Annotated in this window: 64 protein-coding genes and 2 pseudogenes (2 of these 66 cut by a window edge); 10 read left to right on the top strand and 56 right to left on the bottom strand. The window is 55.9% G+C overall.

What is annotated here, in order from left to right:
- From P0G09_RS01515 to P0G09_RS01500, 4 genes are all read right to left on the bottom strand, one after another.
- Positions 1-5, bottom strand: partial view of an ABC transporter permease gene (locus tag P0G09_RS01515; RefSeq protein ID WP_005945168.1) — the 5' end (the start) only. 763 nt of this gene lie to the left of the window's left edge; the window shows 5 of its 768 coding nt (coding positions 1-5); the start codon lies at positions 3-5; its stop codon lies beyond the left edge, outside the window.
- Positions 6-97: 92 nt separating this feature from the next.
- Complete coding sequence (locus P0G09_RS01510; RefSeq protein WP_044945291.1) at positions 98-1,021, bottom strand: HAMP domain-containing sensor histidine kinase; 924 nt, start codon at positions 1,019-1,021, stop codon at positions 98-100.
- 2 nt (positions 1,022-1,023) lie between these two features.
- A complete protein-coding gene (locus P0G09_RS01505; RefSeq protein WP_256175310.1) occupies positions 1,024-1,725 on the bottom strand; it encodes a response regulator transcription factor in 702 nt (233 codons plus the stop codon).
- Positions 1,718-1,906, bottom strand: coding sequence for a hypothetical protein (locus P0G09_RS01500; RefSeq protein ID WP_005945178.1), 189 nt, complete (start codon positions 1,904-1,906; stop codon positions 1,718-1,720). The genes P0G09_RS01505 and P0G09_RS01500 overlap by 8 nt, the downstream gene beginning before the upstream one ends.
- A gap of 147 nt (positions 1,907-2,053) precedes the next feature.
- On the opposite strand from P0G09_RS01500, the gene P0G09_RS01495 reads away from it, so the two are divergent.
- The gene (locus tag P0G09_RS01495) at positions 2,054-2,419 is read left to right on the top strand and encodes a helix-turn-helix transcriptional regulator (RefSeq protein WP_012741669.1); all 366 of its coding nucleotides are present in this window, start codon (positions 2,054-2,056) and stop codon (positions 2,417-2,419) included.
- Positions 2,420-2,588: 169 nt separating this feature from the next.
- Here P0G09_RS01495 and P0G09_RS01490 read toward each other — a convergent pair whose 3' ends face one another.
- The 31 genes from P0G09_RS01490 to P0G09_RS01340 form a co-directional block, all read right to left on the bottom strand.
- Positions 2,589-4,004, bottom strand: coding sequence for a relaxase/mobilization nuclease domain-containing protein (locus P0G09_RS01490; RefSeq protein ID WP_055081014.1), 1,416 nt, complete (start codon positions 4,002-4,004; stop codon positions 2,589-2,591).
- A gap of 79 nt (positions 4,005-4,083) precedes the next feature.
- Complete coding sequence (locus P0G09_RS01485; RefSeq protein WP_041253892.1) at positions 4,084-4,374, bottom strand: CD1845 family protein; 291 nt, start codon at positions 4,372-4,374, stop codon at positions 4,084-4,086.
- 175 nt (positions 4,375-4,549) lie between these two features.
- Positions 4,550-4,891, bottom strand: a complete 342-nt coding sequence (mobC, locus tag P0G09_RS01480; RefSeq protein WP_012741672.1) for a plasmid mobilization relaxosome protein MobC — start codon at positions 4,889-4,891, stop codon at positions 4,550-4,552.
- The gene (locus P0G09_RS01475) at positions 4,891-5,073 is read right to left on the bottom strand and encodes a DUF4316 domain-containing protein (RefSeq protein WP_003500078.1); all 183 of its coding nucleotides are present in this window, start codon (positions 5,071-5,073) and stop codon (positions 4,891-4,893) included. The genes mobC and P0G09_RS01475 overlap by 1 nt, the downstream gene beginning before the upstream one ends.
- Positions 5,074-5,085: 12 nt before the next feature.
- Positions 5,086-5,676 carry a hypothetical protein gene (locus P0G09_RS01470; RefSeq protein ID WP_242860777.1) on the bottom strand — a complete coding sequence of 197 codons (591 nt, stop codon included), beginning with the start codon at positions 5,674-5,676 and terminating at the stop codon, positions 5,086-5,088.
- A gap of 132 nt (positions 5,677-5,808) precedes the next feature.
- Positions 5,809-6,210 carry a cysteine-rich VLP protein gene (locus P0G09_RS01465; protein WP_055246814.1) on the bottom strand — a complete coding sequence of 134 codons (402 nt, stop codon included), beginning with the start codon at positions 6,208-6,210 and terminating at the stop codon, positions 5,809-5,811.
- Positions 6,211-6,408 carry a hypothetical protein gene (locus tag P0G09_RS01460; RefSeq protein ID WP_041253895.1) on the bottom strand — a complete coding sequence of 66 codons (198 nt, stop codon included), beginning with the start codon at positions 6,406-6,408 and terminating at the stop codon, positions 6,211-6,213.
- Complete coding sequence (locus P0G09_RS01455) at positions 6,405-7,052, bottom strand: DUF4366 domain-containing protein (protein WP_012741676.1); 648 nt, start codon at positions 7,050-7,052, stop codon at positions 6,405-6,407. The genes P0G09_RS01460 and P0G09_RS01455 overlap by 4 nt, the downstream gene beginning before the upstream one ends.
- Positions 7,039-7,305, bottom strand: coding sequence for a DUF4315 family protein (locus P0G09_RS01450; RefSeq protein WP_005927622.1), 267 nt, complete (start codon positions 7,303-7,305; stop codon positions 7,039-7,041). The genes P0G09_RS01455 and P0G09_RS01450 overlap by 14 nt, the downstream gene beginning before the upstream one ends.
- Before the next feature lie 22 nt (positions 7,306-7,327).
- Entirely contained in the window at positions 7,328-8,995 is a 1,668-nt protein-coding gene (locus P0G09_RS01445) for an NlpC/P60 family protein (RefSeq protein WP_256175312.1), read from the bottom strand.
- 279 nt (positions 8,996-9,274) lie between these two features.
- Positions 9,275-11,542 carry a DUF87 domain-containing protein gene (locus tag P0G09_RS01440; protein WP_005927628.1) on the bottom strand — a complete coding sequence of 756 codons (2,268 nt, stop codon included), beginning with the start codon at positions 11,540-11,542 and terminating at the stop codon, positions 9,275-9,277.
- 79 nt (positions 11,543-11,621) lie between these two features.
- The gene (locus P0G09_RS01435; RefSeq protein ID WP_003500106.1) at positions 11,622-12,008 is read right to left on the bottom strand and encodes a PrgI family protein; all 387 of its coding nucleotides are present in this window, start codon (positions 12,006-12,008) and stop codon (positions 11,622-11,624) included.
- Between the two features lie 44 nt (positions 12,009-12,052).
- Entirely contained in the window at positions 12,053-12,706 is a 654-nt protein-coding gene (locus tag P0G09_RS01430; protein WP_055246811.1) for a hypothetical protein, read from the bottom strand.
- A gap of 9 nt (positions 12,707-12,715) precedes the next feature.
- Positions 12,716-13,357: a septation protein SpoVG family protein gene (locus tag P0G09_RS01425; protein WP_015567066.1), complete on the bottom strand. Its 642-nt coding sequence runs from the start codon at positions 13,355-13,357 to the stop codon at positions 12,716-12,718.
- Between the two features lie 42 nt (positions 13,358-13,399).
- On the bottom strand, positions 13,400-14,266 hold the full coding sequence (locus tag P0G09_RS01420; protein WP_005927637.1) for a CD0415/CD1112 family protein: 867 nt from the start codon (positions 14,264-14,266) through the stop codon (positions 13,400-13,402).
- 40 nt (positions 14,267-14,306) lie between these two features.
- A complete protein-coding gene (locus tag P0G09_RS01415) occupies positions 14,307-14,522 on the bottom strand; it encodes a Maff2 family protein (RefSeq protein WP_016306504.1) in 216 nt (71 codons plus the stop codon).
- Between the two features lie 89 nt (positions 14,523-14,611).
- Entirely contained in the window at positions 14,612-16,435 is a 1,824-nt protein-coding gene (locus tag P0G09_RS01410; protein WP_113993203.1) for a type IV secretory system conjugative DNA transfer family protein, read from the bottom strand.
- On the bottom strand, positions 16,432-16,902 hold the full coding sequence (locus P0G09_RS01405; RefSeq protein ID WP_015567070.1) for a PcfB family protein: 471 nt from the start codon (positions 16,900-16,902) through the stop codon (positions 16,432-16,434). The genes P0G09_RS01410 and P0G09_RS01405 overlap by 4 nt, the downstream gene beginning before the upstream one ends.
- A 91-nt stretch (positions 16,903-16,993) precedes the next feature.
- A complete protein-coding gene (locus P0G09_RS01400) occupies positions 16,994-18,043 on the bottom strand; it encodes a hypothetical protein (protein ID WP_154251804.1) in 1,050 nt (349 codons plus the stop codon).
- A gap of 14 nt (positions 18,044-18,057) precedes the next feature.
- Positions 18,058-18,771: an antirestriction protein ArdA gene (locus tag P0G09_RS01395; protein WP_005927704.1), complete on the bottom strand. Its 714-nt coding sequence runs from the start codon at positions 18,769-18,771 to the stop codon at positions 18,058-18,060.
- Between the two features lie 4 nt (positions 18,772-18,775).
- On the bottom strand, positions 18,776-19,861 hold the full coding sequence (locus P0G09_RS01390) for a DNA cytosine methyltransferase (RefSeq protein ID WP_154251803.1): 1,086 nt from the start codon (positions 19,859-19,861) through the stop codon (positions 18,776-18,778).
- The gene (locus tag P0G09_RS01385; RefSeq protein WP_173015368.1) at positions 19,848-20,204 is read right to left on the bottom strand and encodes a hypothetical protein; all 357 of its coding nucleotides are present in this window, start codon (positions 20,202-20,204) and stop codon (positions 19,848-19,850) included. Before P0G09_RS01385 ends, P0G09_RS01390 begins: the two co-directional genes overlap by 14 nt.
- 309 nt (positions 20,205-20,513) lie before the next feature.
- Positions 20,514-21,893, bottom strand: a complete 1,380-nt coding sequence (locus P0G09_RS01380) for a ParB/RepB/Spo0J family partition protein (RefSeq protein ID WP_113993208.1) — start codon at positions 21,891-21,893, stop codon at positions 20,514-20,516.
- 45 nt (positions 21,894-21,938) lie between these two features.
- Entirely contained in the window at positions 21,939-22,112 is a 174-nt protein-coding gene (locus P0G09_RS01375) for a hypothetical protein (RefSeq protein ID WP_275251730.1), read from the bottom strand.
- A 63-nt stretch (positions 22,113-22,175) separates the two neighbouring features.
- Positions 22,176-23,033, bottom strand: coding sequence for a YitT family protein (locus P0G09_RS01370; protein WP_275251729.1), 858 nt, complete (start codon positions 23,031-23,033; stop codon positions 22,176-22,178).
- 250 nt (positions 23,034-23,283) lie between these two features.
- Positions 23,284-23,748 carry an Hsp20/alpha crystallin family protein gene (locus P0G09_RS01365; protein ID WP_097772345.1) on the bottom strand — a complete coding sequence of 155 codons (465 nt, stop codon included), beginning with the start codon at positions 23,746-23,748 and terminating at the stop codon, positions 23,284-23,286.
- Between the two features lie 215 nt (positions 23,749-23,963).
- Entirely contained in the window at positions 23,964-24,440 is a 477-nt protein-coding gene (locus tag P0G09_RS01360; RefSeq protein ID WP_156066222.1) for a hypothetical protein, read from the bottom strand.
- 10 nt (positions 24,441-24,450) lie between these two features.
- Positions 24,451-25,278 (bottom strand): purine-nucleoside phosphorylase, encoded by an 828-nt coding sequence (locus tag P0G09_RS01355; RefSeq protein ID WP_097772347.1) that lies wholly within the window; start codon positions 25,276-25,278, stop codon positions 24,451-24,453.
- Positions 25,279-25,443: 165 nt separating this feature from the next.
- On the bottom strand, positions 25,444-26,244 hold the full coding sequence (locus tag P0G09_RS01350; RefSeq protein ID WP_186850501.1) for an ADP-ribosylglycohydrolase family protein: 801 nt from the start codon (positions 26,242-26,244) through the stop codon (positions 25,444-25,446).
- A gap of 14 nt (positions 26,245-26,258) precedes the next feature.
- The gene (locus P0G09_RS01345) at positions 26,259-26,918 is read right to left on the bottom strand and encodes a vWA domain-containing protein (protein WP_275251728.1); all 660 of its coding nucleotides are present in this window, start codon (positions 26,916-26,918) and stop codon (positions 26,259-26,261) included.
- 91 nt (positions 26,919-27,009) lie between these two features.
- Positions 27,010-28,041 carry a macro domain-containing protein gene (locus tag P0G09_RS01340; RefSeq protein WP_275251727.1) on the bottom strand — a complete coding sequence of 344 codons (1,032 nt, stop codon included), beginning with the start codon at positions 28,039-28,041 and terminating at the stop codon, positions 27,010-27,012.
- 114 nt (positions 28,042-28,155) lie between these two features.
- Between P0G09_RS01340 and P0G09_RS01335 the strand changes: the two genes are divergently transcribed.
- Positions 28,156-29,037, top strand: coding sequence for a DUF5131 family protein (locus P0G09_RS01335; RefSeq protein ID WP_342760505.1), 882 nt, complete (start codon positions 28,156-28,158; stop codon positions 29,035-29,037).
- A 15-nt stretch (positions 29,038-29,052) separates the two neighbouring features.
- Here the strand turns inward: P0G09_RS01335 and P0G09_RS01330 are convergent, their stop codons facing one another.
- From P0G09_RS01330 to P0G09_RS01300, 7 genes and pseudogenes are all read right to left on the bottom strand, one after another.
- Positions 29,053-29,505 (bottom strand): aminoacyl-tRNA hydrolase, encoded by a 453-nt coding sequence (locus P0G09_RS01330; protein ID WP_275251725.1) that lies wholly within the window; start codon positions 29,503-29,505, stop codon positions 29,053-29,055.
- Positions 29,506-29,517: 12 nt separating this feature from the next.
- Complete coding sequence (locus tag P0G09_RS01325) at positions 29,518-30,105, bottom strand: pentapeptide repeat-containing protein (protein WP_275251724.1); 588 nt, start codon at positions 30,103-30,105, stop codon at positions 29,518-29,520.
- Between the two features lie 12 nt (positions 30,106-30,117).
- Positions 30,118-30,567, bottom strand: a complete 450-nt coding sequence (locus P0G09_RS01320; RefSeq protein WP_275251723.1) for a low molecular weight protein-tyrosine-phosphatase — start codon at positions 30,565-30,567, stop codon at positions 30,118-30,120.
- 57 nt (positions 30,568-30,624) lie between these two features.
- Positions 30,625-31,401 (bottom strand): HAD family hydrolase, encoded by a 777-nt coding sequence (locus P0G09_RS01315; RefSeq protein WP_275251722.1) that lies wholly within the window; start codon positions 31,399-31,401, stop codon positions 30,625-30,627.
- Entirely contained in the window at positions 31,386-31,847 is a 462-nt protein-coding gene (locus P0G09_RS01310; RefSeq protein ID WP_275251721.1) for a DUF523 domain-containing protein, read from the bottom strand. The genes P0G09_RS01315 and P0G09_RS01310 overlap by 16 nt, the downstream gene beginning before the upstream one ends.
- 86 nt (positions 31,848-31,933) lie before the next feature.
- Positions 31,934-32,233 carry a helix-turn-helix transcriptional regulator gene (locus tag P0G09_RS01305; protein ID WP_275251720.1) on the bottom strand — a complete coding sequence of 100 codons (300 nt, stop codon included), beginning with the start codon at positions 32,231-32,233 and terminating at the stop codon, positions 31,934-31,936.
- Between the two features lie 63 nt (positions 32,234-32,296).
- Positions 32,297-32,923: pseudogene (locus P0G09_RS01300) on the bottom strand (replication initiator protein A); the annotation flags it as partial.
- A 69-nt stretch (positions 32,924-32,992) separates the two neighbouring features.
- On the opposite strand from P0G09_RS01300, the gene P0G09_RS01295 reads away from it, so the two are divergent.
- A complete protein-coding gene (locus P0G09_RS01295) occupies positions 32,993-34,936 on the top strand; it encodes a recombinase family protein (RefSeq protein WP_275251719.1) in 1,944 nt (647 codons plus the stop codon).
- On the opposite strand, the pseudogene P0G09_RS01290 reads toward P0G09_RS01295, so the two are convergent.
- A pseudogene (locus tag P0G09_RS01290) lies at positions 34,874-35,170 on the bottom strand (sigma factor); the annotation flags it as partial. The gene P0G09_RS01295 and the pseudogene P0G09_RS01290 overlap by 63 nt on opposite strands.
- 155 nt (positions 35,171-35,325) lie before the next feature.
- On the opposite strand from P0G09_RS01290, the gene P0G09_RS01285 reads away from it, so the two are divergent.
- Together P0G09_RS01285 and P0G09_RS01280 are read left to right on the top strand one after the other, a co-directional pair.
- Entirely contained in the window at positions 35,326-35,673 is a 348-nt protein-coding gene (locus P0G09_RS01285) for a DUF6054 family protein (RefSeq protein ID WP_156057561.1), read from the top strand.
- A 1-nt stretch (position 35,674) separates the two neighbouring features.
- On the top strand, positions 35,675-36,034 hold the full coding sequence (locus P0G09_RS01280) for a DUF2500 domain-containing protein (protein ID WP_005932392.1): 360 nt from the start codon (positions 35,675-35,677) through the stop codon (positions 36,032-36,034).
- A 148-nt stretch (positions 36,035-36,182) separates the two neighbouring features.
- On the opposite strand, the gene P0G09_RS01275 is transcribed toward P0G09_RS01280, so the two are convergent.
- From P0G09_RS01275 to P0G09_RS01260, 4 genes are all read right to left on the bottom strand, one after another.
- Complete coding sequence (locus P0G09_RS01275) at positions 36,183-36,659, bottom strand: hypothetical protein (RefSeq protein WP_275251718.1); 477 nt, start codon at positions 36,657-36,659, stop codon at positions 36,183-36,185.
- A 230-nt stretch (positions 36,660-36,889) separates the two neighbouring features.
- The gene (bilR, locus tag P0G09_RS01270) at positions 36,890-38,815 is read right to left on the bottom strand and encodes a bilirubin reductase, long form (RefSeq protein WP_275251717.1); all 1,926 of its coding nucleotides are present in this window, start codon (positions 38,813-38,815) and stop codon (positions 36,890-36,892) included.
- 12 nt (positions 38,816-38,827) lie between these two features.
- Positions 38,828-39,583 carry an alpha/beta fold hydrolase gene (locus P0G09_RS01265; RefSeq protein ID WP_097770641.1) on the bottom strand — a complete coding sequence of 252 codons (756 nt, stop codon included), beginning with the start codon at positions 39,581-39,583 and terminating at the stop codon, positions 38,828-38,830.
- Complete coding sequence (locus P0G09_RS01260) at positions 39,584-40,972, bottom strand: glycoside-pentoside-hexuronide (GPH):cation symporter (RefSeq protein ID WP_097772359.1); 1,389 nt, start codon at positions 40,970-40,972, stop codon at positions 39,584-39,586.
- 216 nt (positions 40,973-41,188) lie between these two features.
- Between P0G09_RS01260 and P0G09_RS01255 the strand changes: the two genes are divergently transcribed.
- The 4 genes from P0G09_RS01255 to P0G09_RS01240 all read left to right on the top strand — a co-directional run bounded on the left by P0G09_RS01255 (position 41,189) and on the right by P0G09_RS01240 (position 44,437).
- Positions 41,189-42,019: an AraC family transcriptional regulator gene (locus P0G09_RS01255; protein WP_275251716.1), complete on the top strand. Its 831-nt coding sequence runs from the start codon at positions 41,189-41,191 to the stop codon at positions 42,017-42,019.
- Positions 42,020-42,137: 118 nt separating this feature from the next.
- Complete coding sequence (locus tag P0G09_RS01250) at positions 42,138-42,929, top strand: DUF975 family protein (protein WP_275251715.1); 792 nt, start codon at positions 42,138-42,140, stop codon at positions 42,927-42,929.
- 2 nt (positions 42,930-42,931) lie between these two features.
- On the top strand, positions 42,932-43,828 hold the full coding sequence (locus tag P0G09_RS01245) for a hypothetical protein (RefSeq protein ID WP_275251714.1): 897 nt from the start codon (positions 42,932-42,934) through the stop codon (positions 43,826-43,828).
- 96 nt (positions 43,829-43,924) lie between these two features.
- The gene (locus tag P0G09_RS01240; RefSeq protein ID WP_275251713.1) at positions 43,925-44,437 is read left to right on the top strand and encodes a nitroreductase family protein; all 513 of its coding nucleotides are present in this window, start codon (positions 43,925-43,927) and stop codon (positions 44,435-44,437) included.
- Positions 44,438-44,515: 78 nt separating this feature from the next.
- On the opposite strand, the gene mgsA is transcribed toward P0G09_RS01240, so the two are convergent.
- The 9 genes from mgsA to P0G09_RS01195 all read right to left on the bottom strand — a co-directional run bounded on the left by mgsA (position 44,516) and on the right by P0G09_RS01195 (position 53,594).
- Positions 44,516-44,920, bottom strand: coding sequence for a methylglyoxal synthase (gene mgsA, locus P0G09_RS01235; RefSeq protein ID WP_097770635.1), 405 nt, complete (start codon positions 44,918-44,920; stop codon positions 44,516-44,518).
- Positions 44,921-45,082: 162 nt separating this feature from the next.
- A complete protein-coding gene (locus P0G09_RS01230; RefSeq protein ID WP_275251712.1) occupies positions 45,083-47,311 on the bottom strand; it encodes a penicillin-binding transpeptidase domain-containing protein in 2,229 nt (742 codons plus the stop codon).
- A 26-nt stretch (positions 47,312-47,337) separates the two neighbouring features.
- Positions 47,338-47,871 carry a rod shape-determining protein MreD gene (mreD, locus tag P0G09_RS01225; RefSeq protein ID WP_098922735.1) on the bottom strand — a complete coding sequence of 178 codons (534 nt, stop codon included), beginning with the start codon at positions 47,869-47,871 and terminating at the stop codon, positions 47,338-47,340.
- Positions 47,872-47,883: 12 nt separating this feature from the next.
- Positions 47,884-48,714, bottom strand: coding sequence for a rod shape-determining protein MreC (gene mreC / locus P0G09_RS01220; RefSeq protein WP_099357213.1), 831 nt, complete (start codon positions 48,712-48,714; stop codon positions 47,884-47,886).
- A 66-nt stretch (positions 48,715-48,780) separates the two neighbouring features.
- Positions 48,781-49,803: a rod shape-determining protein gene (locus P0G09_RS01215; protein ID WP_005932353.1), complete on the bottom strand. Its 1,023-nt coding sequence runs from the start codon at positions 49,801-49,803 to the stop codon at positions 48,781-48,783.
- 184 nt (positions 49,804-49,987) lie between these two features.
- Entirely contained in the window at positions 49,988-50,542 is a 555-nt protein-coding gene (locus P0G09_RS01210) for a Maf family protein (protein ID WP_005932346.1), read from the bottom strand.
- Positions 50,543-50,547: 5 nt separating this feature from the next.
- The gene (gene dut, locus P0G09_RS01205) at positions 50,548-50,994 is read right to left on the bottom strand and encodes a dUTP diphosphatase (RefSeq protein ID WP_275251711.1); all 447 of its coding nucleotides are present in this window, start codon (positions 50,992-50,994) and stop codon (positions 50,548-50,550) included.
- Between the two features lie 101 nt (positions 50,995-51,095).
- Positions 51,096-53,165 carry a U32 family peptidase gene (locus P0G09_RS01200; RefSeq protein WP_275251710.1) on the bottom strand — a complete coding sequence of 690 codons (2,070 nt, stop codon included), beginning with the start codon at positions 53,163-53,165 and terminating at the stop codon, positions 51,096-51,098.
- Between the two features lie 39 nt (positions 53,166-53,204).
- Entirely contained in the window at positions 53,205-53,594 is a 390-nt protein-coding gene (locus tag P0G09_RS01195; protein ID WP_005932333.1) for a cell division protein ZapA, read from the bottom strand.
- A gap of 331 nt (positions 53,595-53,925) precedes the next feature.
- On the opposite strand from P0G09_RS01195, the gene P0G09_RS01190 reads away from it, so the two are divergent.
- On the top strand, positions 53,926-54,361 hold the 5' portion of the coding sequence (locus P0G09_RS01190; RefSeq protein WP_275251709.1) for a glycogen/starch/alpha-glucan phosphorylase. It continues 1,961 nt past the right edge of the window; 436 of the gene's 2,397 nt are visible here — the first part of the coding sequence; the start codon lies at positions 53,926-53,928; its stop codon lies off the right edge, out of view.

The raw sequence follows: 54,361 nt of genomic DNA, 5'->3' as shown, positions 1-54,361 counted from the left end.
GTCATACGGTTTCCTCCTTTCATGGTTCCAATTATAAAACGCAAACCTTGCCATAACCTTGCCGAGATAAAATTTTTTCAAAAAAAGCTCCGTGGGATCACAGAGCTTTCGGAAGTATGATGATAAAGGTTGTTCCGTTTCCGGGAACACTAGCGGCTGTAATCGTTCCTTTATGAATACTGACTAACTCTTTGGCAATCGAAAGGCCCAGCCCGTTCCCTTTGGCAGAACGGGAGTGATCGCATTGATACATCCGTTCAAAGATATGCGGGAGATCAGAGGCGGCAATCCCGTTGCCGTTATCAGCAACAACGATTTTTGCCTGCTGCTCAGTTTCAGTCACGGTCAGGAAAACTTTGCTTGCATCACTGTGCGTCAGAATATTTTGCAGTAAATTATTGAGAATACGAGTGTAGGCGGTAGAGTCAACCCGTGTCATGTATTCTGTTTCGGGTATCTCAATTTCATAGCTAAGATCGTGGTTTTCCAGCAGCGGCACCCAATCAGCCATGATGTCACGGGAAAGCTCATTCAGGTCGCAGACCTCAAAATGAAAAATCTGTTCCCCGGCATCCAGCTTCACCCATTCAAACAGGGCGGTCACAAAATCTTTCAGGTGGTGGGCTTTTTCCATAGCCACCCGAATGTATTCTTCCTTCTCAGCTCCTGTTACCATCTTGCTTTCCACAGCCTCCAAATATCCAACCAGAGAAGCAAGAGGGGTTTTTACATCATGGGAAAGGCTTGTCATAAGCCGTTTATAAGCCTGTTCGGATTGCTTTTGCTGTATAAGCCGAGATTGGCTGCTCATGGCAATCTCGTTAATATCATAACAGATTTGTTTTGTCAGGTCGCTTTCCCGCACCAATACACGGCGGTTCAAATTCCCGGCTTTTATATCGTTTAGGGCATCCCTAATAAGAAAAAGCTGACCACGGACGCGGTGAAGTTTTCCCAAAAGATAGCTGATTACCAGCAAAGCAATCAATAAGGACAACAATAGATAAAGGTTAATTTCCATGCTCATGCCTCCTTGTTAAAGCGATACCCTACACCGCGGACAGTCTGAATATAAAAAGGTTGTTCTGGATTTGGCTCGATTTTTTTTCGCAGTTTACTGATAAATGCCATGAGGTTATTGTCGTCAAAATCATATTCTTCTGTCCACGCCTGCGTATAAAGTTGTTTTTTAGTAAAGACCCGACCCTTGTTGGACGCCAAAAATAGAAGCAAATCAAACTCTTTGCCGGTCAAGTCTACCGGGAGATTTTGAACCGTTACGGTTCGGTTGATTTTATCAATTACCATATCTTTCAGAAGCATGGTGGCGGCTTCGTTTCCGGTCACAGGGTTTAAGGTGGTATAGCGCCGGATTAGAGAATTGACACGAGCCATTAGTTCGTTAATTCCAAACGGCTTTGTCAGATAATCGTCCGCTCCCAGCCGCAGACCAGAAACCTTATCTTCTTCGTCGCTTTTGGCGGTCAGCATCAGCACCGGCACATTGTTTTTCTCTCGGATTTTCTGCAATACTTGAAACCCGTTCATATCTGGCATCATCACATCCAGAATAATTAGTGAACAGGTATCCTTGTTTTTTTCCAGTAGCCTCAGACCCTCTAAGCCGCCATGTGCTACTACCGCAGATAAATTTTCTTGTTCCACACATTTTTTCATCAAGGCACAAAGTTTCTTGTCATCGTCTATAATCAAAACACTATTCATGTTTCAGCAACCTCCCTTGTTTTGTCCGGCCATCAATCGGCTTTTCCGCAGCTTTAGGGATCAGCCAAACACCAGCCATTTTCACAGCACCGGGGATACGTCCACCAGCACAATAATAATTTGCCCTACGAGGTGTCACGCCCCACTTTTCGGCGGCCCCTTTCAATGTCATATAGTCCATTTCGCGCCTCCACAGAATACATTATAGTTCTTTACCTCGAATAGTACAAGTTGGAGGCTGCACATTGATGAAATGAAATACTACTTTATGTAAAATTTCATTACATTCTCATAATCCAACCCGAAATGTAGAATGATATAGGGTGATATGAAAATGAACCAAGATGAAAGAAGGTTTGACTTCCACGGCCTCGGGGCGGCTCTCAAACGAGCCAGAGAAGAAAAGGGATGGACACAAGCCTATGTTGCGGAATTAGTAGACCGTGACTCCCGTACCATTATGAATATTGAGAACAAAGGTCAGTATCCCAGCTTCGACCTTTTTGTTAAACTCATTACTATGTTTGACGTTTCAGTTGACCAGTTTATTCATGCGGACGGAGGGGCAAGGTCAAGCTCTTGCAGAAAGCACATTGATGTTCTTCTAAACTCCATGAATGAAAAAGAGCTTGTCGTGATAGAAGCCACAGCCGAAGGCATTAAGAAAGCCAGAGAAACGGAGGTTCCAGAATAAGGGCCTCTGTTTTTTTGCGCCATTTTAGGGGCTGCCGCTAAGTGGCAAGCAATGCCTCTGTGGCCACAAGTGGCACAAAGGCGGCTTGTTGGGGCTCGCCCCAAACCCGTATCTTCGGGCCAACATGGCCCGAAGTGTCAGCGTCGCTTTGCTCCTTATTTTCATAACCTTAACGCTCCTTTTCCTGTTTTCTTCCCGGCTCGGTGTAGCCCATCAGAGTGTCAATGTTCGCCTTGATCGTGACGATCTCCTGCATATCCCGTCGTGCCTTCTGGTATTCTCCATAGAGCTGTTTTTTCTTTGCTGTGAGCTTGCGGCCTTCCTCCTTCAGCACATCCATTTTAGGGAGCTTCGCCCCGCCCAGCAGAGAGCGCATTTCCGCTTGTGCAGCCCGGTACAGTTCAAGGTCGGCCTCATGCTCCGCAAGGAATTTCCGGCTGTACTTCGTCGCCTTATACTGCTCAAAGACTGGGCGGGTTTTGGCATACTGAACCGTTGCGGCCTTTAGCCCGGCATTGGTTTTCATGGCCTGCTCCGTCTGCTTGACCTGTTCGGAAATAACATGGAAACGGTCTGCCGCCTCGGTGGCTTTCTTCGCCAACTGCTCATAATCGGTCAGGTTATTGTCCTGTATATAGGCAAGAGCGGCGGCCATCTGCTTAATGTTAAATACCTTCGCCCAGCGTTCATATCCAGGCCCCTTACCGGCAGCCAGCTTTGCTTGAATATCCACCGCCAGACTGATTTTCCGTTCCGAGCGCCCGGGGCGTTTTTCTTTGCCCTCAATGGCAGACAGAACATCTTGCAAGTCGTAGCCGTCTCCCAGCGTGGAAGCCCGCAGACGGGTGAAGCGTTCCTGTCCCTGCCCGGTCAGCCGGAAGCTGATACCGCCGCCCCGAACCGTCTTGACCTCATACCCGGCCCGCTTCATCAAATTGAGAAATTCGTCCAAATCAGCGGGGCGTTCCGCCAGCGCAGTATCAATAGCAAGGCGCAGTCGGTCCTGATAGGAAAGCGGCCCTTTCCGGTCTTTCTGCCACTCCCCATAGTTCCGATACTTGCTCTTGCTCCGGGGCTTCGGGTTCTCCACGATGGACAGCCCGTTTTCAAGGCACAGCCTGTCAGAGAGCCGCCGAAGGGCGAAGCTGGAGCCCCAAAAATTTCGGAATTTCCGGGTGCAGTCAAGGGTGGTGGAGTTGTAATAAATGTGACAATGGATGTGCTGCTTATCGGTGTGCGTGGTAACGATAAAAGCGTGCCGCCCCTTTGTCCAGCGCATAGCCAGCTCATAGCCGATACGGTTCGCCTCCTTCGGGGTGATCTCGCCCGGATAGAAGGATTGTCGTATCTGATAGCACAGCACATTATTTTCTTTCTTCTGTTCCCGGCCCGTCATAGCGGCATAGCTGGCCTTTGCCAAAAGGAACTCGTCCGCCACGGTGGCCGGATCACATTCATAAGCGGAGATATACTTTCCGCTTTCTGTTTTCTCCGGGTCCTTGCCATAGTCCAGACAATCCCGGATAGCCTCAGCAATCGTTTCGCCTTCGCCCGCATGGCGCTGTAACAAAGTTGTGGTAGCCAAAAATCATTCCTCCTTTCCATGAGAAAGGGGCGGCCCATTCAGACCGCCCCGACTTCGGGCCAGTATGGCCCGAGGCTGCTTAACTTGCCAGAAACCGGTACAGAGCGGATTTGCCTCCGTCCAGCACCCAAAGAAGGGAGCCCGCCGCCGCTTGCAGTCCATACGGCGAAAGAAGGAAGGCAAGAAACAGAAATACAATCCCACCTATGGGCGTCGGCGTGAAAAAGAGAGCGACACCCAGCACCGCCAGGATCACAGAGGCAATCGTCAGCAGGACGGCACAAATATCAAACAGGAACACCAGCAGAGCCGCCAGAAGGGACAACGCCAAAGCAAAGGGAGCAACCAATATTTTCAGCAGTATCTTCATCTTCAAAACCTCCTTTATCTATCCTTCCTACCTCTATTTTATCATGCCTGCCCGGGGACATAAATGTTGCGAAAGATTAGTGAATCCTGTCCCAAACCTTCGGGTCATACTGGCCCGAAGTGGTAAAAAAAGAGCAGGGCGGCAAGCCCCGCAACGGAAGCCTGCCGCCCTCGTCTTACTTTGCCACCAGCTCGGAGAGCTCCCGCAACACCTTTGACACCTCGCCCCACAGCTTTTCATAGTCCCGCTTCAATCCGTCGATTTCCTCCGGGTACACGCCATAGGTATGTGCGTGTATGGCAACCTGATTGAGATTGTTAGAACAGCGCCGTTGCAGAGAGATCAGCTCTTTTACGGGCGCAAGGTCGATGTGCAGGATATACCCATTCAGAGCCATTTTCCGTACATAAGCCCCGGCGTTGGAAATGCCCGCCTCAGCCATCCGTTCATGGATGGCTGCCAGCTCGTCCGGCGTTACCATGACGTGCAGATGGACATTCCGCTTGCGGTTCTCCATCAGCGTTCCAGCTCCCGGCCTTTCCGGCGCTCTTTTGGTTCCTTTACCTTATCAAGCGGTTTTGCGTCCAGCTCCGGGGGCGTGGGTGGGATGGGCGTGTTGTTGGGTACGCCGTCGATCATGTTGCAGTTCTGCTCCGTGGAGAGCTCGGCGGTTTTCAGATAGTTGTCTTTTTCGTGCATGGCGTTCCTCCTTTATCGTTCCTCATGGTTTTTATGGCTCCGCTTCTGGCCGGGCTCCTTCGGGGGTTCCTGCCCTCTGGTTCCTTCTTTGAGCCGGGCGGTAATGGATGGGCGCACCCGGTCAGGATTGCCCGGTGCTGGTTTCAGTTCATAATCCTCCATCTGCTTTTCGGTCAGCGGCTTTGCGTAGGTCAGTTCGCCCCATGCCATCAGACTGCCGTCTGCCACAGGACGCCGCCTGTCATCGTCGTAGTTGACGATGGAAAGAGGCTGGTTATCCGGCAGCTTCGGGTAAGTTCCTATGTCCACGGGCCGCTGGGTGGAATAATAGCGGTAAACGCCCTCCGGTCCCAGCTCGGTATGCTTGACCGCCGCATGGTAAAACTGCTGATAGTCGTCCATCCGACGGTCAAAGTCCCTCTGCGCCCATGCCTGACTGGTTCCATAGCGACCCCAGTAGTAATCCCGATGGCCGTTTTCCCCCTCGGTAAACTGCCAGGTCACAAAGGGGCTCGGCGCTCCCGGATTATGCCCCAGCGCAAAGCCGTGTCCGGTTTCAAAGGTGGCAGCTTTCAAAATCACATATCCTTGTACTGTCTCCAAGAGATACCTCCTTTCTGTGCCTCGGGCTAACATGACCCGAAGTGCTGGATGTTACGAAATAAGAGGGCAGACCGGGGAGAAATGTAATAAGATATTCCCACCCCGGAAACACCCTCAAAAAAGCCCGGAATATCAAGCCTTTGGAGGCGGCAAATCGTAACAGCCGCCCGGCCTTTTCTCCCGCATTTTCCTCATGCGTTCCCGGCTTTTTCGGCGGTTCCCTTCGGCCTTGCAGGCGTCGGAACAGTAGGCTTGACGCCCCTCGGGCAAAAACGCCTTTCCGCAGACCGCACAGGCTCGCAGCTCCGGGGAGATGCCTTCCGTTGTCAACGACGCTTGAAGCTCCGGGTTAAGAGGCAGGACAGCCACACGAAAATAACGGCAGTACGCCCCTGTCCAGCACTTGTGCAGCATATAGCAGGCACAGTCAAGAGGAAGGCACAGGCCGCTTTCCCGGTCATAGTTGGCGCACATCCCCGTGACAAGAGAACGGATTTTCTTCTTCTCGTCACGGGTCAGCTCCCGGGCGTCCATTTAAGACTTCGGGCCACGATGGCCCGAAGGGCGGGACTCCACGATCAGCGCCCGGAACTTCTTCCGGCACTGTTTTTTCTTTCCTTTGCACTCCTTGTGATAACGGCATCCCTTACAAGGGTCGTCATTGTTCCAGCCGGGGTGCGGTACTTCCTTCATCATTCGTTCAAAAGGGCTGCTTGTAAAATTCATTCTCATTCCTCCGTATCTTCCTCCCATGGCGGGGTATCTTCGTCATCGGGTTCCTCTGAGATCTCCTCCAGCTCCCCGTCCTCATATTCGCAGTAATCATCTTCCAAATCCGGGGCTTCATGCTTCGGCTTGTAAATCTTGAAATAGTAACCAATCCCACCGCCGGCCAGCACCACCGCACCGATCAGGAGCAGAGAGAGAAGGGGGCTGTCCTTTTTCTCCGGCTCGGATTCCGGTACTTCCTCCACCGGTTCGGTGGGCTTTGGCTCTGGCTCCGGGGTCACTTCTTTGGGCGGTTCCTTACCCTGTTCGGCAAGAGGCAGAAGGTCGTCTGTGGTAACGGTATTGAGGAAATAGACGTTCTCGCTGGTTTTCTGTTTGTCGATCACCAGATAAAACACGCTCTCGTCTGCTGTGGTAATGGTGTAAAACTCTTTACCGTCCTCGTCGGTGGCGTTGTCCACCACGGTTCCCGTCCCGTCCGGGGTAAAGGGGTTCTGTGTTTCCGGCTCCGCTTCGGTTTCCGCCGGGGCGGGAGCTGTCTCCGGCTGTGGCTCGCTGCTCTGGGCGTAGGCCGGGACCGTAAAGATCAGGCAACACAAAAGGCTGGCAGCCATCGCCGCCAGCCTGCGGTATTTAGTTTTCTTCATGGGCTGTGTCCTCCTTTTCGGGTGCCTCCGGCTTCGGGTCAGTATGGCCCGAAGCGGTAAGGCTGTTTTTGGGGTCATTCAGAAATGCCATCAGCTGGGCGGGCGTCAGTTTAAGGGAGCGCACCGCCTGCACGATCTGGCTGTTTTCTTCCTCCTGTTTCTGCTTTTCCAGCTCCCGGATTTTGGCCTGCCACTCGGCAGCCTTCTCCCGGGCTTTTTCCAGTTCCTTATCGAGCTTGTCGATCTTGTTCATGCAAGGACTCCTTTCCTCTGGCTCACAAACGCCCGAAGGCATAGAAATGTGTCTGCCAGTAGCTTGAATTGATGTTTGCGTATTGGATGGGCGAACCACAATGGAGCATCATCCCGTCGCCCACATAAATCCCCACATGGGACACAGGGCCGGGGCTGTCATAGGTTCCCGTGAAAAAGATAATGTCGCCGGGCTTTGCCTCGGAGGGGGAAATGATAGCGCACTGGTTATAAATGCCCTGCGCCGTGGTACGGGGCAGGTTGTGGACGCCGCTGGCCGTGTACACCCAGCAGACAAAGCCCGAACAGTCAAAGGAGGTGGACGGGCTGGAGCCGCCCCACACATAGGGCCAGCCGATGTACTTTGTGGCTTCTTCCATGAGCGCCGCAAAAGCCGGGTCATCCAGCGCCTCGCCGGGTATCTCATAGCTGGGGCCGGTATCTTCGCCGCCGTTGTAAATCCCTTCCCACAGATAGGGTTTGTTGCCTTTGAGCTGCTGCATAACGGTGTAGATTTCCCGCTGCTGTTCGTTAAGCCTCGGCAGGATCACGGCGGGCAGCGTCTTGTTTGTGAGGGTCACATTGAGAATGTAATACTCATAGGGGACTTCCTCGGTGGTGGTTTCCCCGGTCTCCGGGTCGGTGCTGGTTTCGGTGCGGTAGCGTATCTCGACTTCCTCCGTCAAGGTCAGCTCATACTGTGCCTCGAAAATCTCCCGCAGTTCGTCCTGCACCTGTTCCCGGAAATAGACATGGTACTTTGCAGAGAAATAGGATGCCAGCTCATAGGGGTTATGGCCGATCTCGTCCACGGAATAGCGGTACTCGTCATAGCCGGGATGGGTGCTTTCAATGTTCGCCACCGTCTGCGCCAGCTCGTTTTCCAACGCTGTATAGTCCTCGTCCACCCCCAGCAGGTCCGTATCCTCCGAGGCGTAGGAGGTGCCGGATAACGCATTGGCAAGGCCGCTGCCAAGCGTGGGAAAGATAGAGCTTACCGCCGACACAAGAAAACAGAGCAGCAACAGCAGGAGCAGGACCAGCACCGCCACGGGATGTCGGGTCACAAACTGCGCCGCCCGACGGGTCGCAGTTTCCGAAGCGGCAGCGGTTTTCTTTGCGGCCTTTGCACCCTGTTTTGCAGCCGCCTTTGCCTCTTTGGAATACCGGCGTTTCAGTTTCCATTTCTGCTGCACACGGGAAAGCGGATTGCTGGCAAGTTCCGGGTGCTCGGAGGCCATCTTCTGAAAATCCACATTGGCCCGGACTTTTATGTCCTTCCGTTCCCACTTTGCCACCTTCCGGGCCGGGTGTTCCTGCCAGCGGCGTTTGGCATAGCGGGTCAGTTTCCGGGTTCCGGCCTCTGCGGCCAGCTCGGATTTATGGGCTCCTTCCACACCCACATTTTCATGCTCGACCTCGTGTATCTTGTTGTGGACATAGAACCATGCTTCTGTACGGGCTCCCCGGACTGCCTTTTTTGCAAGCCCCGGCGGCTTCTTCGCTGCCCGTTTTGCCTCGGTCTTGTCCAGTTTCTCCCGGGCCTTTCCCAGCTTTTCCCCGGCGTGTTCCGCTTTTGCCTGTGCTTTCTGGTACTTGTCCTTTTTGCTCCCGGCCTTCTCGGCGGAGCCCTCCGGCTCCTGTGCCTTGCCGGTATCCTGCGGCCCGTCCGCTTCATCTTCCTGCCTCATGCGGTCAGAGGGACGGCTTTTCCGTCTGTCCTCTTGAAACTTGCCGCTTTTGGACTTCGGGCCATCGTGGCCCGAAGGGCTGTCCTGCCTGGTATCCTCGTCCTCAAACCGCAGGCGTCGGGATGGTGCGTGGGAAGGCCCTTCCCGTTCCGCCGGTCCGGGGCGATTGCCCCCGGTATCCTCCGTCGGCCCCGGCCTTTGAAAATTCCGTTTATCCGGTTTCTTTCCGATGATGTATCCCTCCTTTCCAAACCTCGGGCCATCATGGCCCGAAGTGCGTTATGCCCGGTTCATTTCCTGTTTTTTGTCCTCCGGGCGGGTGGTCATAATGGCGTACAGCTCGGTATTCTGCGGGAAGCGGTCAACAAACGGGATGGTGGTATTCCCGAAGAACAGCAGCCCTTCGCCGGAATTGGTATGGGTCACATAGGAAAGCTGGTGGGGGCTGATCCCAAGCTGTTTAGCTAAAATCTGCCGGTCCCCCTGTGCCTGCGAGAGCAGCACAAGGAAGTCCGAGTTTTCAAAGATGTTCTCAATCTCTGGGCTTGCCAGAAAATCCTTTACGTTCTGCGTTAAAGCACTCGGAACGCACCCTTTTTTTCGCAGCATTTTCCAGATCGCCACACAATAGCTTGCCGTCAGCCGGTCGCGGAGCAGCACATGGAACTCGTCGAAGTAGCACCATGTAGCGATACCACGCAGGAAATTCATGGACACCTGCGAGTTTACCAAGTCCTGCATAATGAGCATGGCAATCGTCCGAAGCCCGGCCCCCAGCTTTTTTAAGTCAAGGCATACCAAACGGCGGTTCAAGTCCACATTGGTTTCATGGTTGAACACGTTAAGAGAACCCGACACATAAATTTCAAGGGCAGTTGCCAGCCGTACCGCCTCGCCCTCCGGCTGGGAACAGAGCAGGTCATACAGGGTTTGGAGGGTCGGCATTTTGCTTGTTTCCGGGTCCTGCAAGTGTTCCCGGTACATCTGGCGTACACAGCGGTCAATGACGGTACGCTCCACCGGCTGCAAGCCGTCCTTGCCGCCAACGATCAGCTCCATCAGCGACAGAATAAAGTCGGCTTTCAGCGCCATCGGGTTTTCCTCGTCGAAGCTCAAATCAATGTCCATCGGGTTGATGTGGTGGGGGCTGTCCGGGGCGATCTCGATGACCTGTCCGCCCAGCCGCTTGATAAGGGGCGAATATTCGCCCATCGGATCAACCACAATGATCCGGTCACGGGTGGCAAGGAACACGTTCACAAGCTCCCGCTTTGCGGCAAAGGATTTGCCGGAGCCCGGCACGCCGAGGAACAGGCCGTTGGGATTTTTGAGCTTCTTCCGGTTTGCCATGATGACGTTATGGGAAAGTGCGTTGAGCCCGTAATAGACGGCTTCGCCATCCATGCGGAGCTCCTGCGTCATAAAGGGAACGAAAATGGCCGTGGAGCTTGTCGTCATGCCGCGCTTGATCTCAATGCCGTTATGGCCCAGCGGAAGGCTGGAAAGAAAACCATCCTCCTGCTGGAAGTCCAGCCGCTTCAAGGTGCAGTTGTATTTCTGGACGATACCGGACACCGTGAACAGGTCATTGTCCAGCTCCCGGCGGGTCGGGGCCATGTTTACCACAAGGAAGGTCAGCAGGAACATTCTTTCATTCCGGCTCTGTAAATCTTCCAGAAGGGTCTTTGCGTCGTTGCTGTATGTTACGAGGTCGGGCGGAAGTATGTCCATGTCGTACCCTGACCGGGCTGCCTTCTTTTGTTCCTCCACCTTCATCTTGTCAATGTCGGAGACTTTGGCCTTGATGGATTTTACGGCGGCGGCCTGATCGACGGTCTGGATATGGAGGGTAATGGTCATTTCCGCATCCATTTCCAAAAGCTCCGCCAGCAGCTTGTCCGAGAGCTCCGAGGCCAAAATCTGCAAGTAAGAGGCAGCGCCCCAGGTCGTCCCCACCCGGAACAGTCGGCTGAAACGGAAATCGAAGCTGTCCGGGGCGATAAAGTCTTTGGTGGAAAGCCCGGTTTTGGGGATCATATCCCATGAAAACCGGAAGGGGGAGCCGCTGCCGGGGTGGAGTTGCCCGTGAAGAAGCTCCAGCCGTTCCAGCCCCGAAAGGGAACGGCACTTGACGCCCAGCTTTTTGAAGTTCCCGCAAATGTCCGCCTCTACACGTTCCAGCCTTGCCCTGGCGGTGGGAAGGTCGTCCACGTTCACGCCGAAGGTCAGGAGCTTTGTGCGGACAATGCCGTTGTTGCTTTTGGCGATCTGGTTTTCCAGCATTTCCACATACTCACACCGGACGCTGTTGTAATCATCGTCCTGCATGGGGATGTTCACGCTGTACCGGCTGCCCGGGCGGCTCCGGTGGTTGAGGAAGGAAAGCTGGAACGGAAGGCTGCTGTCAAAGTAGTTAAGGCAGGCGCTCCACCCGTCAAAGATGGCCGCCTGATCTTCGGACTGTGCGAGCTGGTAGTTGATGTCCTCGTATTCAATGGTTTTGGTGTAATAGCGGTCCGCTACCCGGCACACTCCGTCCCGGTACATTTCCCGGTAAGGGAGGGTCTGCTGGGCGGTGGTGGGAATGTTCTTTCCTTTCGTGAACAGGCCGGTAAGGCCCTGCTTTTCAGGCTTTCTGCCTGCGGGCTTTCCGGCCCTTCTGCTGTTTCGCAATCGGCTGCGCCTCCTTTCTTGCGCTAAGCAGCGCATAGAAGTTTTCGGTTTTGTAAGGCCGCACCCGGGGATAGAGGAACCGGGTGCGGATGATGTTTTTCAGCACTTTTTCCAGCGGCAGGCCGTCCCGCTCATACATAGCCAGAAAGAAGAACGGGAGCATGAGGCCGATCATCAGGAACATGGCGGCACTGTTCCCGATACTGCCACGGGAAAACAGGTAAGCCGGGAGGCCCACCGCCGCCGCGCTGGAAAAACAAACAAGCTGGCGCTTCGTTAGGTTGAAGGCCAGCTTTGTCTTGATTTTGGAAAGGTCTTTTGGTACTGGCACATAGGCCATTTTGGTACACCTCCTTTATTGCTTCGGGCCAGCATGGCCCGAGGTTATCTTGCGGCCTCTTTGGCCGGGGCTGTGCTGCGGGCAGCTTCGGCGGCCTCTCGTCCGCTCTGCCTTGCCCGCCAGTATTCGGGGTGATACTGCCGGATGGACTGATTGAGTTTTTCTTCAAACTGTCCTTTGTCCTTAATGCGGTCAGGGATTTTCCACAGCTTTTTGTCCAGCAGCTCCCGGAGCACTACGCTTTCCTGTGCGTCCTCCTCATAGCAGATATAGCCCTTGTCCTTGAAGCCGCATTTTTTGGCCGCTGGGGAGAGAACGGCGGCTACCTCGTTTGCCACCATCGTTCCGCCGTGGCTGGCGGTAGATACCAGAAACACCCCCGGACAGAGAACTTCACAGCTCTGCACCTCGCCCCACGGGGAGCTTTTCGGCGCATGGAACATTCCGCCCGTCCGGTTCCGGTCCGCCTGCATGAGAGCCGCCTTTTCCAAGATGGCCTTCAGCTCCGGGGAAAAGTAGGCGTATTCCCGCAGGACACGGGCGGCGTCCCCGCCGCAGGCGTTCATCAACAGGGTATAGGCATCGCTGTCCGCTTTGGTACAGCGGCCCAGCAGTTTTCCGTCGTAATAGCAGGCTGCGTCATAGCCCGTCCGTTTGCGTGGCATGGTTTCCGCCTCCTTTCTGCTTCGGGCCAGCATGGCCCGAGGTCAACGCTCTGCGCTGCGGCTGGGCTTTTCCTTCGGAGGCCGTTCTGCCTTTGCCTGTTCGGCAGCCGCTTTTCCGGCTTTGAGCTGGTCGCTGATGGACGCACGCCCCACAGAGCCGCGCTCCGCCATCTGTTCCAGCTTTGCCTCATAGGCTTGCAGAACAGCGGTGTTGAGCTGTTCCCGGAACTCCTTTGTGACAGGGTAGGCCATATCCCGGTAGCCGCCTTTGCCGTCCGGCTGGCTGGGCATCCCAAGAAAGAGGCCCTTGCTGCCCTGTACGATTTTCAGATTTTCCACCACAAAGCAGTCATTGAATTTCACGCTGGCAAAGCCCATCAGATTTTTCACAGGTTCGATGACCCGCACGCTTACATCCAGCTTCAACGGTGCGGCCGGGGTGGTGTTTGCAACCTTTTCCTGCATGGTTTCCTCCTTTCCGGCGGGAACAAGGTTCCCGTCCTTGTAGTCATAGCCTTCCGCCCGGAGTGCCGCCAGCGTGTCCGCCGATACGCACCCGGACAGTTTCAGATCGGTTTCCACCATAAAGCGCATGGTGTCTGCTTTAGAAAATTCTTCGGGGAGCTTTCCATAGAAAGCCGGGTGCGGCTGTCCGTCCGCACCCTGTTTGTAACGCCGAGGCATACCGCCTCCTTTCCGCTTCGGGTCAGCATGGCCCGAAGTCTCTTAATGGCAGCCGAAGATGGATTTTGCAAGACTGCCTGTTTTGAATAAGGTAAAACACAGCAGCACCGTATATCCCACGCAGCCCCAGATCGCCCCGATGGGGTCGCCGTCGGTGGCGATACTCTGGATCAGCACCGCATAGATGGCGACACAGACTAAGATCAATAGACCTTGAAAGCCCACCGCAAAGAGGGAGCGGAAATAGTTCTGCCCCATGTGTCCGGTTTCCCTGTTGGGGACTGTGGCAAACGGGATAGGCGCTAAACTTGTGAGTAAATAAATTTCAATCATACGGCCATATACGATGACGAAAATCACGATGTTTAAGGCAATCATGGTAAGCTGGATCAGGAAGGACTGGAGCCAGAGTCCGAACAGAGGGCCTAACTCCATCGCCTCAAGCTCTGTCCGCAGACTGTCCAGCACATCCGGCGTGATCTCTGTCCCGTTCTGGATAATGCCCGCTGACTGCTGTATCACATGCTGGCTCACATCAAAGACCGCCAGCACGATATTGAAGGTATTCGTCAGGATCATCACAGCCACAAAGGTTTTGAACACCCACTTAAAAAACATCCATGTGTCAACTTCATGGAGGTTGTTGCGTTCTATGAGCATCTGTATCAGTTCATAGGTCATAACAAAAGTGAGGATGACCCCGGCGATTGGCAGAATGGCAGTTTCGGAGATCTGTCGTATCATGGAAAAGACCCCGGCGTTCCAGTCCGCCGGGGTCGTGCCTACCTGTGTGGCGATCTCGCCAACGCTCTGATTGACGTTATCGAAAAGGCCATCCAGATTTCCCATGATACCATCGACGAGCAGACCTTTCAGCCATTCAACGATTGCGTCGATGATAAAGTCCATACATCAGCTCCTTTTCTGGAAAAGGGACAACGGGTGACACTTAGCTGAACAGGCCGGACAGCAGAGGGATAAGCTGAAGGCCGATCAGAACGACACCGCCGCCCGCCATGAGCTGCTTAATGCCCTGTGATTTTGCCGCAGGGTTATCCGACCCGTAACCTTCCAGAAGGTTGATGACGCCCCATACCGCCAGACCAGCGCCAAGAGCCATGACCAGAATTTTAAGAATGTCGATTGCCTGATTGAAAAATTCCATATACGTTCCTCCATTTTGTTTGTTTGATGGTTTTGGGTACAAAAAAAGCCGCCCACATCGGCGGCGCTTCGGGTCATCATGGCCCGAAGTTACACAAACTCGTCGCTGTCCAGATCATCGAAATTCAACAGGTCAGCTTCTTCGTCCGTGTCGGAGCCGTCCACTTCGTACACCGTGTATTCGTCCTCCGGCTTTAGTCTCAATGGCCGGTGGCGGAACAGGCTTTCCAAGCGGAAGGCGTTTTTCTTTTTATCAAATTCGGCTGTGTACTTGTAATTCGGGTGCTTTTTCAAGTCATACTTCGGGGACAGGAAGGGCGGGAGCCCCCGAAGCTGCAAGATACATTTATCCCCGGGCATGGTGGTGATCTCGCTGGTGGTCATCAGTTCCCGGCCAAGCCGCTGCATATTCTGGCTGTAACTTTCAGACTGTCCCCGGCTTCGGCCCTCGGTCTGCATAGAGATGGTGGCCTTGCCCAGCCAGTTTTCCGAAATATCCTTTAGGGTGGAAGCCTCCCGGCCTCCGAGGAACACGATACTGTCCATGTTTCCCATGATGGTTTCGGAATGGTCTTTGTACAATGCCTTGCACTGGCTCATAGCCTGATAAAAGAGCGTCAGGCTGATCTCCCGGGAACGAATGACGGCCACGATCTTTTCCAGCCCCGGCACCTGCCCGGTGTTGGCAGCCTCGTCCCATAGCACCCGCACATGGTAGGGCAGACGCCCGCCATAGGTGTTATCAGCCCGTTCACACAGAAGGTTGAACATCTGCGAAAAAGCGAGGGCAACCAAAAAGTTGTAGGTGGTGTCCGTGTCGCTGATAAGAAAGAACAGCGCTGATTTTTCATCCCCCAGCTTATCCAGCTCCAGTTCGTCATAAGATATGATCTCCCGAAGCTGGGGAATATCAAAGGGAGCCAGTCTTGCACCGCAGGAAATCAAGATGCTTTTGGCTGTCTTGCCGCTGGCGAGCTTGTATTTCTTATACTGCCTCACGGCGAAGTGCTGGGGGCTGCGACGTTCCAACCCGTCAAACATATAGTCCACCGCATTTTTGAAGGTTTCGTCATCCTCCCGGACTTCCATGCTGTTTATCATTTCCACCAGCGTATTCATGTTGCGTTCTTCCTCCGGCCCCTCAAAGACGATGTAGGCCACAAGGGCGCAGTACAAGAGGGTTTCAGCTTTAGTCCAGAACTCGTCGCCCTCCTTGCCGTCGCCTTTGGTGTTGGCGATCAGAGCAGTAACGAATTTCAAAACATCGCTTTCCGTCTTGATATAGGCCAGCGGATTGTAGTGCATGGATTTTGAAAAGTCGATACTGTTGAACACCCGCACCCTGTATTTCTCCCGTTGCAGGAACCGCCCGCACTGATCGAGGGTGCCGCCCTTCGGGTCTACCACCACATACGAGGAATGAGCTTGAAGAAGCTGCGGGGTCAGCCAGAACCTTGTCTTACCCGAACCGGACGAGCCGATGACACAGGCGTTTAGGTTCCGGGCATTGGCGGGTATTTTCGGACGGGTGTTCATGGTCAGGAACTCCGTCCCGGTCAGAATGACATTGTTCTGAAATTTAGGGTCTACAAACGGCTTTATATCCTCCTTTGTTCCAAAGCGGGCGGTGCCGTACTCTGCATCCCGCCGGAATTTTTTCGCCTGCCTGATCTTTGACTGTATCAGCAGATACACCCCAGCCGCACCGGCAAGGCCCACCAGCAGGTCAATACCGCCAAGCCCCGGCCAGTAGGTTTCAAAGGCTTTGGGGAAGGTATCGAGCATCCCCATGAGCTTTGTCCCGAAGTCTGTGCCGGGGGCGATCCGGTAGGCCGTCCCGATTTTGGAGAAGAACCAGAACACAAAGAGGTACGGCAGGTTTGGGAGCACATATTTTCTAATCTTGTCACTCAACGTCCGTCCTTCACCGCCTCTCTGGTCCGCTGCTTTTCCTTTGCCTGCGTCCTGATCTGCTCCGTGAATTTCCGAAGCTGGCCGAGGATGGAAGCCTTGTCCTGCTCTTTGTTCAGCACCTTTGCGCTGTACTTCTGGAAGGCCGCCGTGATAGCGTCCGCCTGATTGGCTTTGAAAAACAGTAGGTAATGACCGGGGCTCACTTTATGGAAAGCGTAGTCCACATGGAACTCCTTTGCGATCCGGTCAAAATCCTTTGGGGCTCCCACATAGGGCATGGCGCTTTTGCCGCCATAGTGGTTCATCAGCTTTTTTACACTCTGGCGTCCCTGCGGGGTCAGCGCCTTCCGGTGGTGCTTTTGCAGCGCCCGCGCTACCTTCCCAAGAGCGGCAGCCAGCACTTTTCCCGTGAGCTTCGTTGTCCTGATCGAAAGGGCAACCGTTTTTTGGTTTACTTCTTCCTGCATAAAACCTCCTTTCCGTCGGGGTTCCCGCTATCCGGGAGGCCCCCGTACAATCTCGGGGAACAGAAAACCTCGGGCCAATGTGGCCCGAGGCTTACCGCTCGGCATCTCTGCCGGACGGAGCTTTCTTTTCCGGCTCCGTCTGGATTTTTTCGCCCTGTTCCCGCATGGTCTGCAAGATAGAGGGCTTCTTTTGAAGCTGGGAGGGCTTTTCGCCGGACAGCGGCTTGATACATTCCAGACGGTCAGCCGCCCGGATGGCGTTGTCCGTGAGCTGCCTCTGCCATGCGCCTACACTGGGAGCCCAGCGGAAACCGCTGCTTTTCAACTCGGCCCGGGTGTCCGCGTCAGGCTTTCCATCAAAGAATACCTGCAAGCGGTTGTCCTCCCGGTTCATCTCCACACGGCCCCCGTCGAACTCCCAGCCGGAAAACTCCCGCTGCGCCTGTTTGGAGAGCTGTTCGATACGCGTCTTTACCCGGCGGATCTCCGCATTGTTGTTGGTAAGCTGGTAGCTTTCAAAGGGCCTCGGGTCGCTCCGCCAGTTTGCCGCCATGCTTGCTTTCAGCTTTTCGATCTGGTCCGGCGACAGCAGCGCACAGCCATCCAGCTTGCCATGCTTGCGGTAATAGGCGTTGACCTCCTTCATAATGAGCTGGGAGCGTTCCAGCCCGTCCAGCTTCTTCTGGAGTTTTTCAATCGCTGCCGGGTCATCGGCGCTGATCCCGCCCATGCCGGTACTGCGTATCTTATCCAGCAGCCCTTGAATATACCGCCATTCCTCCATGTTGCTGTCCCGGGCCCGGTTCTGTTTTTCCTTCTTTCCCACCGGGAAATTGGCAGGTCCGGCGATCATCACAGAGGGAACCCTTGCGTCAATGGCAAAGCCCTGGTTCATGTTTTCGGCCAGCTTGCGGGCGTAGGTGTCTAACAGATGGTCGATCTTCTCATGGTACATGGGGTCCACCCGGGATTTCTGCTGTTCCGCTATGGCGGCGGCCTTGTCCACCATTGCCCGGTATTCCGCCGTTGCGCTCCCTTCCTTGTAGTCGGAAAAGCTGTTCATTTCCTTTGCCCGGCGGGCGGCTCCTTCATTGATAGGGTAATAGTTGATGGTATGCACCTCCTTCATGCTTCGGGCCATGCTGGCCCGAAGTCTTACCGTTCTTCATGGGAAGGCCCCGCCTTGTCCTTTTTCGGAGCGGGCGGGGCTTCTTGAAACCGTTTGAGTGCAGCGAGAATGGAGTGGACAGGCTCGGCCTTTTCAGGATAGGCAAATATCCGGTGTTCCGGCGGAATGTCCTGCGGCCCGTGGTAATACTCCTTGAAGCCCTCCGGGACTGCCGACACATACCCACCGGGAGCGAATACGCCGCCCTCGTTGATACGCACATCCCGCCCATATGCTTCATAATCGAAGTAGTTCTGAATGTGCTCCGGTATGTCGATAGTCCCAAGCTCGTCGGCGTAAAGACGGCCCAGCCCTTCATCATCGGAAATATCCGGGTAAAAGCGGTAAAGGTCAAGGTTCTGCGTCAGGTTTATCAAATCCTTCACGCTCCTTGTGTGGTTTCCTAAGACAAGAGCGGCTTCAAAGGTTTCCAGTCCGCCCTTATCCCGTACTTCCAGCAGGGCGTGGCCCAGCTCGTTCAGCTCGTCGATGTTCTCACATTCGTAGAGATGATCGTAGAGCCCCAGCACATCACTGTCAAAGCTGGTAAAGAACACTTCGCTGTACCGTTTTCCGTCTATCCCGATTTTGGCAAGGGCGGCCTGCAACTCCTGTGTCGTCATGGGGAAATGTACCGTTGTCCCTACCTCAATCCCCATTAAGGGGTATAGGGCTGTATTGGTTATATAGGCTTCAAACATGGGCTCATTCCTCCTTTCCGGCCCGGTCAGCCAGCACCTCATAAATCCCGGCCATAATGTAATCGGCGCAAGGGAGGGCAATCGCATTTCCCAGCGCCTTGTAGCGTTGCAGAGGCCGAATCTCCACGCCGTCCGCCCCGTACTTTGTCCAGCCCTCTGGCAGCCCCATCAGCCGTTCGCTTTCTGTTTCCGTCAGAAAACGGATACAGCCGCCCTCCGGGTCGCCCTCATACCAGAAGGCAAAGGGCGTTACATCACTGGCTAAAAGAGTGGGAAAAGGGTCAGTTGGTAATCCGAAGCTGTTTCGGAAGGCCGTTTCTTCCTGCCTTTTTGCCGCTCCCCGCATACGGAAGCACTGAAATGGGTGGATGACTGGTATCTGCCGCCCTGTTTCAAAAGAAGCTGTTCGATCTCCTTCGGCGGCGGCCCGCCCGCCCTCTCCGCAAGGCGGAGGAAGTGGGAGCATTGGACGGGGCTTAAATAGTATGTCTGCGGCACATCTGCCTCCAAAATCCGCCACGACGAAAATCCGCTGCCTTCGTGCCAGCCTTCGGGAGCCTGCCCAATACTGGGCGTCCATGAGCCGCCAGCACACATCAGGCGTTCCCCCTCGCACCATTCCGGCGTTTCCCCATTTTCCCGAAGGAGGCATTGGAACTTCGGTGTCCGAGAAGGCGGATAGGACGGCTCTAAAGTCCATCCGGTCATTTGTAGAAAACGCTCCCATGACGTTTTCCCAAACAGCGATAGCTGGATATAGGTTATCAGTAGCATCCCTCATTTCCTGTATGATACGAAACGCCTGATAGAACAGGCTTGATTTTGCCCCGGCAAGGCCGGAGCGGTTGCCGATCAGAGAAAGGTTCTGACAGGGAGAGCCGAAGGTTATCACATGGACCGGCGGGATTTTCCCGCCGTCCACCTTCGTAATATCCCCCAAATGCACCATGTCGGGAAAGTGCCTTTTGGTTATGGAGATGGGCGCTTTTTCAATCTCGCTGGCCCAGACCGGACGGATACCGCACCGGGAAGCAGCCAGAGGGAACACGCCAATCCCGTCGAAAAGGCTCCCCAGCTTAATGTCCGGCATGGCCCGGGGTGCCGTGTCCCTTCACGGCAAGCACCCCTTCCAGCGTTGTCGCCGCAATGCCCAGCCGTCCGGCAACCGCAATATCGTTTTTCACATCCTCGTCCACAGCGCTGCCGCAGACGATCAGGGTGTGGGAGCGCCGCAGCATATCCCGGCGCATATCGATCCCGGCCTTATGTTCCTCGGGAACGCTGTCATTCAAAAACAGCGGCAGATACAAGAGCGGGCAGATCGGGGAAAAGCCCGCCTCATAAGCAAGGCGGCAGTAGTGGGTCGCCAGCTCCATATCAACATCCGGCTCGCCGCTCCATGCGGCGGTCAGGTATGCTAAAGGTCGTTTCATTGGTTGAACCTCCATTTCTGTTTTGGTTTAGGGAAAAGCAAGGTATCGCCCAACCCCTCCGCCCCTTCCCCCGGGAAGGGGAACGGCTCTGGAGAATTTATATCCCCGTCGCTTGATCGGGAAAAAGCATAACCGGGAGAAATCCGTCAAGGGTGCCTCTGGCACCGCCTGCGGCAGCGCTGCCCTTGACTGATTTTCCCGGCTATGCTACGGAATAACTGGCGACGGGGAATAATTTATATCTCCAGAGCTTCGGGGCGCGGGGCAGAGCCCCGCAATCCTCGAGCCACGTTGACCCGAAGTTTCGGCTTACTTTTCCTGTTCGTTTTTCTTCTCCGGCTTTTCGTGTTCCTTCTGCTGGCCCTTCCAGTCGTCCAGCAGCTTGATAATCTGGTCCTTCATTTCCCTCGGCGTAGTTTCCTTGCCGAAATACTTGCTCAGTTCCGCACCTGTCAAAATCACTTTGTCTACCTCCTTTTTGTCCTCCATCATAATGCCGTCGATCACGTCCCCGTTGAGTAGCTTCTTTTCGTCCAACTCACGCATACGCTTTGCCTGCGCCTGTGAAGGCGAGGACTGCTGGCTGTCAATGGCGACGGCGATATAGTTCTGGTTCTTCTTGCCGATATAGGAAAGCTCCACCGCCGTAGTAAAACCCAGCTTTTTTTCATCCATCAGCTTCATCAGGTCTGGAACCAGCTCATTGAGACGGATATACCGCTGCACCTGCTTGACGGCCATCTTGTTCCGCTCGGCCACGATCTCGTTGGAGCGTTTACCTGCGTCCTTCGGGTCAATCTGGCCCGAAGTGCGGGAGCCCTGGTGCTTGATGGCTTCAAGCTGCATTTTTAAGGCTTTGGCCCGCTCACTGGGGAGGATTTCTTCACGCTGGTTCAGATTGTCCTCCACCATCTGTGTGATGGCTTCATCATCTGTCAGGTTTCGGACGATACAGGGCATATCCGCATATCCGGCAAGCTCACTGGCTTTCTGGCGGCGGTGGCCGGACACGATCTCATAGCCGCCATCCTCACGGGGACGGACGATAGCGGGCTGGGTCACGCCCTTGTCCTTGACGCTGGACACCATAGCCCGCATTTCTTCATCATCCCGGACTTCAAAGGGATGGTTCTTGAAGGCGTGGAGTTCGTTCAGCTTGATATAGACGATCTGCTCCTTGCCCCGGCGTGGAGCATCCTTTGGCTTTTCGGGTCCTTTCGGAGCGGGAGCGGCCTGTATCGTTGGAGCCGTTTTTTTCTCCGGTTCCTTTTTGACCGCCTTTTCCGGTTTCTGTGCGGGAGCTTTGGACTTCGGGGCTGCGTCCTTGTCCTTATTTGCTTTCGGGGGACGGCCCCGGCGCTTCGGCTGTTCCGGCTCTTTGGGTTTTTCCTCTGCTTTTTTCGGAGCCTCCGGCTGCTTTTCCGGTTTCTCCGCTTTTGCCGGGTCAGGCTTTTCCACGCCGGGAGCTGCCGCCCGTTCCTCGACTTTCTTTTCCTTCATAATTTCAGCGAAGTTATAGACAGAAACCTGTGGGTTCTTTACCTCTGGTTCCGTCTTTTTTTCCGGCTTCGGGGAAACGGAAACCTTCCCCGGCTCTTTTGGGGGAGCGGGAGGCGTTTCCTTGCCCGGCCCGCTATCCGTTACCGGCTGTTCCGGCGTTTTTGTGGTTTTATCATCTGCCATAAGCATTTACCTCCTGTTTTTTGGCATGAAAAAAGGGGCTCAACTTTTCAGTCAAGCCCCCGTGGGAAGTTCCTCCTTTCTCCGCCATGATACAAAAATACCGCCCGTAGTCTCGTTTGGGCGGTACTTTGTGTAAGATTGGCAGTCCATTATTAAGTTTTTTATTATGTTCCCTTTGTACACCGTTGCAAACGTCCCCTCTGAAACATAGGTATAGGTCAGCATGCTTTTTACCTCCATGCGCTTTGATATTTCCGGACTTGAGTATACCACGCAGCTCTCCGCCGATCAGATCTTGGGCTGATACTGCATGCTGGACACATTGTAAATGGTAACAAAAGCCTTGGGGTCTTCCCGGTTGATAAAGTTCATCAGCTTCTGATATTCGCTCTTGTCCACGATGGTAATGATCTCGTTGTGCTTTTCCAGATTGTACGCACCGATGGCCTCGTACATGGTCGCACCGCTGTGCAGGTCATGGAGGATGAACTGACGCAGCGCCTCCTCTTTTTCGGTGATGATGCAGACGCGGCGTTTGATGCTGCTATCAAAGATGAAATGGTCCAGCACGATGCCGTTGAAGTAAGTACCGAGGATACTCAGCACCACGGTCTTTTTATCGTAGACCAGGGCCGCGGAAAGCGCCACACACATTCCCGACAGAGACATGGCTTTTCCCAATTCCATGTGCAGGTACTTGTTCATGATCTTTGCCACGATATCCAGCCCGCCGGAGGATGCATTGCGGTTGAACAAAATACTCAGCCCGATGCTGACCACCAGAATATAGCACAGCACGTCCAGCTCCTGACTGCCGGTCATCGAGCCGAACTCCGGGAACAGCTTTTCAAACAGCCCCAGAAACACCGGCAGCAGCACACTGGTGTATACGGTCTTTGCGCCAAATTCTCTGCCGCAGGTAAAGAACCCGATGATGAGAAGCACGACGTTCAGGATCATCGTAATGACCGACAAGGGCAGCGGCACAAAATTGGACAGCACGATGCCAAGGCCGGAAATGCTGCTGACGGATGTATGGCTCGGCACCAGAAAAAAGAAAACGCCCGTCGCAATGATCGCCACCGCCCCGGTCAGGACTGCCGTCTCCCTCAGGACTGCGCCGGTCTTTCCTTTTACATCACTCATCTTTGTCCCCCTAAAATCAAATTTGTTTCACCGACTTCCTCATCTTTGTCGATGCGGACAAGGAGCTTACCGCCAAAGCGTTTGTATTCCATAGTGAAGTACCTCCATAAATTCCGAGTTGCTGTTCTCAGTATACCATGTTTTTCTCTTGCGGAAAAGATAGCGAAACAAAAATGCCCCCGGAGGGCTTGTTGCGGCTCTCCGGGGGCATCTTATGTGCGTGTGTGACTTGGCACACACGACCGGCATTTTACTCGATTTCAATCAGATTCGGGTTCTCAGGCAAAGCCTTCGTCTGCTGAGGAGCAGGCAGCTCAACATGCAGGACGCCATCCTCGAACTTTGCATGGATGTCTTCCTTCTTCACATCGCCCACGTAGAAACTGCGTGCACAGGTGCCGGAGAAGGTCTCGCGCCGCACATAGCGACCCTTCTGATCCTTTTCGTCGTTGCTGTGGCTGCGCACTGCCTGAATGGTCAGGTAGCCGTCGTTCAGATCCATCTGAACGTCTTCCTTCTTGCAGCCCGGCAGGTCAACCGCTACTTCGTAGCCGTTGTCCGTCTGTTTGACATCGGTCTTCATCATGTTTGCACCGCGCTTACCAAAGGTATCACGAGCCTCACGGTTCATCATACGTTCCAGTGCAGCGTCATTCCAGAACGGATCGAAGAAATCATCGAACAGGTTTTCATGGAAAACAGTCGGCATAAGCATAAATCATTCCTCCAATCCCGGCGTTCGGGTCGGGGCAAAAAATCTGAAGCGTCCATTCAGAAGGGCTTTCCGGGGAGCCTTGCGGCTCTCCTTTTGCCCTTCCTCCTGAGCACGCCACTGTTATAGCACCGTTCATTAGCAGTGTCAATAGAAGAGTGCTAAAATTCACAGAAAGATAATTTTCTGATAATCTTTCATGTAATCTTAGGCGTTTTTCAGGCATATGTCAGCCTTAAGCATTTGGCATCCACTCCATTCGCCACCAGAGTAGCAGCGATTTCCTCGAATGTCTTTACTACCTCCATTGCTTTTACCGGAACGACGATTTCGTCCGGTTCTCCTTTCTCCAGGAGACCTTTTGAAAAGCTCATGCCAGGGGTTTTCACTTCGCCAATATTAAAAGCCATCAAGTTCACTTTTCGTCCATCAGATGCCTCAAAATCAAAAAAATTCATAACTCCATCAAACACATCTGGCGACTCAAGTTCTTTACTGTCATAATCCAATATATGCGCATGTTCTGAAACGATTGATTTGATTTTATCTACTTCTGCCTTTTCCAGTTGCAGTCCTTGTGTATTTTCTCTGTTCTCCTGACATTGAACGAAGCCATCTTCTGACACGGACACACGGCAAAGCGGCAGCCCCCAGGCATTTGCCAGCAAATAATCAAAAACGATGTTTTCTCTCATCCGAATTACCCTATCCTTCCATCTTCTGAATCACCGCACCCAGCCATCGGCACAGGGTATCGCCTGCCTGATTTGCGATCTCCAGCACGCGGGCGTGGCTATGCTTGACCGTCTGGATGCCGGTGGCCATGTTAGTGATGCAGCTGACGGCCAGCACCTTCATGCCCATGTAGTTGCAGACCATGGTTTCCGGCACGGTGCTCATGCCCACGGCATCGGCTCCCATCCCCGCAAAGGCGCGAATTTCAGCCGCCGTTTCATAGCAAGGGCCCATAAAGCCCATGTAAACGCCCTCCTTGTAGGCAATGCCCAGTTCATCGGCGGTCTGCTTGGCAAGGTTCCGCAGTTCCAGACTGTAAGGTTCGGTCATGTCCGGGAAGCGGGGGCCGAAGCGCTCATCGTTGGGGCCAATGAGGGGGTTCGTGCCCATCATGTTGATGAAGTCGGTAATGAGCATCAGGGTGCCCGGCGCAAACTCCCGGTTGATGCCGCCGCAGGCGTTGGTCAACACCACCTTTTCCACGTCCAACAGCTTGAACACATAGAACGGGTAGCAGACTTCCTTCATGGAGTAGCCCTCATAGAAATGGAAGCGGCCTTCCATGGCGTAGACTTCCGTGTCCCCCAGTTTGCCAGCCAACAATGCGCCTTTGTGTCCTGCCACCGTGGATACCGGGAAGTTGGGGATATCCTTGTAGGACAGTTCTTCCGTGTCCGTAAAGTCCGCGGTCAGCTTGCCAAGGCCGGAGCCCAGCACCACCGCGATCTTCGGGCGCTTTTTCGTGTGCGTCTTGATATATTCCGCACTTTCCAGTGCCTTTTCATAAAGATGTTCCATACCGTTCTCTCCTTTTCCCAAAAAATTCGATATACTCTCTGGGTTCAGTATATCGGATTTTTCAGGACGATGCAAGACGCCCTTCATCGAGTCTTATTAAAAACCAAGGAGCAGATACTTCACATCACGAGTGTGTTGTTTCTGCTCCTTGGTTCTCCGAATGTCTTATCTCTGGCCGATGTTCCACCGAAACAACTCATATCCTTCCCGGATATCCTCCGGCAGACGTTTCAAAGTCTCGTCCCGCAGTTCCTGCGGCATCCCGTAAAAAGCTTCGGCAATGCCGCCGGTGATGCAGGCAAGGGTGTCGCTGTCGCCGCCCAGAGAGACCGCATTGCGAAGTGCATCCTCAAAACTGACGCTTTCCAGAAAAGCAATGATTGCTTCCGGCACAGTTTCCTGACAGGTCTCCACATGATGATAGGTCGGCCGAATTTCATCGCAGGTACGGTTCAGGTCATAACCGAAGGTCTGCTCCACATATTGTTTGATTTCCGGCTTGCTGTGGCCGGTACGGGCCAGAAAAATCACTGCAGCCGTGGCCTGCGCGCCTTTGATGCCCTCCGGGTGGTTGTGGGTAACTTCAGCGGTCACTTTTGCCATTTCCAGCGTTTTGTCCAGCGTATCGAACAGCCAGCCCGCTGCCGACACACGCATAGCCGAGCCGTTGCCGAAACTGCCATAGGGCTTCGGATTTTCTGCGTGCAGCCACCGGCGGAACATCCCGCCGTAACCGGCATGAGGGTATGTTTCTCCCCAAATGCGCATCTCGCTCTTTGTTTCTTCAAATGTTCTCTCCGGGATGCCTTTACCTGCAATCAAACCCCGTGCCACCGCAACGGTCATGACCGTATCATCGGTGAAGTGCGATTTCTCGCTCAGCAGCGGAAAATCCTTGTGCTTGTAATTGTTGTGGTCAAATTCATAGGGACTGCCCACGATGTCACCCAAGATTGCTCCTAACATGGCTGTTTCCTCCCTTACCTATGATGCCGCTTCTGGAAATCAGCTTCGATCTGTTCTTTCCACTCTGCGCCGATGGACGCGCAGCAGGGTGCTTCCCGCATCCGGGAGACTGTCTCGCTGACAACGTGGTAGTTGACCGCCACGCCCTGTGCGTCATTCTCAAACCGCACAGCCCGGTCGGGCGAGATGCCGAAGCGGGCAGCTTCCTTCACGGCGTCCATGTTGGCACCGAGGAACAGGAACTCCCAGCCGTACTGCTCTTTTTCCCGCTCGATCATCCGGCGGATCTTCTCATAGCCAAACCGCTTGCTGGCGTTTTCCAAGCCGTCCGTGGTGATGACAAAGATGACCTTTTCGGCACGCTCGTCCTCCGGCAGATGGCGCTGGATATTCACCATCTTTTCCATGCCATAACCAATGGCATCCAGCAGCGCCGTGCAGCCCCGGACGTAGTAGTCCTTTTCGGTCAGCGGCGCAACAGCCTTCAGCGGAAAACGGTCGTGCAGCAGCTGCACCTCATGGTCGAACAGGATGGTGGTCACATTGGCCTCGCCCTCCTGCTCCTTCTGCCGGATCAGCATAGCATTGAACCCGCCGATGGTATCCTGCTCCAGCCCGCCCATGGAACCGCTGCGGTCCAGAATGAAAACAAGCTCGGTAAGATTTTTCTTCATAATAAATGCCCTCCGTTTTGTGGTGTATCGCTTTCGTTGGCAAAAGGATACCACAAACCGGAGGGCAAAAGGTCAACGGGCAGGCGACAAATTACGCACCCAGCTGTTCCTGATCGTATTCAAACAGCAGCGTATTGACCTGATTGATGTTATAGATTTTGTGTTCCAGACAGTACCGCACGATCCAGTCCCGCTTGGAGCCATCGGAGAAGGCATAGCCCGCACTCTTGAGCAGGTCGATGGTTTCATCTTCGGACAGGTGCAGCCCAACCGCAAAGGCCAGCACCGTTTTCTTTTTGGGGTTGTAGTCGCGATTGCACTGAATTTTGGAGAAATGCTGCCGGGAGATGTTGGACTGCTTGTACACGGTGGAGTCTTTCAGCCCCCGCTCGTCAATGAGCCGCAGCAGACGAGTGGTGAAGCTTTCACCGAGATTATCCATCAGGCTTTCCAGACTGCGGGCTGTCCTGGGTGCCGCGGCGGGTGCCGGAACTGCACCTAGCATCGGCACGGCGGCATCTTCTTCCAGAAGCCTCCGCCGCTCTGACAATTCTCTGCGCCGACGGCCAAATCCGTAGCTTTCATCGTTCTGTGCTACATAGTGGTCGTCAATGTACTCCTCCACCGAGGCGAACAGCTTCCGGCTCACGGCCAGCGAGTCCCGGTCGTAAAGCACCAAATACACGGTCAGGTCGTGCTCCATGACATACTGCGTGATGGTGTCCACCGCAATGCGGAAGGCCTGCTCCTTGGGGTAGCCGTAGTTCCCGCTGGACAGCAGCGGGAAAGCCACGCTTTCGCAGTGGTACTTTGCTGCTAATTCCAGCGCAGAATGGTACGCACCAGCCAGTTGTTCCGCTTCGCCAAAGCCGCCGCCCTTCCATGCCGGGCAGACCGCATGGAAGATATACTTTACAGGCAGCCCGAACGCCGGGGTGCACACCGCCATGCCCAAATCGCAGTGCCCGATGGCTTCGCAGGCGGCAGTCAGTTCCTGCTCCCCTGCTGCCTGATAGATGGCGCGGCTGGTGCCGCTGCCCTGCAAAAGGTTCCGGTTGGCCGGGTTGACAATGGCATCCGCCGCCACTTTGGTGATGTCGTTGCGGATCATCAGAAACGGCATGGTGGTTCCTCCCTCACATGGTTTTCTTCATCCTATCACATCCGATGGGGCGGTGCAAGGGGTGCTCTTGTTTCCTGTCCGCGCAGCTATTATAATAATAGGTACCGAAAGAAGGTGAGCTTCCTGCACGACATCTGGAATCCATGGCACGGCTGCGTCAAGTGCAGCGAGGGCTGCCAGAACTGCTACATGTATTTTCTCGACCGGATGCGGGACCAGAACGGAGCCGAGATCTACAAAACGAAAAGCGGCTTTTCCTATCCGCTCCAGAAAGACCGCACCGGACACTACAAAATCCAGAGTGGTGAGCAGATCCGGGTCTGCATGACCTCGGATTTCTTCTTGGAAGAAGCCGACCCGTGGCGGGTTGAGGCGTGGGACATCATGCGCCAGCGCAGCGATGTGGTGTTTTTCCTGCTCACAAAGCGGCCGCAGCGGGTGCGGGAGTGCCTGCCGCCGGACTGGGGCAGCGGTTGGGACAACATCTTTTTCAACGTCACCTGTGAAAATCAGCGCCGCGCCGATGAGCGCATTCCCATTCTGTTTGACCTGCCCTTCAAGCACAAGGGCATCATGTGCGCGCCCTTCATCGGGCCAGTAAGCATCCGGCAGTACCTTTCCGCCGGGCAAATCGAGCAGGTCATCTGCGGCGGCGAAAACTATGATGGTGCCCGCCCCTGCAATTTTGATTGGGTCAAGTCTCTCCGGCAGGAATGCGTGGATGCCAATGTGACCTTCTGCTTTATCGAGACCGGCACCGTGTTCATCAAGGACGGCAGGCGCTACCACCTGCCAAACAAGCAGCTGCAAAGCCGGATGGCTTATAAATCCGGCATGAATTTTCAGGGCAGGCCCATCCGTTTTGACCTCGTGGACGACTGGGGCTACCCCATCCCGCAGGAAGATCTCTATATGCCCCATTTCCGCGCAAACTGCGAGACCTGCGGCAGCAAGTTGATCTGCAACGGCTGCAGTGACTGTGGAAAATGCTTATAAAATAAAGGAATTCTATCAATACAAATGGAACTTATGGCTGATCTGATGTGCAATTTCATCCGGCAGCGGGCGGAAACCGATGCAGGTCAGGGTCATGCCTTCTCCGTTTTCATCAAATTCTTCCGGCTCCAGCTCGGTGTGGCAGGCATCCCGGATAAGGAAGAAGTCTTTGTTTTCCACAAGGCCCAATTCCTCGGCAATTGTCTTTGCTTTCAGCAGTTGATTTCGATTCTTGGCCCCACATACGGTTTTGGTAAAAGAGCCATCGAACCATTCTTCATAGGTTGCTTTCTCCAACATGATTTCTGCCCGATAGCCGGTAATTTCTCCGTTTTTCTCAATGGGTTCCACGCCCTGTCCCATGCCGATGGGGTTGGTGAGGAATGCCAGCGAAGCGTGGCAGCACTGCGCCGCCAGCTTGCCAGGCGACATCTGCAGGTCTTTTCGGGCAATGATGAGTTGACGCATTTTCTCTCCTTCTTACGACAGCTTGATCTTCAAATCTGCCAACAGATTCACCGCTTCCGGCAGGGAAAATTTCGCATCCTTCAGGCGGCTGCCCAGAATGTCCACCTTATAACCGGCGGCATCCCGGAAATCCGCCTTGCGCAGGTCACACTGGTAGAATTCCGTTTCGTGAAGTTCCACGTCCTTGAAATTCGCCAACTGCATCTCGCATTTGGCAAACATTGAGCCGACAATTTCGTTGCCATCCGAAAAGTCGAAGCGGTTAAAGTTCATTTCGGTGAAGGTGTTATATTTCAGACTGCACTCTTTCAGCGTATTGATAGGGTCCGGGAAGGCACCATTGGACATCAGCGGTGCCCACTCAATTTCATTCAGGCGGCAGTCCTCAAAATCCAGCGACTGCACCGAAGAATGGGTGCTGCGCAGACCTGTGATCTCACACCGCACGAATTTGCATTCATTCAGCGTGGTATGATCCAGTTCGCATTTGGTAAAGGAGCAATTCACAAACACGCAGTCGGTAAAGTCGCAGTCCTCAAAAGTCCCCTCGGTGAACGACAGGTCAGCAAACCGTTCACCCTCACAATAACGCTCTGTCATAAAATTCTCCTGTCAGCGCAGTTCTTCCAGCAGAGCCGTGCAGCCTTCCAGCACATCCTGCCAGGTAGCTTCAAAGTCCCCGGTATACCATGGGTCGGCCACATCGCCGGGGCGGCGGGTATGGTCCATCAGCAGAGACACTTTATGCTCCGGGTCGCCGCCCACAAAGCGCGCCATATTGCGCAGGTTGTTGTGATCCATGGCGATCAGGTAATCGTAGGTTTCGTAATCCCGCCGGGTCATCTGCCGGGCGGTTTTACCCTCGCAGGAGATGCCGTGCTCGGCCAGCTTCCGCCGGGCGGGCGGATAGATCGGGTTGCCGATCTCCTCGGTGCTGGTGGCGGCGGATGCGATTTCAAACTGGTCGGAAAGTCCGGCTTTGGCCACCAAGTCTTTCATTACAAATTCGGCCATTGGGCTACGGCAAATGTTCCCATGGCAGATGAAAAGCACTTTCGTCATGTCAAAATATTTCCTTATATCGTATCATTTTGAATTTTGCACACATGCGTGCAAAATTCAGTTCTGTCTCAAGAATTCCCGCAGCACATCCTCTGGGCGAGGTGTATGGTTCGGGTACTTTTCCCGCAGCGGTGCGGCGGCACCATCCATAATGTAGGGCACACCCACAATGTCCAGCATCGACACATCGTTATAATTGTCGCCAAAAGCCATCACATCGGCAAGGTCGATGTCCAGAGTCTTGCAGATGCTGCGCACACCGATGCCCTTGTTGGCAAAGGTGGTGTCGATCCAGTACGGCCCTGCCACAGCGCAGTTCGCCTCTTTCCATCGTGGGACAAACCGTTCCGTGTAAGATTCTACGCCTTCGTGCAGATACACCGATACTTTTGTGATCTCCTCCGTCACCTCGGAAGGGTCATGGATGATTTGATAATTGTTCCCGATGAACTGAATACGCTTGAGCATTCCCAGACCCCGCTCCATCAGGTATGCAGTATTCTGACCGGAAAGCATTACCTCGCCCTGCCCGTCGCTGCGGGTCCACAGGTCGTTGGCGATTTCTTCGACCAATGCACGCGGCATCGGATTCTTGGCAATGCACTGCTCGTCCTTATAAATCACGCCGCCGTTTTCGCAGAGAAACACACAGCAGTCCGCCACCGGTGCAAAGAGCTTGCGCAGGCTGGTATACTGCCGACCGGATGCCGGGCAAAACAGAATGTCACGCCGGTGCAGCTCCCGTATCTGTTCAAAAATCTCGCTTTCCAGTTCCTTTTTTCCGTATTGCAGCAGCGTACCGTCAATATCGCTGCAAATCAGTCTGATTGACATTTTCCGTCCTCATTTTTCAAGATAATTTCAGGCAATTCCCCGGCATCCAGAACACGGATGCCTTCGTCCATCAGCATCTTGGCAAAAACACCCTGTCCGGGAATCTTTGTCCCGGAAAACGTTCCGTCGTAGATTTCCTTCACGCCGCAGCTGGGACTGCGGGATTGCAGGATGGCAAGCTCCACCCCATTTTCTTTTGCAATGGCAAGGGCCTTGGCTGCGCCCGCTCGGAACTCCCGGTCCACATTGATGCTCTCTTTGTTCGTGACAACGCCCTGCACGATTTCCGCCGGGCACCGCGGTGTGGGCAGGCCGCCCAAAACCTCCGGGCAGACCGGAACCACCTGATGCCCCCGCGCAAAATCGCAAACCGCCTGATTGTAATTGTTTCCGCCGCTGTATTTGCAGTTTTCGCCCAGCAGGCAGGCGCTGACCAGAATCTTCATTGTTGCGCGCTCCGTTTTTCAGATACTGAATCTTTTACCTATTCTACCACGCTTTTGGGCATTGAAAAAGAGGATTCTGCTTTTTCCTATCCCCATACCGGGAGGTCCGCCGTAATCTTTTCTAATTCCTGTGCAAGAAACGTCAGTCTTTCCCTCAGATGGTTGTTATGCGGTGCATCTCCGTTCAGCAGATAGTCCGTTCTGACATTCAGGCAGAACGAAAGATCCTGCAGCAACTCAATCGAGCAGCAGCGGCTTCCCGTTTCAACTTTTGCAAGATGGTTCGCACTAACGTTCAGCATTATACTCAACTGTTCCTGTGTAATCCCCTTCTTTTTCCGCAAATCGCGGATACGTCCGCCGAATTCTTTTGCATCAAATCGCATTGTTCAATCCTTTCCTTTGCGCCGGAAACACAAACAGGCCGAGACTCCTTTTCCGAGTCCCGGCCTGTTTTCAGCTTGAAAATCCACCAGAAGATTCACGATTTGATGGATGGTGTCCTCCTCATCCGGGCAGACCCGGAGCAGCAAATCCACCTCCAACAACTGCATAAAATACGCTTCCAGCCGTGTGCGCTCATCCGGTTCGCTTTCCGCATCGGAAGAGAAAGGATCAGGTTCACTCCCCTCGGTTTTATTCCACTCAGTCTTATTTCCTCGTGATTTTGCCGCCTCCGGCTGCGCTGAATCCGCGGCACCGGAACCGTTCTTTTTGCGATTCCGGAAACGCGGGTCTGCAAAGTTTTTGACGTAAATCAGATTTGGTTTTCCCAGCCCACGCCGTTTGCGCTCAATCAGTCCAAACTTTTCCAATTCCCGGAACAGTTTGGTTGCCTTGTTGTCTGCGCAGCCCAGTGCATCCATCACTTCCTGCACAGGAAAAATGATATACACCCTTCCCTGCTCATCCAGCCATCCGTTTTTCACCGACAGCCCCATGCGGTCCAGCAGGATGCCGTACAGCGTTTTGGCATCAGTGGACAGGTCCTTGAATTTTATGTCCCGGAATAAAATTTTGGGCACCCGGAAATACGAGAACATCTCGCCCGACTGCCCATAGAAATAGTCAAACATCCTGACTTCCTCGCTTGTTCTGCCTTGTCACATCCTTGACACCTCCGTTCGTAGTATGATGAAATATGTATGACTATCGTTATTTTTCTTTACAAAGACGGCCTACCATGCTACAATAGCCGCATCTACGGCCACCGGACAACAGGAAAGGAGTATCTCATGGCCAAAACTGCCGACACCATTGCCATCTATTCCCGCAAGTCCCGCTATACCGGCAAGGGCGAAAGTATCGGAAATCAGATCGACCTCTGCCGCGAATATATCCGCACTCACTACGGCGATGCCGCCGCGGAACATGCCGTTGTCTTTGAGGACGAGGGCTTTTCCGGCGGCAACCTGAACCGCCCGGATTTCAAAAAGATGATGACTGCGGCCAAGGACCGGAAATTCAAGGCCATTGTGGTCTACCGTCTGGACCGCATCAGCCGCAACATCAGCGACTTTTCCAGCCTGATTGAAGAACTGGGACGGCTGGGCATCGACTTTGTGTCCATCCGTGAAAGTTTTGACACGTCCAGCCCCATGGGCCGCGCGATGATGTACATCGCATCCGTGTTCAGTCAGCTGGAACGTGAGACCATCGCGGAGCGCATCCGGGACAACATGCACGAGCTGGCAAAGACCGGGCGCTGGCTGGGCGGCACGACCCCCACTGGCTATGCTTCCGAGAGCGTCAAGAGCATCACGGTGGACGGCAAGACCAAAAAGGCCTGTAAGCTCAAGCTGCTGCCGGACGAAGCAGAGATCATCTACAAAATTTTCGACCTCTACGAGCAGTACGATTCCCTGACCATGACCGAGACCGAACTGCTGCGGCAGGGCATCAAAACAAAAACCGGGCGTTCGTTCACCCGGTTTTCCATCAAGTCGATTTTGCAGAATCCTGTCTACCTGATTGCAGACAAGGACGCCTATCAGTATTTTGTGGACAATGAGGCAGAACTGTTCGCCCCGGAGTCCGATTTCGACGGTGTGCGCGGCGTGCTGGCCTACAACCGCAGCGACCAGGAAAAAGGCCGTGCTACGGTCTACAATCCCATCAGCGAATGGATCGTTTCGGTGGGCGAACACCCCGGCATCATCTCCTCGAACCGGTGGATTCGGGTGCAGGAATCGCTGGAGCGGAACAAATCCAAGTCCTACCACAAGTCCCGCGGCAACGAAGCTCTGCTCACCGGTCTGCTGTGGTGCTCCTGCGGCAGCCGGATGTACCCGAAGGTCACCGGGCGCAAAACTGCCGACGGGCAGGTGGTCTTTCCCTATATGTGCAAACTGAAGGAGCGCAGCCGGAGAGAGTTATGTAATGTCCGGAATGCCAACGGCAATTTGCTGGATGCTGCCATCTGCGAACAGGTCAAGCACCTTGCCGACCATTCCAGCGACTTTATGAAGCAGTTGGAAAAGGCAAAGTCCGCCCACGCAGGCAACCGCTCCGAGTTTGAGACCAAGCTTTCCACCCTGCGCAAAGAGCAGGCCGAGACGCAGCGGAAGATCAATGCACTGATCGATTCGCTGGCTGACTTCAGCGACAGCACCGCTGCTGTCCACCTGAAAAAGCGCATCGAGGAACTGAATGCACAGGATGCCACCCTGAGTTCCCGCATCCGGGAATTGGAAAGCCTCACCGACAGCGGTGTTCTGGGCGGCATCGAGTTTGACGTGATGCGGCAGCTGCTGACCGTGTTCCACGACAACATCGACGACATGACCGTGACGCAGAAGCGTGCTGCCATCCGCACGGTGGTGCGCAAGGTAGTGTGGGACGGCAAAGTGGCTCATGTGGTGCTCTTTGGTTCACCGGAGGATGAGATCGACTGGACCACCTTCCCAGTAGACCCGGAAGAGGACGAGAATGACCCCGAGGGCGGTGGAGATGGTTCCGATTCTCCGTCCGGCGTTCGCTCGGGTGAGGATAGCATTCTCAATGCATCTGCTGGCATAGGTCGCAAACCGCGCCTTGCGGGTGGTGTCAAAGGTATCCACGGCCTTCATCAGCCCAATGGTTCCAATTGAGATCAGGTCCTCCTGGTCGCCGGGCTGGGCGTAGTATTTCTTTGCCACATGGGCCACCAGCCGCAGGTTGTGGCGGATGATCTTTTCCCGCGCACTCCTGTCCCCCGCCCGCAGAGCCGCAAAGGTTTCGATCTCCTCCCGTGCACTGAGCGGCTTTGGGAAACTCCCCGCTTCCAGATGCAGCGCCAGCACCAGAAATTTTGTAGCGAAAAATTGCAGCAGCGTTAATAGCATACACAGCACCCCCTGGTGCTACTGTATGCTGTTGGAAGATCACAAAGTATTCCTCCGAATCCGGAGCGCAGGGATGGCATTCTGCAATTTTCCTGCGGGTTCGTTCGTATTAAGGATAAGGGACCGAATTTTGTTGGTAAAACGGAGGAACCATTATGGCGATCTTTGAAAAGACCATTCAAAACAAGAAATTTGATCAGCTGCTCTGGAAGTTGGAAAACGAAATTCCGGCCAGCAGCTGGTCGGCAGAGCTGGAAGCCGGAAGTGATTTCAAAGAGGGCGATGCCCGGTGCAGCGTCCGCGTCTTTGAACGGTACAGCATGATGGGCGGCAATCGCCTGAGTCTGACGCTGACCATGTTTCAGAACGGGGACAGCCCGATCCGGTTATCCGCCATCACCGCAGGCGGCAGTCAGGCGGTGTTCTTCAAAGTGAACACCCTTGGAGAGGAATCCTTTTTGGAGGACGTAAAGGGACTGCTGGAAGAAATTTTGGAGGAGTAAGATGTTTTTCGCTGGATTTGATCTGTTGTTCAGCATCCTGTTTCCCATCCTGTTCCTTGTGGTTCTGGGCATGATCCTGTATGCCATCATCGGAAATATCCGCACCTGGAATAAAAACAACCATTCGCCGCGGCTCACCGTTCCGGCAGCGGTGGTGGCAAAGCGCACGGAGGTCTCTCATCACCACACGGACAACACGATGATGCATACGTTTACCACCTATTATGTGACCTTTCAGGTGGAAAGCGGCGACCGTATGGAACTTACCGTAAGTGGTTCGGACTACGGAATGCTTGTGGAGGGCGACATTGGAAAGCTGAGTTTTCAAGGCACCCGCTATCTTGGGTTCCAGCGGAACTGAGTGTTTCTGCACTGCTGCCCAACTGGATGAATCGTAAGTTGAACAAGGCAGGATTACACACAAAAAAACATCTGCTGCCCCCTTGCCGGACGTGACAGCCTCCGGCGTGGGACAGCAGATGTTTTTCTTTTTTACGATGCAGTCAGATTCACTCTGCAATGGGCATGGTCTGGTAGAACCAGTCCTCAATGGCCTTGCGGGTCTTTGCAAAGAACTGCTTCACCGGGCAGGCAGCATCACGGGCTTCCTGCTCCAGATCCGTACCTTCGGGGAAATTGCGGATGACGGTATAGGCCACCGACTGCGGCGGCAGCGACATCATCACGGCAGGGTCGTGCACCACGCAGATCTGCTCCCCTACTGCAAGGGTAGCAGGGTCGGAGGTGGTCTTTTCGTCATGGTCCTGCCACTGGGTGCGCTCAGTGATCACCATTTCATAGGTCTCCTGCCCCTCTGCGGTCACCAGTACAGACTCCACTGTACCGTCCGCAGCGCGGCTGATCTCTTCTACCGTACCATAGTAGTAGAGCCGCTCCGAAAACAGTGCCGAGGCAGCGGGCAGTGCACTGACACTGAGCAGCAGCACTGCAAGCAGACAAAAGAACGAGCGATAGGTCTTTTTCATAAGAAGCCTCCATTTTTCATGTTGAAGCGGAGCACCCGCCGCATGGCGCTCCCGGATGCCTTATTCTAACACAACTCTTGTCGGATTTCCATATCCAGGCTTAACCAGCGGAAAAATATCGCAGAGGGCGGCCAATGATCACGTCTTTTCCCGAAAAAGCAAGCCCGGAAGGCACACAGACCTTCCGGGCTTGCACTTTTGGTGATGCGCTGTGCGCATCTCAGACTACTTTACAGCTGGCAGGCGGTATCGTAGCCGGTACGGATGGCGTTGGAGATATCTGCAGCCTTGCCTGCGGCATCGCCGATGGAATACACCGGGATATTGGCAGCTTCCAGCGCAGCAGCGTCAAACTCATTGGAGCGCGCGCCCATAGCCAGCACGATGTAATCGCAGGGAATGGTCACCTCTGCGCCGTCCTTGTTCTCGCAGACAACGGCATTCATGCGGAACTCCTTGACCTTGTGGCTGGGGTACTGCTCCACGCCGTAGGTCTTGTAGTTTTCCAGCAGGGTGGGCAGAATGGTGGTGCTCTCGCCTGCTGCGATCTTGTCCATCATCTCGATGACAGACACCTTGCAGCCCCGGGCAGCCAGATACTCTGCGGTCTCGCAGCCCACCATGCCGCCGCCGATGACAGCCACGGTGCCGTAGACCTGCTGCTCACCGGCCAGCACCTTCCAGGCATCGGCCACGTTCACGCCGTCAATGCCGGGGATGCGGGGTGCGGCGCTGTGGGCACCCACAGCGTTGATGACAGCCTCAAAACCGGCCTCCTGCAGCTGCTCTGCCGTGCGGGTCTGTCCCATGCACAGGTGAACCCCGGCATTGCAAACCGCGCGGATCAGATCCTGTGCGGCGCGGCGCATCTCCTCCTTGCGGGGAGGCACGCAGGCGATGTTCAGCTGACCGCCCAGAGAGGTGGTCTTCTCAAACAGGGTCACATCGTGACCGCGCAGGGCTGCCACACGGGCAGCTTCCAGACCGGCAGGGCCGCCGCCCAGAACAGCAACCTTCTTTTTCTGTGCGGCAGGCTGGATGCTGCGGCTGTTCTCATAGCCATTTTCGGCATTGAGCACGCAGGACAGGAACTGGCGGTTCTGGATGGCATCGGTGCAGCCCTTGTTGCAGCTGATGCAGCGGCGAATATCGCAGGCCTTACCGGCAGCGATCTTTGCGCCCCAATCAGGGTCTGCCAGCAACGGACGGCCAACAGCCACCATATCAGCCATGCCGCTCTCGATGACACGCTCTGCCATCTCGGCATCCACGATACGGCCCACGGCGCTGACCGGCACGTTGACAGCCTTTTTGATGTCCCCGGCGATCCTGACAAAGAAGCCGTAGGGCTGCACACCCATGGGAGGAATGGTGTCTGCCATGTTGCCGGTGTGGTTGGCCTGGGCAACATGGAACATATCCACACCGTCCTCCACCAGCCACTGGGCGAACTGCACCGCATCGGCCTCGTCGATGCCGCCCTTGCCGCGCTGCGGGGTAACGATGGACAGTTTGTAGTCGATGATCATATCCGGCACAGCCTTGCGGATGGCGCGGGTCAGCATCCGGGCGAAGCGGACCCGGTTTTCCAGACTGCCGCCGAACTTGTCGGTGCGGTGGTTCATCCGGGTGGAGCACAGGCAGCCGTTCAGGCGGTCGCCGTGGATCTGAATGACATCCACACCGGCCTTCTGGGCACGCACTGCGCAGGCGCACATCTTATCGATGATGGACATCAGCATCTCCTCGCTGGCCTCATCGGTAAAGAACATCATGTCGTGGTGCAGGCGCTGACGCATCTCGTCAAACTTCTTCTGCATGAACAGGCTGTTGATGGCGTCCACATCGTACTCCGGGTGGAAGATCTGGATGCCCAGCTTGGTGCCGTAAGCGTGGACGCTGTCGGCCAGTGCCTTGAAGGCAGGGATCTGGCTGTCGTCAAACAGCTTGGGGGTGGGAGAAAAGCTGTTGATGGGTGCCACATCGCCCAGAACGATGTAACCCACACCGCCCTTGGCCAGGCGGGTGTAAAAACCCATGTCCTGCTCGCTGATCATGCCGTTCTTCTCGTAGCCGGTGGTCAGCGGGGGGAACATGATGCGGTTCTTAAAGGTCTGTCCGCCCACTACAATGGGCTGCAGGATCATGTTTTCCATACAAATGCCTCCTTACAGATGTGCTTTGATGAATGCGGCGGTCTTTTCCTCCACGGCGGCACGAGCGGTCAGCGTGGCAAAGTTGTGTCCGCCGCCTGCAATGGTGTCCACCTCGGGTGCAGTGTACCCCTCGGCATAGCGGCTGCAGGTACCCTCGTCCACCAGACGGTCATCATCGGCCCGCAGCAGAAGCACCGGGCCGTTGTAGCCCTTGGCCTCGGTAAAGGGATCGGGGTGTTTGGCCATCTCATAGTTGAAGGCCATCTTGTAGCACAGACCCTCCATGTCGGCGTAGTCCTTGCCGGTCTGGGTCACACCGTCGGCGCGCTGGGCGCAGCCGAACCACATCCCTGCGCCCGGGCACAGCAGGATCAGGCCGTGGGGCTGGATCACCGGAGCGCAGGAGGCGGCAATGTAGCCGCCCATGCTCTGGCCGGAGAGGAACATCTTTTCGCTGTCCACATAGGGCTGCTGGGCTGCCCATGCAAAGATATCCTGTGCATCGGTGTGCAGGCCGTCAAAGCTCATATCCTCGAACTCGCCGTCGCTCTCGCCGTTGCCGTAGAAATCAAACCGGGCGCTGCCGATACCCTGCGCTGCCAGAGCGCGGGACAGGTGGGTGTACATAGATTTGTAGCCGCTGCAGCTGCCGGCAAAGCCGTGCAGATGCACCACAAAGGGCACCTTGCCCTCCGTATCAGGCAGGGTCACGATGCCGCGCAGGGTGTGACCATTACGGTTTTGAAACTGGACCTGTAAAATCTTCATTTACTTGCTCTCCTTTGCGGCACGGCGGCTCTTCAGCTCTGCCAGCATCTCGGCCGTCTTCTGCTTGGTCAGGGGGTAGACGAAGAACAGGATGGCCACTGCAATGCCGTAGCCCAGGAAGTAGATGCCGGTGTAGCTCTTCCAGATGGCGTTCACAACACCTGCGGTCTGCACAGCGCCTGCGGTGACGTTGTAACCGATGGCACCCAGCACAAAGCTGGACAGGCTGCCGGAGATGGCACTTGCGAGCTTGCGGAAGAAGGAGTAGGTGGAGTAGACGATGCCCTCGTTGCGCTCGCCGGTCTGCAGCTCATGGTAGTCGATGGCATCGTTGACCATGGCCCAGATCAGCACCTGCATACCGGAAGCGCCCAGGTAGCAGATGCCGTTGATAACGATGAAGGCCACGGGGTTATGGATGGGGAAGAAGAACAGGATGCCGAACACGACGGCAGCAAAGCCTGCGCCCATGCAGCACCACTCCTTCTTGCCGAGCTTGTTGGCCAGAGGCTGGGTGATGGCAAAGGACAGCACAGCGTACAGAACGCTCAGCATACCGGAGACAGCCTGAATTTTAACGTTGCCGAAGAAATCCTTGTACAGGTAGGTGTTCAGGCCGTTGACCACGGATGCACCGATCATGCCGGTCAGGCTGAAGAACATCACGCCCAGCAGGGCTTTGTTGTGGGAGATCTCCTTGAGAACGTGCAGGTAGTTCAGCTTTTCGCCCTGCGGACGCTCAGGCACTTCCACACGCTCCTTGCACCACACGCAGGTGATCTGCAGGCACAGCAGGCCCAGCATGGCGCAGATGCAGGCCAGCATCAGGAAGCGGCCAGCCACAGGCTGGTTGTCCACATACAGGAACAGGGGGCCGACCATGACCATGACGGTCATAAAGATGGTGCCGCCCAGGCTGCGGTAACGGGACAGGGCGGTGCGCTGGCTCACATCATCGGTCATCACGCTGGACAGGGTGCCGAAGGGCACGTTGACGCAGGTGTACAGTGCCTCATACAGCACATAGGTGATGAACATGTAAGCCAGACGCAGACCGTAGCTGATGTTGCCCACATTGACAAAGGCCAGCACACACAGCACTGCCATGGGGAACGAGAAAGCGCGGATCCACGGGATGAACTTGCCGCCCTTGGTGGCCTTGCGGGAGTCCACGATCGCGCCGATGATGGGGTCGTTGACGGCATCCCAGATCTTGGTGATCAGCAGCAGGATACCCACATGGAAGGGGTTGACCTGCAGGATCAGGGTGTAGAAGATCGACAGATACATGGCGCGGTACTGCTCCGTGAAGCAGCAGCCCAGATCGCCCAGTGTATAGCCGATCTTGTCCTTCATGGAGAAGGGCCGAACGGTCTTTTTCTGGTCCATTTCGTTTTATCCTCCTTAAAAAACAGATGAAACCACGAGGCTTTTCACACAAGCCTCTTCTCTTCGATTGTATTATACGTTAATTTTGCGTCAAAGCATATCCAAAAAATGATTGAAAACTATCGCAAATTGATGTATTATGCAATTATGACAGTTGTACTTTTCAGTTGTGTACAACAAACTGTCGCATCTGACAGTTCCACGGAGGGAATTTTGGTGAATTATACAGCCAAACGTTATCTTTTTAAACAAAGCACTGTTCGGGAATTCTTTTCCGGCGCGTATTATGACCTGTTTCTGGTCATGCGGGGCAGCGGTGTGTTCCGGTGCAGCGAGGTGGTGCTGCCCGCCCAGCAGCAGAATCTGATCATCCTCAAGCCCGGGCAGGGCGGCAGGCTGGAATATGCCGGAGCCTACGGCCCGCTGGAGATCATCCGGGTGCAGTTGTCTCCCCAGATGCTGGCGCAGTTGTCGGATGAGGACACCGACTTTGAAAAAAGCTTCAACGTGGTGCCCTTCCGGCAGGTGGCTGTCCGGCCGGACAGCCAGATCTATATGCTGCTGAAAAATCTTGCCCGGAAGCTGCTGGTTCTCCCCCAGGAGAGCAGTCAGTTCGGCGCGGCGGCGTTCGAGCACGGCATCCTGCAGATGTTCGTGGTACTGGCACTGCGTGCCTGCATCCATGCCGAATTCCACACCGCTTCGGTCAGCCGCCACCACCTGATGCTGGATGAGGTTTTCCTGTTTATTCAGGCCCATCTCACCGAGGAACTGACGTTGGAGCGTCTGGAAAAGGAGTTTTTCGTCTCCCGGGAGCATATTGCCCGGGAATTCAAACGCCAGACCGGCCAGACCGTGCACCGCTACATCGTAAAGGCGCGGCTGGACCGCTGCTGCACCCTCATTGAGCAGGGCCTCCCCATCACCGAGGTGTACAAAACCAGCGGCTTCGGGGGCTACAACCACTTTTTCCGCGCCTTTAAAAAGGAGTACGGCATGACCCCCAAGGAATATTTCAGCTCCACCCGGCAGGATGCCCGGGGATGAGCCTTTGCAAAAGAAGTCCCGGCTGCAATTTTTGTGCAGGTTGAAACGTATTTTATATAAAACGGCAGCTGCCGTTTTTTCAACGAACGATCTCCATTACAGACAGGAGGAAAGCTCTATGAAATTTTCTGCTGATTATCGTGCCCTTGCGCTGGATGCCCTACGCGGCAGATGGAAGACAGCTGTTCTGGCCGGACTGATCGCCAGTTTGCTGGGAGCCAACATTGTGAGCAGCTCAGACAGGGTCATCTCCAACATGAGCCAGAACGCCAACGGCGACACCCCAGGGTTTGTCGGGCTGTTTTCCACCGGCAGCGGCGGCGTGCTGGCGGTTCTTGTGATCTGCATCCTTGCCTGGGCAGTGTTCACCGTCATCGTGGGCGGTGCGGTGCGGCTGGGCTACGCCCGGTTCAACCTGAACCTTGCAGACGGCAGGGACGCTGCCCTCTCCGACCTCGCTTCCCAGAAGCACCGCCTGTGGGACGGCTTCTGCATGAATTTCCTGCAGGGGCTTTATGTGGCGCTCTGGTCGCTGCTGCTGTTCATCCCCGGCGTGGTAAAAGCCTACAGCTATGCCATGACCCCCTATATCATGGCCGAGCACCCCGGCCTGACGGCCAACGAAGCCATCACTGAATCCCGGCGCATCATGGACGGCAACAAGTGGCGGCTATTCTGCCTCGATCTCAGCTTTCTGGGCTGGGAGCTGCTCTGCACCCTGCCCATGCTGATTGGTTTCTCTCTCGTCTTTGCCTTCACCCGCTCGGCGGATGCGGTCCTTGTTCCGCTGATCCTGCTGTCCATCCCGCTGAGCGCCGGCTTTTTCTTTCTGCACCCCTACGAGGAAGCGGCCTGGGCGATCTTTTACCGGGATATCACCGCCGCACCTTCTGACACCGAGGAAATCTGAGAATGAAACATACCGCCTGCTATCACCTGCCCGGACTGTTCGAGTTCTACGAGCTCTACCGCCTGTTCCTGCCCCTGTTCCGGGAGCACCGGGAATATTTTTATGACTGGTGCGAGATCGGCTCCATCTACGGCGCTCCGCCGGACTGCATCTGGGGCGGGGGCCGCGTGGAGGCCGGGGAGCACTCCCCCGCCGAAGTTCTGGCTCTGACCCGGGAATACGGCATCTCTGCCCGGCTCACATTCAGCAATTCCCTGCTCCGCCCGGAGCACCTCTCAGACCGGAAATGCAACGCAGTGTGTCAGCAGTTTGCCCAGCAGGGCACTGTGCAGAATGGGGTCATCGTCCACTCCGAGCTGCTTTTGAACTACCTGCAGCAGCATTACCCAGAGCTTTATCTCGTATCCTCCACCACCAAGGTCCTGACAGATCTTCAGGCGTTTCAGGCAGAGGTCCGGCGGCCGGAGTTCCGGTATGTCGTGCCGGACTTCCGGCTGAACAAGTCCTTCGATGCCCTGGATACGCTCTCCCAGCCCGAAAAGGACAAGGTAGAATTTCTCTGCAACGAGTGCTGCTGGTTCGGCTGCACCGAGCGCAGGCGCTGCTACGAAGCCGTCAGCCGCAAAAATCTGGGGGAGGTCTGCGAACATCGGTGCACCGCCCCCGGCGCGCAGGAGGGCTACCGCTTTTCCAAGGCGATGGAAAGCCCCGGGTTCATCGGCACTGCGGACATCCGGAAGCGCTATCTGCCGTTGGGTTTTTCCAATTTCAAGCTGGAAGGGCGCGGGCTGGGCAGCGCGCTGGTGCTGGAGTTTCTGCTCTATTATCTGACCCGGCCAGAGTATCAGATCCACGTCCGGGAGGCGATCTATCTGGACAACATGCTGGATATCTTTTAAGGGTTGCACCACCGGCGCAGTGTGGTATAATCAGCATAACAGAGCACCCGCAAGCGGCGCTCTGTTCCGTCCAATCCAAGTCAGGAGGAGATCGTTATGGAATTCACTCAGCTTATTGCACAGCGGTATTCCTGCAAAAATTTTGGTGCAGGCGAGGTAGACGCTGCAGCACTCCACACCATTCTGGAGGCCGGTCGGCTGGCACCCACCGCCAAGAACACCCAGGAACAGCGCATCTACGTCGTTCAGTCCGAAGAGGGGCTGGCAAAGATCGATGCTGCCACTCCCTGCCGCTACGGTGCCCCCGTCTGTCTGGTGGTCGCCTATGACAAGAACCACACCTTTACTTACCCCGGCGAGCGGATGAACTCCGGCATGGAGGATGCCGCCATCGTGGCCACCCACCTGCTGCTGGGCGCTGCCAATGCAGGCGTAGACAGCTGCTGGGTCAACTTTTTTGACCCGGACAAGCTGGCAAAAGCGCTGGGTCTGCCCGAAAACGAGGAGATCGTGATGCTCCTTGATCTGGGCCACGCTGCCGAAGGTGCAGGCCCCCTGCCCAACCACAGCTCCCGCAAGCCTCTGTCTGAAACCGTCACGTTCCTGTAACCATCACAGGGATGTAAAAAAGCCCCCGCACGTTGGTTTTCCGGCCAACATGCGGGGGCTTGTGTTTTATTCCAGTTTTCAGTTCTGCGGGTGGACGATATCCCGCCAATCCAGATCTCCACGCTCCAGACCGTGGATGAGCACCTCCGCGGTGGCGATGTTGGTGGCCAGCGGGATGTTATGCACATCACACAGGCGCAGCAGGGTCATCTCGTTGGGCTCGCTGGGCTTTGCGTTGATCGGATCGCGGAAGAACAGGAGCAGATCGACCTCATTGCAGGCAATGCGGGATGCGATCTGCTGATCACCGCCCTGAACACCTGCCAGAAAGCGCTGGATCTGCAGACCCGTTGCCTCAGAGATCAGCTTGCCGGTGGTGCCCGTAGCCACCAATTTATGCTGGCTCAAAATCCGGCAATACGCCGTACAGAACTGAACCATCAGCTCTTTTTTGGAGTCATGCGCAATCAGTGCAATCGTCATCGGTCAACCTCTCCTTTGTTTTGCCAGTGGGCATTTTCTTGCATATATCATAGTATCACAGTTTCCGTTCTTTTACAACCGTTTTTTAGACAAACTTCATACTTTTTTCGGAAAAAAGCGCCAGAATTCACCAAAAGCAGTGTTTCAGCGTTTTATCCTTCTTCAATTGTCTAAAGCATCCTGCCCGGCAGGTGCGGTCTCCTGAGCAGCATCCGTGGTGCCTGCGGCGGGGTCTGTGGCCGTATCCGTGCCGGTTTCGGTCTGGGCGGGGGCAGTCTGGTCAGCGGGAGTGCTGTCTGCAGCGGTCTCCTGCTTGCCGATGGTGCCATCCTCATTCAGGCTGCCGTCCTTCATGGCGTAGTAGGCGTCGAAGATGTCGGCCACGAGGTTGCCGGCGCGGGCGCCGCCGCCGCCGTACTCGATGACGATGCCGAGGGCGATCTCAGCGTCCTCGGCCGGGCCGTAGGCCACCATCATGGTGTTGGTGTAGTGCTTGCGGGTGCTGCCGACGTAGTACGTCTCGCTGCGCTGAGGGGTGCCGGTCTTGCAGGCGATGGTGACGGGGTAGTTCTTCAGGCCCGACATCGTCTCCGACATGCCGATCATGCCCTGCCGCACGAGGTCGAAGGTGTCGCCCCGGTCCTCGATGACGTCCATCACCTCGGGCTGGGTCTCCTGCAGGACTTTGCCGGTGTTGGTGTCGAGGATGGCCTTGACGAAGTGGGTGCGGTAGCGCACGCCCCGGTTGGCCAGCGTGCCGGCGTAAGTCGCCAGCTGGACGGGGGTGACGACGGTATTGCCCTGACCGATAGCGGCCTGGATATCCAGGGATTCCATATAGTTGGAGTCGTTCTTGGTGGTCAGGCGGCCGGTAGCCTCATTGACCTCCACGCCGGTGCGCTGGCCCAGGCCCAGCTTATAGGCGTAGGCATCGTAGACATCACTGGTCAGGCGGCGGCCCACATCATAGAAGAAGATATTGCAGCTCCACTTGATTGCGTTGACCACATCAATGGGGCCGTTGCCATGGCCGTGCTGTGTACATTTGGGGCGGTAATCCTTATAGTAGGTATAGACCCTGGTACAGTTGACCGTGGAATAGCGGTTAATGAGCCCGGTATCCAGCGCGGCGATCGCCACAGCGGGTTTGAAGGTGGAACCCGGAGTATACAGGCCCTGTAAGGCCCGGTTGAACAGGGGCAGGCTCTCGTCGGCGCTGTACTCGCTGTACTGGGTGGCATACAGGTTCTGGTCAAAGCTGGGGTAATTGGATGCGGCCAATACACTGCCGTCCTTCACATCCAGCACCACAGCGGCACCGGCGGCGGCCTTCATGCTGCCGGTGTTGTAGACCCGGTTGATCATGTCGATGTTCTCGGCCAGCGCCTTGTCCACCGCCTTCTGGAACCGGCTGTCGATGGTCAGCTGCACGGTGTGGCCCGGCTCAGGCACGGTGGTCAGGGCCGTATCCACAATGACACCATCGGAGTTGCGGGTGATGGTCTCCACGCCATCCTTACCCCGCAGTTCGTCCTCATAGGCCGATTCCAGGCCCGAGATGCCGATGATGTCGTTCATGTTGTAGCCTTTTTCGCGCAGGGGGTAGGTGGTCTGGCCGTTTTCATCGGTCACCTTCCACTTTTCAGCGGTGATCTTGCCCACCCGGCCCAGCACATGGGGCAGCACCGTGGATTGCTCATAGCTGCGGGTACTCGTTTCCACGATCTCCACACCCGGCAGCGAGAGGCTGTGCTCCTTGATGGTCGCCACGGTGGCCTCGCTGACGTTTTCCGCCATGATAAAGTTGTTCACATTGGAGAACGCCTGCAGCTGCATCTCATAGTGGATGCCGCCCAGCGTGCGCTGCCAGCTCAGCGGAAAGCTGGCAAGGTCGTAGTCCTCCACCAGCTTCTCCATCACATCATTGGCCGTTGCATACTGCTGTAAACCAAGATTGTCCTTCATGGCGGCAAGGGCTTTCTGATCCTTGGTGCTGCCCTCTTCGGCGGTAAAGGTATAATTGCCCGCTGCATCCGGCTGGCTGATGAGCAGAGTATCGTTCCAGCTCTCACCGTTGGCACGCAGCAGCTCGACGATCTTCTGGAGCATCCCGTCCAGATCTTCGTCTCCCATCAGCAGCTTGTTGAGCACCACGTTGTAGCCCGTGACGCTGGTGGCAATGCGCTCCCCCCGGCTGTCCACAATGTCACCGCGTGCCGCCGTGACCGTAAACTTGTAGTCGGTGGTGTTGGTGGCCTGGGATTTGAAATCATCCCCGTTGACCAGCTGCAAAAAGATGAGCCGCAGCCCATACAGCAGCATGAGGATGCAGGCGGCGGCAACGAGGACACGCATCCGCCGGATGGCGGTTTTCCGTTCTTCTTGGTTCATGGATTCTCCTTCCGGCGCGGGGTGCGTTACACCACGCCGTTGTCGATCTTAAATTCTTCGTGGATGCGGCGCACGACCCCGAACAGAGGGAAGCAGACGGGCACCGAGAGCGCCGCCGTGGGCAGCACGAACCACAGCCAGCGGCTGGCCGCGCCGCTGTAACCGGGCATATAGTAGAAAAACAGCCAGTCCAGCGTGAGCACCAGCAGAGCGGCAGCAGACGCAATGAGTGCAAAGTTGGCGGCCGAATTCTTGAAGTAGAGCTGCATCACCGCCGAAACGGCAAAGCAGAGCAGCAGCAGCTCCAGCGCCAGCATGCCCACGGTGCGCCCGGCCAGCCAGTCCCACATCAGGCCGCAGACCGCCCCAAAGACAGCCCCGGCGAACTCGCCCTCGAACACGGCGACCGCCAGCGCCAGCGGCAGCAGCCAGAGCGGCTTTGCCGCCCCGAACTGGAACAGCCCGGGCGTGGTCTGCAAAACAGCACAAAGAAGGCCCAGCAGCGCATAGCAGATCCATTTGACGATCTGGCCCCGGCTGCGTTTCCGGCGTGATTCCATCAGGGTCCCTCCTCAGAAACTGGTAATGATGAACGCATGGCGCACCGTGCGGGGGTCGGTACCGGGTTTGATGACGGCAATGGTCGATTTGCCGCTGACCTCGGGCACCAGTTCCTGTACCACGCCCACCAGCAGGTCAGCCGGGAACACCCCGCCCAGCCCGGTGGTGACCACCTGGTCGCTTTTCTCCGTCAGGGTGTTGCGCGCCAGGTTGGTCAGCACGCACAGGCCATCGGCGGCATATTCGGAGCTGCCGGTGACGATGCCGTTGTCACGGGTGCGGGATACCACGCCCGCCGCGTTGAAGTTGGGGTGAAGAATGGTCATCACCTTGCAGCTGGTGGGCTCAGCCTCCACCACCATGCCCAGCAGGTAGCCTTGGTCACTGACCACGGCATCGTTGACGGCCACGCCATCCAGCGTGCCGCGGTCCAGTGTGAAGCCATAGAAGGAATCCAGTGGGTCACGGCCAATGACAAAGCTGGAAAGATAGCTCATCTCTGGCCGCTGGCTCTGGATGCTTTCCAGTGCCTTGTAGGCCTGGTTCTCGGCCTTGACGCGGTCGTAATCCACCATCTGCTGGCGCAGCTCGGCGTTTTCGGCCTTGAGCGTCTCGTTCTCAGCCATCACGTCATCGATGCTGGTGTACTTTTCCCACAGGGAAGCCACACCGCCGCTGACCACGGCCGCCACTTTCTGGAATGGAGCGGCCGCCACGCTCAGCAGCTCCTGCGGAGCGGCAGTCAGGCGGCCATTGGCACCGGCGTAGGCCATGATGCCCACCAGAAACACCGCGATGCCCACCAGGATCTTGAATTTCCAGGTATCGAAAAAGTCTTTCAAGGGGTTTTCCTCCGATTGCAAAAGGGCGCGGACAGCCCAGAGCCGTCCGCACCCTCTGTTACATCGTTACATATGAGCTCCATCGGTATCCAGCACGTCGTGCAGAACATCCACATGATCCAGCACCGCACCGGCACCCTTGGCCACGCAATCCAGCGGGTCCTCCGCAACATGGACATCAATGCCGGTCTCGCTCTGGATCAGCTGATCCAGGCCCCGCAGCAGGGCACCGCCGCCGGTCAGGGTGATGCCGTGGTCGATGATATCGGCACTCAGCTCAGGCGGGGTGCGCTCCAGGGTCTCCTTGATGGCGCTGGTGATCTTGACCAGGCACTCCAGCAGGGCCTCGCGCACATCCTCAGAGTGGACGACGATGTTCTTGGGCAGGCCGTCCACCAGGTTGCGGCCCTTGATCTCCATGGTCATCTCGGGGTCCATGGGGTAGGCAGAGCCGATCTCGATCTTGATCTGCTCGGCGGTGCGCTCACCGATGAGCAGGTTATATTTGCGCTTGATGAAAGCGATGATGGCCTGATCAAACATATCACCGGCCATCCGGACGCTGCGGGAGGCCACGATGCCGCCCAGAGAGATGACAGCGATCTCAGCGGTGCCGCCGCCGATGTCCACGATCATGCTGCCGGTGGGCTCGCTGATGGGCAGGCCCGCGCCGATGGCAGCAGCCATAGGCTCCTCGATGACGGAGACCTGACGGGCACCGGCCTTGAGGGTCGCCTCACGCACAGCGCGGCGCTCCACCTCGGTCACGCCCGAGGGGATGCAGATGACCACGCGGGGGCGGGAGAACATGCTGTTGCCGCAGGCCTTTTTCAGGAAGTTCTCCAGCATATTTGCCGTGATATCGAAATCGGCGATGACACCATCCTTCAGGGGGCGGACCGCCACGATGCTGCCGGGGGTACGGCCGATGACAGCCTTTGCCTCAGCACCCACGCAGCGCACCTCATCGGTCTTGGTATCCACAGCCACGACCGAGGGTTCCCGCATGATGATGCCCTTGCCCTTCATGTAAACCAGGGTATTGGCAGTACCCAGATCAACGCCAACGTCCTTTGACAAAAAACTCATAATGAAGCTCTCCTTCGTATTTCCGGTCTATTCCAAAACGCACAGCAGCCCAAACTCCACAGGGTTTGACCGCCCATCGCAGAATAACACGTTTCTATTATAGCCGCAAGTCAACGTTTTCTCAAGCGTTTTGTCAAGTTTTTCCGTATTTTTCATTTTTCTGTGCGTTCCGCCGCACAAACTGTCAGAACTGTTCAAGCAGGCGGACCGTCCGGCTGACGGGCAGGCCCATAATGGTGTAATAATCCCCCTCAATGGCATCCAGCCAGACCGCCGCGCGGCCCTGGATGGCGTAGGCACCGGCCTTATCGTAGGGCTCCTCTGTGGCGGCGTACCGCTCGATCTCCTCCTCGCTCAGCGGGAAGAAGGTGACCTTGCAGGTATCCACAAAGCTCTCGGTGCGGGTGCCATCGGAAACGCAGACACCGGTGTGCACATAGTGGGTCGCGCCGGACAGCGCACGGAGCATCCTTCTGGCATCGTCCGGGCTGTGAGGCTTGCCGAACACCTCGCCGTTCACATCCACCACGGTATCGCAGCCCAGCACCACGGCACCGGGGTGTTCCTTGGCCACAGCAAGGCACTTGCCCCGGGCAAGCTGTTCCACCAGCCGGGCGGGGGTATCCGCCGTCACGGCATCCTCGTCAAAATCGCTGACACAGACGGTAAAATCCGTCGTGTACAGGCTCAACAGTTCTTTCCGTCGGGGGCTCTGGGAAGCCAGGATCAGATCTTTCATACGCTTCACTTCCCCGTTGAGCCAAAGCCGCCCGCGCCGCGCTGGGTATCCCCCAGTTCGGCCGCCTGAGCAAAGGCAGCGGTATACACCGGTGCAATGCAGAGCTGTGCCACACGCTCACCGGGCTGGATGGTATAGGCCTCGGTGCCCAGATTGATCATGGGCACCTTCAGTTCCCCGCGGTAGTCACTGTCCACCACACCCACGCCGTTTGCCATGCACAGGCCGTGCTTGATGGAAAGGCCGCTGCGGGCATAGACCAGCGCCACAGCGTGGGGGCCGGGCAGCTCGATGGCAAGGCCGGTGGGCACCAACACCCGCTGCATGGGGGCCAGTGTCAGGGGCTCATCCAGCACAGCGCACAGGTCGGCCGCCGCTGCCCCCGGCGTTGCATAGGCGGGCACCTTGGCCCGGGGGTCCAATACTTTATAGTTTACGGTGATCGGTTCCATAGTATACCTCATAAATTGTTGCTAAACCTCTCCGTCAAAGCCTGACGGCTTTGCCAGCTCCCCTACTAGGGGAGCTGGCGAGCGAAGCGAGACTGAGAGGTTTAATTCGTTCCCTTGAAATAAAGTCCTCTTGTAAACTCTCCCTCAAAGGGTGCGTGGACACGGATGTTGTCCAGAATGGCGGCTGCTTCTTCCCGGGATTCCAGTGTGAAGTAGGCCACGCCGTAGTCCACAGTCAGAGCACCGGGCTTATCACCCATATAAATAGGTACGGGGTTATAGATCGTCCGCACGCCCATACCGCAGCGCACCGGGAACTTTTTGGCCTTGCGGTCGGTCAGTTCCCCTGCTTTATTGCAGTGGGCGCAGTCATGGATGTTCTGCAGCGGGCAGGCACGGGTGACCATCAGCGGCATGTGGCCATAGACCAGCACACCGGTGGGCACAGGCTTGCCGTTATGGGTGGGGGCAATGGTGCTGATATCACTGTCTTTGACTTCGGGCAGGATGAGCACACTGTTCAGGCCGTGGTCAGCGTAGAACTGTGCTGCCATCTGGTTGGTGACGTTCAGGCCGAAACCGCCGGTCATCGGCAGGCCACGGCAGAGCCGCAGGTGGGCGATGTTGCTTACCTCATAGCCTGCAAAACCCGCATCCTGGGTGGCGGCAATGCGGCGGGCGGTGTCCTCCTCCAGCGCACCAAACATCACGCGCGGCAGCTCCAGAAGGGTCTTCTCCCGCCACTCCCGGGGTACCCGGTCGGCCTGCGCAATGGGCAGGATGAGATACTCCACCCCGCTCAGGGCCTGCTCCGGCACCTGCTCCCAAGCTTCAAAACGGGCGCGCAGGGTGCGGCGGGGCGGCAGAGTGCGCAGGGGCAGCGCATCCAGCTCCGCCTCGTGTACCGGCCAGGGGCGCAGGACCTCCCGCTTTTTCAGCAGGGCCTCCAGCGCATCCCGGCGCAGCTCGTTCACGGCACTGCCCGGCACGAACCAGGGGCCGCCGTCCATCTCCACATCGATCTTTTCCACCGCAAAGGGGGTGCCGCCCGTCTTGGAAAGGCTGCGTTGCAGGCTCTCGGTGGGGTCGGTGCGGGCAGGCTGCGGTTCCGCATCGCCGTAGGCAAAGGCCTTGTTGCCGTCCGCGTCGGTCACGGTCAGCTTCTCGCCGCCCTCTTCGATCTCCAGCCTGAACTGCACCGGCACCCGGCTGCGCTCGCGGCGGTAAAGCTCGCGCAGGGCAGGCAGGGTCTTTTTGGTCAGCTCCGCATCGGCTTCGCTGCGCACACCGAACATGGTACCGTCGATCTTTCCATCCAGATAGCCGGAGGTGAAGCCGGAGCGGCTGAACGCATTTTTCAGCAGGTCACGGTCGTAGGCGCGGCCCTCACGGCCTGCCAGACAGGCGCTGACCGCCGCCGCCACATACTCCGACGTGCGCAGACGGCCCTCGATTTTAGCCGATGCCACGCCGACGGCCTGCATCCGATCCAGCTTGTCGATGACGGAATTGTCCTTCAGAGAAAGGTGGTGCAGACGGCCCGGCTTGCCTTCGGGCAGCGGGTTTGCCTCAAAGGGCAGGCGGCAGGGCCCGGCGCAGGAGCCCCGGTTGCCGCTGCGGCCGCCCAGAAAGGCAGACATATAGCACTGGCCGCTGACACACATGCAGAGCGCGCCATGGACAAAGCACTCGGTCTCGATGCCGCAGTGCTTTGTGATGTGCTCCACCTCGGGCAGGCTCAGCTCACGGGCCAGCACCACCCGGGTAAAGCCCAGCTCCTTCAGCTCCAGCGCGCCCTGCAGGGTATGGACGCTCATCTGGGTGGAGCCGTGGCGGGGCAGGCCGGGGGCGATCCGCCCGATGAGCTGCGCCACCGCCAGATCCTGGCAGATGACCGCATCCGCGCCGCTCTCGGCCACAGCCTTCACGGCACCGGCCAGCGCGGCCAGCTCCCCGCCGTAAACGGTGGTGTTCAGTGCCACGTGCACCTTGACACCCCGCGCGTGGCAGAACCGGACCGCTTCCTTCAGGCTGTCCGCATCAAAATTTCCGGCCCCTGTGCGGGCATTGAAGCCCGAAAAGCCCAGATATACCGCGTCCGCACCGCTGAACACTGCGGCGCGGAGCATCTCTTCACTGCCCACCGGGGCAAGGATCTCGATCTTTGGCATAATACTCCCTCTGTTCCGGCGCACTCACCGCGCCTCCATTCACGCTTCCGTCTTTGCTTCCCGGTCGGCCTTCTGCTTGGCCTGCAGGCGTGCCAGCTGCTCCCGCAGGGCATCGTTTTCACGCCGCAGCGTTTCATTTTCCGTTCTCACCTTATCCTCAGCCAGCTTTGCCCTAGCGGCATCGGCAATATAATCCTGGATCTGGCTGCGCATATTCTCGGCGCTGCCGGTGCTCTTTTTGTACTCGTCCAGATAATCCATGGCGCAGAACACCGCCGCCTTGGTCACCGAAAGGTTTTCGTTGGTGTCCAGCAGCTTGGTGATATCCTCATCCAACCGTTTGGCCAGAGAGGCGATATACTTTTCGGAATCCGTCGTTGCGATCGCATAGGGCGCGCCCGCAATGGTCACTCTCACTTTATTAACCATCGTATCCTCACTAATAATTACTCTGAGCGGAGTTTGTGGCCGAGTTTCCTGCCCCGGTGCACGCTTTTGCCCCCGCCGGGACAACCGTTCACTTCTTATTATAATATAAATGCGCTCCAAGAGAAAGTGTTATTTTTGAATTTTTTGCATATTTACCAGAAAGATTGTGACAAAAATGTCAGCTACGGCAAAAATCGGCGTTTTTCCTTGCATTTACGAATAGAACTGATTATAATGTTCTTGTTGTGGTAACAGGGAGAGGGAAAGCGGAGAAATTCCCTGTTGCGATATTTCAAAACAGCACAAGTGTGTGTGCGGATAGGAGTTCCTTATGACTACAAAAGAATTTGCAAAAATTCTTCAGGACAAGCTGACCAGCGAGTACGGCGTGGATCTGAGCGTTGCTTCCAAGCAGCAGATCTACCGTTCTCTTGCCCTGATCTGCCGTCAGATGATGAGCGAGAACCACAAGAAGTTCCAGTCCAAGGCCATTGGCACCGGTACCAAGCAGGTATACTACCTCTGCATGGAGTTCCTGATGGGCCGCAGCCTGAAGGTGAGCCTGTTCAACCTGGGTCTGGAAGATGTTGCCCAGAAGGTGCTGGCTGATGCCGACATCAACATCGAGGGCATCTTTGAGGAAGAGCCCGATGCAGGCCTGGGCAACGGCGGTCTGGGCCGTCTGGCTGCCTGCTATCTGGACGGCATGGCCACCACCGGCATCTGCGGCACCGGCTACTCCATCCTGTACGAATACGGCATTTTCA

Source organism: Faecalibacterium sp. DFI.5.82 (assembly GCF_029076575.1).
Classification (GTDB): Bacteria; Bacillota; Clostridia; order Oscillospirales; family Ruminococcaceae; genus Faecalibacterium; species Faecalibacterium duncaniae.
The sequence above is the reverse complement of the archived record's forward strand: the minus strand, read 5'-3'. Positions and strand labels throughout refer to the sequence as shown.

What these genes read in the sequence shown, in the direction of transcription:
- dut (WP_275251711.1), bottom strand. Translation starts at nt 50,994, where the DNA reads ATGGAACCGATCACCGTAAACTATAAAGTATTGGACCCCCGGGCCAAG.
- P0G09_RS01215 (WP_005932353.1), bottom strand. Translation starts at nt 49,803, where the DNA reads ATGAGTTTTTTGTCAAAGGACGTTGGCGTTGATCTGGGTACTGCCAAT.
- P0G09_RS01280 (WP_005932392.1), top strand. Translation starts at nt 35,675, where the DNA reads ATGTTTTTCGCTGGATTTGATCTGTTGTTCAGCATCCTGTTTCCCATC.
- P0G09_RS01250 (WP_275251715.1), top strand. Translation starts at nt 42,138, where the DNA reads ATGAAATTTTCTGCTGATTATCGTGCCCTTGCGCTGGATGCCCTACGC.
- mgsA (WP_097770635.1), bottom strand. Translation starts at nt 44,920, where the DNA reads ATGACGATTGCACTGATTGCGCATGACTCCAAAAAAGAGCTGATGGTT.
- P0G09_RS01465 (WP_055246814.1), bottom strand. Translation starts at nt 6,210, where the DNA reads ATGGACGCCCGGGAGCTGACCCGTGACGAGAAGAAGAAAATCCGTTCT.
- P0G09_RS01305 (WP_275251720.1), bottom strand. Translation starts at nt 32,233, where the DNA reads ATGCGATTTGATGCAAAAGAATTCGGCGGACGTATCCGCGATTTGCGG.
- P0G09_RS01240 (WP_275251713.1), top strand. Translation starts at nt 43,925, where the DNA reads ATGGAATTCACTCAGCTTATTGCACAGCGGTATTCCTGCAAAAATTTT.
- P0G09_RS01330 (WP_275251725.1), bottom strand. Translation starts at nt 29,505, where the DNA reads ATGCGTCAACTCATCATTGCCCGAAAAGACCTGCAGATGTCGCCTGGC.
- P0G09_RS01505 (WP_256175310.1), bottom strand. Translation starts at nt 1,725, where the DNA reads ATGAATAGTGTTTTGATTATAGACGATGACAAGAAACTTTGTGCCTTG.
- P0G09_RS01325 (WP_275251724.1), bottom strand. Translation starts at nt 30,105, where the DNA reads ATGACAGAGCGTTATTGTGAGGGTGAACGGTTTGCTGACCTGTCGTTC.
- P0G09_RS01355 (WP_097772347.1), bottom strand. Translation starts at nt 25,278, where the DNA reads ATGGAACATCTTTATGAAAAGGCACTGGAAAGTGCGGAATATATCAAG.
- P0G09_RS01380 (WP_113993208.1), bottom strand. Translation starts at nt 21,893, where the DNA reads ATGCTTATGGCAGATGATAAAACCACAAAAACGCCGGAACAGCCGGTA.
- P0G09_RS01285 (WP_156057561.1), top strand. Translation starts at nt 35,326, where the DNA reads ATGGCGATCTTTGAAAAGACCATTCAAAACAAGAAATTTGATCAGCTG.
- P0G09_RS01415 (WP_016306504.1), bottom strand. Translation starts at nt 14,522, where the DNA reads ATGGAATTTTTCAATCAGGCAATCGACATTCTTAAAATTCTGGTCATG.
- P0G09_RS01345 (WP_275251728.1), bottom strand. Translation starts at nt 26,918, where the DNA reads ATGAAGAAAAATCTTACCGAGCTTGTTTTCATTCTGGACCGCAGCGGT.
- P0G09_RS01475 (WP_003500078.1), bottom strand. Translation starts at nt 5,073, where the DNA reads ATGCACGAAAAAGACAACTATCTGAAAACCGCCGAGCTCTCCACGGAG.
- P0G09_RS01395 (WP_005927704.1), bottom strand. Translation starts at nt 18,771, where the DNA reads ATGTTTGAAGCCTATATAACCAATACAGCCCTATACCCCTTAATGGGG.
- mobC (WP_012741672.1), bottom strand. Translation starts at nt 4,891, where the DNA reads ATGGAGAACCGCAAGCGGAATGTCCATCTGCACGTCATGGTAACGCCG.
- bilR (WP_275251717.1), bottom strand. Translation starts at nt 38,815, where the DNA reads ATGGAAAACATGATCCTGCAGCCCATTGTAGTGGGCGGACAGACCTTT.
- P0G09_RS01485 (WP_041253892.1), bottom strand. Translation starts at nt 4,374, where the DNA reads ATGAAGATACTGCTGAAAATATTGGTTGCTCCCTTTGCTTTGGCGTTG.
- P0G09_RS01320 (WP_275251723.1), bottom strand. Translation starts at nt 30,567, where the DNA reads ATGACGAAAGTGCTTTTCATCTGCCATGGGAACATTTGCCGTAGCCCA.
- P0G09_RS01265 (WP_097770641.1), bottom strand. Translation starts at nt 39,583, where the DNA reads ATGAAGATTTTACAGGTCCAGTTTCAAAACCGTAATGGTCACACCCTG.
- P0G09_RS01370 (WP_275251729.1), bottom strand. Translation starts at nt 23,033, where the DNA reads ATGAGTGATGTAAAAGGAAAGACCGGCGCAGTCCTGAGGGAGACGGCA.
- P0G09_RS01460 (WP_041253895.1), bottom strand. Translation starts at nt 6,408, where the DNA reads ATGAGAATGAATTTTACAAGCAGCCCTTTTGAACGAATGATGAAGGAA.
- P0G09_RS01390 (WP_154251803.1), bottom strand. Translation starts at nt 19,861, where the DNA reads ATGCCGGACATTAAGCTGGGGAGCCTTTTCGACGGGATTGGCGTGTTC.
- P0G09_RS01340 (WP_275251727.1), bottom strand. Translation starts at nt 28,041, where the DNA reads ATGCCGTTTCTGATGATCCGCAACGACATCACCAAAGTGGCGGCGGAT.
- P0G09_RS01500 (WP_005945178.1), bottom strand. Translation starts at nt 1,906, where the DNA reads ATGGACTATATGACATTGAAAGGGGCCGCCGAAAAGTGGGGCGTGACA.
- P0G09_RS01365 (WP_097772345.1), bottom strand. Translation starts at nt 23,748, where the DNA reads ATGCTTATGCCGACTGTTTTCCATGAAAACCTGTTCGATGATTTCTTC.
- mreD (WP_098922735.1), bottom strand. Translation starts at nt 47,871, where the DNA reads ATGGAATCACGCCGGAAACGCAGCCGGGGCCAGATCGTCAAATGGATC.
- P0G09_RS01420 (WP_005927637.1), bottom strand. Translation starts at nt 14,266, where the DNA reads ATGGACTTTATCATCGACGCAATCGTTGAATGGCTGAAAGGTCTGCTC.
- P0G09_RS01445 (WP_256175312.1), bottom strand. Translation starts at nt 8,995, where the DNA reads ATGAGGCAGGAAGATGAAGCGGACGGGCCGCAGGATACCGGCAAGGCA.
- P0G09_RS01440 (WP_005927628.1), bottom strand. Translation starts at nt 11,542, where the DNA reads ATGTACCGGGACGGAGTGTGCCGGGTAGCGGACCGCTATTACACCAAA.
- P0G09_RS01200 (WP_275251710.1), bottom strand. Translation starts at nt 53,165, where the DNA reads ATGCCAAAGATCGAGATCCTTGCCCCGGTGGGCAGTGAAGAGATGCTC.
- P0G09_RS01425 (WP_015567066.1), bottom strand. Translation starts at nt 13,357, where the DNA reads ATGCCTCGGCGTTACAAACAGGGTGCGGACGGACAGCCGCACCCGGCT.
- P0G09_RS01455 (WP_012741676.1), bottom strand. Translation starts at nt 7,052, where the DNA reads ATGAAGAAAACTAAATACCGCAGGCTGGCGGCGATGGCTGCCAGCCTT.
- P0G09_RS01430 (WP_055246811.1), bottom strand. Translation starts at nt 12,706, where the DNA reads ATGCTGGCCCGAAGCAGAAAGGAGGCGGAAACCATGCCACGCAAACGG.
- P0G09_RS01275 (WP_275251718.1), bottom strand. Translation starts at nt 36,659, where the DNA reads ATGAAAAAGACCTATCGCTCGTTCTTTTGTCTGCTTGCAGTGCTGCTG.
- P0G09_RS01510 (WP_044945291.1), bottom strand. Translation starts at nt 1,021, where the DNA reads ATGGAAATTAACCTTTATCTATTGTTGTCCTTATTGATTGCTTTGCTG.
- P0G09_RS01360 (WP_156066222.1), bottom strand. Translation starts at nt 24,440, where the DNA reads ATGAGAGAAAACATCGTTTTTGATTATTTGCTGGCAAATGCCTGGGGG.
- P0G09_RS01405 (WP_015567070.1), bottom strand. Translation starts at nt 16,902, where the DNA reads ATGCAGGAAGAAGTAAACCAAAAAACGGTTGCCCTTTCGATCAGGACA.
- P0G09_RS01195 (WP_005932333.1), bottom strand. Translation starts at nt 53,594, where the DNA reads ATGGTTAATAAAGTGAGAGTGACCATTGCGGGCGCGCCCTATGCGATC.
- P0G09_RS01230 (WP_275251712.1), bottom strand. Translation starts at nt 47,311, where the DNA reads ATGAACCAAGAAGAACGGAAAACCGCCATCCGGCGGATGCGTGTCCTC.
- P0G09_RS01450 (WP_005927622.1), bottom strand. Translation starts at nt 7,305, where the DNA reads ATGAACAAGATCGACAAGCTCGATAAGGAACTGGAAAAAGCCCGGGAG.
- P0G09_RS01495 (WP_012741669.1), top strand. Translation starts at nt 2,054, where the DNA reads ATGAAAATGAACCAAGATGAAAGAAGGTTTGACTTCCACGGCCTCGGG.
- P0G09_RS01435 (WP_003500106.1), bottom strand. Translation starts at nt 12,008, where the DNA reads ATGGCCTATGTGCCAGTACCAAAAGACCTTTCCAAAATCAAGACAAAG.
- P0G09_RS01400 (WP_154251804.1), bottom strand. Translation starts at nt 18,043, where the DNA reads ATGGCCCGAAGCATGAAGGAGGTGCATACCATCAACTATTACCCTATC.
- P0G09_RS01260 (WP_097772359.1), bottom strand. Translation starts at nt 40,972, where the DNA reads ATGGACCAGAAAAAGACCGTTCGGCCCTTCTCCATGAAGGACAAGATC.
- P0G09_RS01350 (WP_186850501.1), bottom strand. Translation starts at nt 26,244, where the DNA reads ATGTTAGGAGCAATCTTGGGTGACATCGTGGGCAGTCCCTATGAATTT.
- P0G09_RS01210 (WP_005932346.1), bottom strand. Translation starts at nt 50,542, where the DNA reads ATGAAAGATCTGATCCTGGCTTCCCAGAGCCCCCGACGGAAAGAACTG.
- P0G09_RS01385 (WP_173015368.1), bottom strand. Translation starts at nt 20,204, where the DNA reads ATGAAACGACCTTTAGCATACCTGACCGCCGCATGGAGCGGCGAGCCG.
- P0G09_RS01375 (WP_275251730.1), bottom strand. Translation starts at nt 22,112, where the DNA reads ATGCTGACCTATACCTATGTTTCAGAGGGGACGTTTGCAACGGTGTAC.
- P0G09_RS01315 (WP_275251722.1), bottom strand. Translation starts at nt 31,401, where the DNA reads ATGTCAATCAGACTGATTTGCAGCGATATTGACGGTACGCTGCTGCAA.
- P0G09_RS01245 (WP_275251714.1), top strand. Translation starts at nt 42,932, where the DNA reads ATGAAACATACCGCCTGCTATCACCTGCCCGGACTGTTCGAGTTCTAC.
- P0G09_RS01310 (WP_275251721.1), bottom strand. Translation starts at nt 31,847, where the DNA reads ATGAAGATTCTGGTCAGCGCCTGCCTGCTGGGCGAAAACTGCAAATAC.
- P0G09_RS01295 (WP_275251719.1), top strand. Translation starts at nt 32,993, where the DNA reads ATGACTATCGTTATTTTTCTTTACAAAGACGGCCTACCATGCTACAAT.